The organism is Methylobacterium sp. A49B (genome assembly GCF_053346215.1).
This window is the reverse complement of the sequence record NZ_JBKFBO010000068.1, coordinates 1-51,199: the sequence shown is the minus strand read 5'-3', so window position 1 is coordinate 51,199 and position 51,199 is coordinate 1. Positions and strand designations below refer to the sequence as shown.

Below are 51,199 nucleotides of genomic sequence, written 5' to 3'. Positions count from 1 at the left end.
GTGCCGGTATCGTTCGGCCAGGGCCATGAGGGCCTGGGCGAGTTCGGTGAGGTTGGCGGAGGCCGCCTCCACCTGCCGCGTGCCGGCCGCGGTCTGCTGGCTGGCCTGCCGGATGTTCTGCAGCGCCCCCATCACCTGCTCGATCCCGAGTTGCTGCTGGTTCGTCGAGGCCACGATCTGCTGGAACGTCTGCACGTTCTCCTCCACCCGCGCGGTGATCTCCTCGATCGTGCGCTGCGTCGTGTCCGAGCGCGTCTTGCCCGCCGCCGCCCGCTTCACCGCCTCCTCCGTCAGCATCACCGACGTGTTGATGCCCCGCTGGATCTCGCCCAGCAGACCCCGCACCTGGCCGGTGGCCGCCTTCGCCTGATCGGCCAGAAGCTTCATCTCGGAGGCCACGACCGCAAAGCTCAGGCCGCTCTCGCCGGCCGCCGCCGCCTCGATGGCCGCGTTCAGCGCCAGCAGGTGCGTGCGCTCCGAGATGTCGTTGACCGTCCCGATGATGTCGCCGATCGTCTGGGTCTTCTCCGACAGGCTGACGATGTTGCCGGCCACCGCCTCCGCCTGCTCGCGGATCGCCTCCATCGCCTTGGCCGTGTCGGAGACCGCCCGCAGGCCCTGGCGCGAGGTCTGGGCGGTCGCCTGGGCGGTGGCGATCACCTCGGTGGCGCGCTTCGAGATCTGCGCGCCCGAGTGCGTGATCTCGTCGACCGTGGCCGCCGTCTCCTGCACGGCCGCGAACTGCTGCTCGACCGAGGCCGCCTGCTCCTGCGCCGAGGCGCGGATCTCGGCCGCCGCCGCGTTCAGGTCGGCCGTCGCCGCCCGGTTGGTCCGCGCAAGGTCCGACAGCCCGGACACCATCGCGTTCAAGGTCCCCGCAAGACGGCCGACCTCGTCCTGCCGCCGGGCTTCGAGCTGTCCCGACAGGTCGCCGTCGCCGACCCGCTCCACGAAGCGCATGACGGTCTCCAGGGGCCGCACCACCGCGCGGCTGATCAGCCACGTGACGAGGAGCGCGAGCAGCACCGAGGCCGCCAGCGTCAGGTAGATCGAGAGGCGGGAGCGCTCGTAGACCGCCTGCGCGGCGCGCTGGCCGACCGCCATGCCGCCGTCGAGCAGCGTCCTGAGCGTCTTGATCCCGCCCAGGAACGGCGCCTGAAGGCGGGTGATATCGTCGTTGCGGGATTCCACCGCGGCCGCGTCCTGCTTGGCGATCGCGGCGAACTGGGCCTCGCCCAGGGTCCGGACCTCGCGGAACGCGCTCTGCACGTCGGCCGCCGCCGCGGCGACCCGGTCCCAGGCGGCGGCGCGCTCCGAGGAGGCCGAGGAGGCCTGATACTCGGAGGCGAGTTGCGCGATGGCGGTGAGGCGGCCCTCGATCCGGTCGGCGGTCTGGCGCCAGGCGGCCAGGATGTCCTCGGAGCGGGCCTGCCGGCCCTGGGCCTGCGTCAGCATCGCGATCACGGCGTTGCGGCGCAGGAGTCCGAGGTCGCGGGCCTCGTTTCCGAGATCGTCGAGCTGGCGCAGCACAGCCATGTCGCGCCGGACGATCGCGTCGGCCGTGTCGCGCACCGCCCCGATCTGCGCCAGCGCGTAGAAGCCCAGCGCCACGATGACCACGGTGACGGCGAAGAAGCCGAGAAGGATGCGTCGTCCGATCGAGAGGGTCACGGTCGGGATGGACTCCGAGTGGGGGCGCCGTCAGGGCAGGGCGCGGCGCAGAAGGCGGGGAAGATCGATCACGACGAAATCCGGACGGCTGTCGCCCGCCGCCCCGGGGGCATAGCCGGAAGCGGCCTCGTTGCCCAACCCGCCGGCGTCCGGGCCGCCCGATGAGGCCGGGGCGGTGCCCGCCGCCCGGGCGATCCCGAGCACGCGGTCGACCGCGAAGGCGAGGGACCGCGCCTGGACCGGGACGGAGGCGGGCGCCTGCGGATGGGCTTGCGCGCCGTGCAGGACGACCAGATGGCCCGCGCCCGCGTCGGGATCGGTCGCGGCATCGGGCCGCCCGAGGGCCCGGGCGAGGCTGAGCACGCCGACGATCCGGCCGGACAGGGCGACGAGTCCGACCAGCGCCGGCACCGCGCCGGGGACGGGCGTGCAGGGCCGCATCGGCAGGACCTGCGCGACCGCGGCCATCGGTACGCCGAAGCGTTCGTCCTTGCAGAGGCAGACGAGATGCTCGACGCCCGCTTCGGACCGCACCGCGGCGTTCCCGCGCCGGGCGAGGGCCGCGGCGCGCTCGGCCCGCAGATCGCGCTCCGGCCGGCCCGGTGGACGGCTCCCCTCTGCTCGCGGCCTCGATTCCATCAGGACCTTCTCCTGTGGGCGTCGCGACCCCGGTCGAGGCCGTCCCGGGCCGCCACCGCGCCGGCGGCGACTTCGGCGGCGGTGGCACCGTCGCTCTCGGGGACGGGCGCGTCCACCGCGAGGGCTTGGCTGAGGACGACCGCGTTGTCGAGGGCGCGGGCCGCCTCGCCCTGGCGTCCCAGGGCAATCAGCAGCAGCCCGAGATGGTAGTGGGCCATCACGAAGCGCCGGTCGAGGTAGAGCGCCGCCCGCAGCGCCCGCTCTGCCTCGGCGTCGCGCCCGAGCGAGCGGGCGAGGAGTCCCTCGTACAGCCGCAGCACCGGGTCGGTTGGATCCCCGTCGACGGCCGCGCGCAGGGCGCGCCAAGCCGCGCCGGTCTCGCCGGCATCGGCGAGGGCGCGGATCCGGTCGACGGTCCCGGGCTCCTCCATGCCGTCGCGGACAGCCGCGGCCTCCGCCGCCTCGCCGGTGTCGGGCGTCGCGAGCGGGAGGAGGGCCGGTGACGCATCCCCGACATGATCGGGCTTCGCCGCCGGGGAGGCGGGCGGCGCCGTCGGTGCCGTAACCGCCGCGGGGGGCGGGAGCGGCGAGGGCAGGGCTTGCGAAGGCGGCGCCTCCGCGAGACGGCGATAGGCGACGGTCCCAGGAAGGCTGACCGCATCGAGGAAGCTCGCGAAGGCGGGGCTCGGCTCGGCGTGGCCGAGGAGCAGCCAGCCGTCCGGCCGCAATCGGTGACTGAGGCCGCGCACGACGGCGGTGACCGTCCGGGCCTCGAAGTAGATGAGCACGTTGCGGCACAGGATCAGGTCGAAAGCCAGATCCGGTCCCGCGGTCGACGGCCCCGGCTCCGCGAGCGTCAGGAGGTTGCCGCGCTCAAACCGCACCAGCGCGCGGTATTCCGGGCGCAGGGCGTAGCCGCCCTCGCGCCGGATCCCGGGGGCGGGCGGCAGGCGGGTGAAGTAGCGCAGCCGCTCCTCCGGCGGCATGGTGCGCAGGGCCCAGCGGCCGTACTCGGCGGCACGGGCGGTGGCCAGGGCCTCGGTGCTGATGTCGGTGCCGAGGATCGTGACCCGCCAGTCGGGCAGGGCGTCCCCGAGAATCTCCCGCACGAGGATCGCCAGAGAGTAGGGCTCGGCACCCGTCGAGCAGCCGGCGCTCCAGATCCGGAGGGTGCGCTCGGAGTCCCGGGCCGCGACCAGCGCAGGCAAAATCGTCCCGCGCAGGGCCTCGAACTGCTCGGCGTAGCGGAAGAAGAACGTCTCGCCGACGGTGATCTCGGCCTCCAGGCGCGCCCATTCGGCCTCGCCCGCGTCGCCGTCCGACAAAAGGGCGGCGTAGGCGGCGCAATCGGGGATGGCGGCGGCACGGAAGCGGCGATGCAGACGCTCGATCAGCAATTCGTCCTTGTCGGCGTAGTAATGATGGCCGGTGCGCGCGATGATCCGCGCCTTCAGGGCGGCGTAGGCGGGGTCGGCACCCGGATCGGGGCGGGGACTGCGCAGGCGCGCCATCGCGTGCTCAGACAGGTCCGGGCAACGCGGCGAGCCGCTCGGCGGCGGCCCGCGCCAGCGCCTCGACCCGCGCCGTCTCCTGCGCCGTCAGGAGGCGTTCCGGCGCCAGCGCGTGGACGAGGCGGTCGCCGAGGACAAGTTCGGCTGCGACGCAGCCGTTGATGGATCCGGCCTCCTCCGCCGGCCGGATCGCGGAACTGGGGACCGACACGAGGTCGGCGGCGCGATCGACGAGATAGGCGAGCGCGTTGCCGTGGGTCAGAACGAGATGCGCGTAGAGGCCGGGATCCGCCGCCGCCGGACGCAGGCCGAGCAGGGCCGCGAGGTCGATCACCGGAACAGGCGCGCCGCCGAGATTGAGGAAGCCTTTGAGCCAGCCTCCGGCGGCGGGCGGGTTGTGCAGGACGGGCAGCGGCAGCACTTCGGCGACGGCGGCGCGCGGCAGGGCGCAGGGCGTGCCGGCCACGTCGAGGAGGAGATAGGCCGAACCGCTGCTGGCCACCGCCACCTGCTCCCCCATTCGTCCCATCCGGGCCGGACCGGGACGGGTCGCGACATAGGTCGCGTTAACGCGTCCGGCAATCGTGCGCCGCGAACGGGACGAGGCTGCGGAACCAAGTCTCGTCTGAGCCGCTTATTTTCCGACGCAGCGGCAACATGCCTGACGAGGTGCGAAGCTTTGCCTGCGCCGGTCTACGCCAGGGATTGACGATGAGGAAACTTCTGTTGGCCGCCGCGTCGCTGACGCTGCTCGCGGGCTCCGCCTATGCCCAGGGTAACTCGCCCTACAACGCCTCTGGCTCGCAGGCCGGCGGCCCGCGCGGCGGCATGGAGCGTGCCGGTGAGGCGGCCGCGATGGAGCGGGGTGTCGCCCCCGCGTCGCGTCCGGTCATGCGCCGGCAGATGAAGCGCAAGCGCATGATGAAGCATCACCGCCGCATGCGTCACCACATGTAACACGCGCGGGCTCCGCCGCGGACGCGGCGTTGCCTGCCGGATCCGGCCTGTCGCACCCGCGGCAGGCCTTTTTCGTGTCTGCACGCGAGCAGACGGATGGAATTATAAATCGGCCCGGCAAGGATTCGTGGGTCCGAGACGGCGGGTTCGAGCTTGCGCGAACCGCGTTTCAATCGGAAGATGTTCGAAAACGAACATCAGGCTACTAGGGCATGAGGATCCCGGGGGGTTTGGAGATGTCGCGACCGCTCGACCGTAGGTCCGAGGACCGGACCGAGGCTGTGGGCGTGGAGGGCCGGCGAAGCGCCATTGTGGCCACGGTGCGCCAGCGCGGCTTCGTGACCATCGAGGCGCTGGCCGCGCAGTTCGGCGTCACTGTCCAGACGATTCGGCGCGACCTCAACGAGCTGAGCGCCGAGGGGCGGCTCGAGCGCTACCGCGGTGGCGGCGGCCTGCCCTCCAGCGTCGAGAACATCGACTATGCGGACCGGCGGGTGACCCTGCTGCCGGAGAAGACCCGGATCGGCCGGTTGGCGGCGAGCCGCATCCCGTCCCACTGCTCGGTCTTCATCAACATCGGCACGACGCCCGAGGCGGTGGCCCGGGAACTCGCCCGGCATGACGATCTGAGCATCATCACCAACAACCTCAACGTCGCGATCTCGCTCGCCGAATCTACGGAGTTCCGCATCGTCGTGGCGGGTGGGACGGTGCGCAACCGCGACGGTGCAGTTCTGGGCCAGCTCACCTGCGACACGCTCAGCCAGTTCCGGGTCGACGTAGCGGTGATCGGCATCAGCGGCATCGACGCCGACGGGGCGCTTCTCGACTACGATTACGAGGAGGTGCGTGCGACGCAGACGATCCTGTCGCATGCCCGGAAGACCTTCCTGGTCGCCGATCACACCAAGTTCACCCGGCGCCCAATGGTTCAGGTCGGACGGCTCGATCAGGTCGACACCTTCTTCACCGACCGGATGCCGCCGGAGGAGATTGTCGCGTTGCTGGAGCGCCAGGGGGTGAAGCTGGCGGTCGCGGACCCCGGCGACGAACCGTAACGAACATTGAATTTTTCGCTTGCGAAAATTCGCAGCCGGGTCAATATAATGCCAATCCGCCGCGAGGGCGGCATTGGAGGAACCATGGCGGCAGCAACGCGCCAGCGCGAGCCGTCCGACGTCTACGATCTTCTGGTCGTTGGCGGCGGCATCAACGGCACCGGCATCGCCCGGGACGCGGCCGGCCGCGGCCTGTCGGTCCTGCTGGCCGAGCGCGGGGATCTGGCGGGCTTCACCTCCTCGTCCTCGACGAAGCTGATCCACGGCGGCCTGCGCTACCTCGAATATTACGAGTTCCGCCTCGTCCGCGAGGCACTGGCCGAGCGCGAGCGGCTGCTGCGGCTCGCCCCGCACGTGATCTGGCCGCTGCGCTTCGTGCTGCCCCACGACGAGGGCCTGCGCCCGGCTTGGATGCTGCGGCTCGGCCTGTTCCTCTACGATCACCTGGCGCGGCTGCGGACCCTGCCGGGCTCGCACGGGGTCGACCTGCGCAGCTCCGAGTACGGTACGCCGCTGCAGAAGCGCCTGACGCGCGGCTTCGTCTATTCCGACTGCTGGGTCGAGGACAGCCGCCTCGTGGTGCTCAACGCCATGGACGCCCGCGAGCGCGGCGCCACGGTGCTGACCCGCACCGGCGTGGTCTCAGCCCGGCGAGAAGGAAACGGGTGGGTCGCGACCCTGCGCGACGAGCGCGGCGGCGCCGAGCGGACGATCCACGCGAAGGCCGTCGTCAACGCCGCCGGCCCGTGGGTCAGCGAGACGCTCGGCGGCACGCTCGGCATCAACAGCCGCGCGGCGGTGCGGCTGATCAAGGGCAGCCACATCGTGGTCAAGCGGCTGTTCGAAGGCGATCAGGCCTACATCCTGCAGCAGCCCGACAAGCGCATCATCTTCGCGATCCCCTATGAGCGCGACTTCACGCTGATCGGCACCACCGACGTGCCCTACGACGGCGAGCCCGGCCCGGTCTCGATCTCCGCGGAGGAGACCGACTACCTCTGCGGCTGCATCAACCGCTCGTTCGACACGACGATCACCCCGGCCGACGTGGTCTGGAGCTACTCGGGCGTGCGCCCGCTCTACGACGACGCGGCCGAGAACGCCTCCGCGGTGACCCGCGACTACGTCCTCGACGTGGAGGACCAGGGCGGGACGGCGGCGGTGCTGTCGGTGTTCGGCGGCAAGATCACCACCTACCGGCGGCTCGCCGAGCACGCGCTGGAGAAGCTCAAACCCTACTTCCCGCACCTCAAGAAGGCCTGGACCGGGGACGCGGTGCTGCCGGGTGGGGCGATGAAGGATTCGGACTTCGACCAGTTCCTGGCCAAGCTGAAGGCGGAGAAGCCGTTCCTGCCCGACGAGACCGCCCGACGCCTCGCCCGCGCCTACGGAACGCGGGCGCGGGATATCGTCGGGACCGCGCGTTCCATGGCGGATCTCGGTGAGGCCTTCGACGGCGGCCTGACGGCGGCCGAGGTCGATTACCTGCGCACCGAGGAATGGGCGGTGACCGCCGAGGACATCCTGTGGCGGCGCTCGAAGCTCGGCCTGCGCACGAGTCCGGAGAGCGCGGCGCGCCTCGCCGCCTACCTCGACCGCAGGGCCGAGGCGGCCTGATCTTTTCGGCCCCGATCCGGCGGCAGACCGGTCGGGCATAACAGGGGAGGGAACGATGAGCCGTTACGTCGGGGCCATCGACCAGGGCACCACAAGCAGCCGCTTCATCGTGTTCGACCGGGAGGGCAGCGTCATCGCCCTCGCCCAGGCCGAGCACGCGCAGATCTATCCGGCCCCCGGCCATGTCGAGCACGACGCCGCCGAGATCTGGACGAAGACGCAAGGGGTGATGCGCGAGGCGCTGGAGAAGGGCGGGCTCCAGCCCTCCGATCTCGCCGCGGTGGGCATCACCAACCAGCGCGAGACCACGCTGATCTGGGACCGGACGACCGGCAAGCCGCTGCACAACGCGCTCGTCTGGCAGGACACCCGCAACGACCGGTTGGTGGCCGAATTCGCCCGCGACGGCGGCCGCGACCGGTTCCGCGACCTCACCGGCCTGCCGCTGGCGAGCTACTTTTCCGGGTTGAAGCTGCGGTGGCTGCTCGACCATGTCGAGGGCGCCCGCGCGAAGGCCGAGGCCGGCGACGTCCTGTTCGGCAACATCGACACGTGGCTCGTCTGGAACCTCACCGGGGGGACGGAGGGCGGCCTCCACGTCACCGATGTGACCAATGCCAGCCGCACGCAGCTCATGTCGCTCAAGACCCTCGACTGGGACGACGGCATGCTGACGACCTTCGGCATCCCGAGGGCGATGCTGCCGCGGATCGTCTCGTCGAGCGAGGTCTACGGGGAGACCAAGGCGCCGTTCGCCGGCGTGCCGATCGCCGGCATTCTGGGCGACCAGCAGGCGGCCCTGTTCGGCCAGACCTGCTTCGCGCCGGGCGAGGCCAAGAACACCTACGGCACCGGCTGCTTCGCGCTGATGAACACCGGCGAGGAGCCGGTGCCGTCGAAGGCCGGCCTCGTCACGACGCTCGCCTACCGCCTCGACGGCCACAAACCCGCCTACGCGCTGGAGGGCTCGATCGCCATCACGGGCGCCTTGGTGCAGTGGCTGCGCGACAACCTGCACATGATCAAGGATTCGGCCGAGGTCGAGACGCTCGCCACCACGGTCGAGGACAATGGTGGCGTCTACTTCGTGCCGGCCTTCTCGGGGCTCTACGCGCCGCACTGGAACGAGGGCGCTCGCGGCCTGATCATCGGCCTGACCCGCTACGTCAACCGCGGCCACATCGCCCGCTCGGTGCTGGAGGCGACCGCCTTCCAGACCCGCGAGGTGCTGCAGGCGATGGCGAAGGATTCGGGCATTCCTGTCAAGGAACTCCGGGCCGATGGCGGCATGGTCGCCAACAACACGCTGATGCAGTTCCAGTCCGACCTGCTCGACGTGCCGGTGGTGCGCCCGAAGGTGGCCGAGACCACCGCGCTCGGCGCCGCCTACGCGGCGGGTCTGGCGGTCGGCTACTGGAAGGGTCTCGACGATCTCAAGCGCAACTGGGGCGTGGACCAGCGCTGGACCCCGAAGATGGATGCCGGCCAGCGCGAGAAGATCGCCGCCGCCTGGAGCCGGGCGGTGCAGCGCTCCTTCGACTGGAAGACCGACGAGGATTGAGCGGCAGGCCGTCGGGTCCGTGCGCGCGGCACGATGGCCTTACGCCCTCGTGACAACCACCATCCCAACCCGCGACCTCATCCTGAGGTGCGCCGAAGCCGCCTCGAAGGAGGGTTCCAGCCAACCGCGCGGTCGCTGGAGTTTTCCTTCGGGGTCTACGCTTCAGTTCGGCACTTCAGGATGAGGCAGCTGAATTAAATTCGCGCCAATATCCGTGACCGCTTCCAGCGATCACGCGCTCGCCAAAGCTTTGAACTTTCACAAAAAGCAGCGAACGGGGGAGACAAGATTATGACATCACCATTCCTGGGCGAATTCCTGGGTACGATGACCTTGATCGTGCTCGGCGACGGCGTGGTGGCCGGCGCCCTGCTCAAGCATTCCAAGGGCGAGAACGCCGGCTGGATCGCCATCACGGCGGGCTGGGCCTTCGCGGTCCTCGCCGGGGTCTTCGTGGCCAACGCCACCGGCAGCGCCGACGCCCACATCAACCCGGCGGTCACCGTGGCAGGTGCGGTCAGTTCCGGCGATTACAGCAAGCTTGCCACATACATCCCGGCCCAGATGCTCGGCGCCTTCGTGGGCGCCGTGATCGTCTGGCTCCATTACCTGCCGCACTGGGGCGCGACCCAGGATCCCGGCCTCAAGCTCGCCTGCTTCTGCACCGGCCCTGCGATCCGGGACGCGAAGGCCAACTGGCTCTCCGAGATCATCGCGACCTTCTTCCTGATCCTGACGATCTCCGCCCTCGTGACCACCACGCTCGGCTCGGCCGGCGCCATCCCGCGGGCCGTCGCGCCCTACATGGTCGGCATGCTGGTCTGGGGCATCGGCCTGTCGCTCGGCGGCACCACCGGCTACGCCATCAACCCAGCCCGCGACCTCGGGCCGCGCGTGGCCCACGCGGTGCTGCCGATCGCCGGCAAAGGCTCGTCCGACTGGGGCTACGCGCTGATCCCCGTGGCGGCCCCGCTGGTTGGCGCCGTGCTGGCCGGGCTGTTCGTCCGGGCGCTGGGGATCTGACGGAACGGACCCACCCTCAACCGCCGCGGGGCGTCCCTGCGTCGCGGCGGTTTGCGGCGCGCGGCCTTCAGCCTTAAGTCAGGGCCATCACGACCGCGCCCTCGGGGCGCTTCCCGCGGTGTGGCAGCCCCCGACTCATGGCCGTCGTCCTCGACATCCTGAAGAACGATCCGCGGCCGGACCGCCTGCGCCATCCAGAGAAGGCGCACCGGCCCGATCAGCCCGTCCAGGCCAAGAAGCCGGACTGGATCCGCGTGAAGGCGCCGGGCTCCAAGGCCTGGACCGAGACGCAGAAGATCGTGCGCGAGCACGGGCTCGTCACGGTCTGCGAGGAGGCGGGCTGTCCAAATATCGGCGAATGCTGGGAGAAGCGGCACGCCACCTTCATGATCATGGGCGACACCTGCACGCGGGCCTGCGCCTTCTGCAACGTGCGCACCGGCCTGCCCGATGCCCTGGATCAGCATGAACCTGAGAAAATTGCCGATTCGGTCGCCAAGCTCGGCCTGCACCACGTCGTCATCACGTCGGTCGACCGGGACGACCTGAAGGACGGGGGCGCCGAGCACTTCGCCCGCACCATCGCGGCGATCCGGCGGGCGAGCCCCGGCACCACGGTGGAGATCCTGACGCCCGACTTCCTGCGCAAGGACGGCGCGCTCGAGGTCGTGGTCGCCGCCAAGCCCGACGTCTTCAACCACAACCTGGAGACGGTCCCGGCCAAGTACCTCACGGTGCGGCCCGGCGCCCGCTACTTCCACTCCGTACGCCTGCTCCAGCGGGTGAAGGAGCTCGACCCCGCCATCTTCACCAAGTCCGGCATCATGGTCGGGCTCGGCGAGGAGCGGAACGAGGTGCTCCAGCTCATGGACGACCTGCGCTCGGCCGACGTCGACTTCCTCACCATCGGCCAGTACCTGCAGCCGTCGAAGAAGCACCACGAGGTCGTGCGCTTCGTCCCCCCGGAGGAGTTCAAGGCCTACGAGACCACCGCCTACGCCAAGGGCTTCCTGCTGGTGTCGGCGACGCCCCTGACGCGTTCGTCGCACCATGCGGGCGAGGACTTTTCGCGACTTCAGGCGGCGCGTCTGGCCAAACTGTCGCCCGCGCTCTCGGCCTGAGGAAACCCGAACACCATGCCGTCCTTCCGGGTCACCCGCGCGGTGAAGCATTCGCCGCAGCAGATGTACGACCTCGTCGCCGACGTGGAGCGTTACCCCGAATTCCTGCCGCTCTGCGAATCCCTGCGGGTGATCCGCCGGCAGGACATGCCCGACGGCGGGCAGGTGCTGATCGCCGAGATGGGCGTGGGCTACAAGGCGATCCGGGAGCGCTTCACCACCCGGGTGACCCTCGATCCGGCGAACCTCAAGATCGTGGCCGAGTATATCGACGGCCCGTTCCGGCACCTGGAGAATCGCTGGCTGTTCAAGGACGGCCCGGGCGGCGGCTGCAACGTCGACTTCTTCATCACCTACGAGTTCAAGAGCCGCACCCTGGGGCTCCTCATGGGTTCGATGTTCGACCGGGCCTTCCGTAAGTTCACCGATGCCTTCGAGGGGCGCGCGGATCGGATGTACGGGGCGCGGGCGTAGGACCCGTCATCGCTTGCGCCGTAGCGCCGCGAAGACGGTGGTCCAATCCATCGACCTCATCCTGAGGTGCCGGAGCGCAGCGGAGGCCTCGAAGGCGCCCTCCAATCGGCCGCGCTATCCCTTGAGCGCTCCTTCGAGGTCCGCTGACGCAGGCACCTCAGGATGAGGGGGAGGGTGGGGATCACTGGCGCGGCGAGCTGCCCGCAAGGACGGCGTCAGGCCCGCATCGGCACGCGCACGTGCTCGGGCCGCACACCCATCCCGATCATCCGCGCCGGCAGGACCTGGAGCGGTCGCACCGCATCGAGGATCCGGAGCGCCAGCGGCGCCCGGAACGGCGCGTCGGCCGCAAGCGAGGCCGCGATCACGCGGGACTGGATCACCCGCTGCAGCGCCTGCGTCGCCCGAACGGGGAACATCCGCCGGGCCTGGACCCGGGCGAGGTCGGCCTCGGCAACGGGTCCGGCCCTCAGCGGCTCGGCCAGGAGATTGGCCGCCGCCACCGCATCCTGGATCGCGAGGTTGATCCCGACGCCACCCACCGGCGACATCGCGTGCGCGGCGTCACCGATGCAGAGCAGCCCCGGGCGGTGCCAGCAATCGAGCCGGTCGACGGTGACGGTCAGGAGCTTGACGGCGTCCCAGTCGGCGATGGCGTCGGTGCGGTCGGCCAGGAACGGCGCAATCTGCGCCACCGCGGCCCGGAACGCCGGCAGGCCCTTCGCGCGCAGCGCCGCGTCGCCGCCCTTCGGCACCACGTAGGCACATTGCCACGCATCGCCCCGGTCGAGGGTGATCAGGATCCGCCCCGGCCCGAACCGGCCGGCCGCCGCCTCCGGATCTCCGTCCCGGCGCGGCAGGCGGAACCACAGCACGTCGATGGGTGCCCCGAAGGCGCGGGGTATGAAGCCGGCCTGCGCACGCATCCGCGAATGGCGGCCGTCCGCGCAGAGCACGAGGTCGGACCGGATCTCGACCGGACCGTCCGGCCCGGTCGCGCGCACCCCCGCGACGCGGCCCTGCTCCGCGATCAGGTCCTGCGCCTCGGTGCGGCGGAGCAGGCGAAAGGTCGGATAGCGCCCAGCCTCGCCGGCCAGGAAGTCCAGGAAATCCCATTGCGGCATGAACGACAGGAAGCGGTTCCGGGTCGGCAGCCGGCTGAAATCCGCGACCCGGTAGCTGCGCCCGGCCACGACGCCCGAGAAGTTCTCGACGCGGCGCTGCGGAAGGGCACGGAAGCGCTCGGTGAATCCGAGTTCGTCCATCAGGTCGAGGGTGGAGGGATGAATCGTATCGCCGCGGAAGTCGCGCAGGAAATCCGCGTGCTTCTCTAGGACGAGCACGTCGATTCCGGCCCGCGCGAAAAGCAGCCCGGCCATCATCCCGGCGGGACCGCCGCCGACGACGCAGAGGCGGGTCTTCACCGTGTCCATGGCCGTCCTCCCCGAACCGTGATCAGTTGCCCAAGGCATTCTCCAGGAGGCCGAGCGCGTCGGCCACGGCGGCCCGGCGGATGCCCGCGCGACCCAGATCGCCGTAGCGCCGCTCCAGATGGCGCGCGGCGCCATCCCGCAGCGCGAGACCGAAATGGACCAGCCCCACCGGCTTCCCGGCGCTGCCCCCGCCCGGGCCGGCGATGCCGGTGATCGCCACGGCCACGGAGGCCGGTGCCGCGGCGAGCGTTCCGATGGCCATCGCCCGCGCGACCGGCTCGCTGACGGCGCCGTGCTGGCGGATCACGTCCATCGGAACGCCGATCGCCTCGGCCTTCGCCGCATTGGAATAAGTGACGAAGCCGCGCTCCAGAACGGCGGAAGACCCGGGAACGGCGGTAAGCAGGCCAGCCACGAGGCCGCCGGTGCAGGACTCGGCCGTGGCGATGGTGCACCCGGCCGCCGCGTAGGCTGCCACCAGAGCCTCAGCCCGGGCGAGAAGCTCGGCGTCGTCGATCATCGCGAACGGGCTCCCCTCGGACGGTCACGCCCTATCTCGTGTTGTGACTCAAGGCCGAGCCGGGCTCAAGGACCGGCGGCCCCAACCCGGAGACACCCCATCCATGATCTTCCCCGCGACCACGGCCTTCTTTGCTGGGCTGCTCGCCCTCGTCTACCTGGGCCTGTCGGGATGGGTGATCGGGAGCCGGGTCTCCGACAACGTCCTGCTCGGCGACGGCGGCGACGACGCGGTGCTCAAGCGTATTCGCTCGCACGCCAATTTCTCGGAATACGTGCCGCTGGCGCTCATCCTGATCGGCCTGCTGGAAGCCGGCGGCGGCGGCCACGGGCTGGTGCAAGGGCTGCTGGTCGCGCTCCTCGTCGGCCGGATCCTGCACCCGATCGGGATGTTCGCGCCGCCGAACTCCCCGCGTCAGTTCGCCTGCCGGGGCGGCGGCATCCTGCTGACGCTGGCGACGCTCGGCGTCGCCGCGATCGCGCTGCTCCTTCGCACGGCCTGAGGCGGGTCACGGAACAGAGAGCCAGTCACGGTCTGCCGACAGCGCCCGCGCGACAATCGTTGCCCGCCAGGAAGGACGCGCGTGTTCCCCACGACCGCGTCTCGGGAGCCCGCGGCCGGGAACGGAAACGATCAGCCCTGCCGCATCGCCGTCTCGGCCTGGGCATCGAGGGCGGGGCCGTCCTCCTCGGGCAGCCGCACGGTCGCGGCGGCCTGGGCGGCGAGCCCCTCCGCCCGCCCGACGAAGCCGAGCTTCTCCGTGGTCGTCGCCTTGATGGAGACCGCCGACAGCGGCACGCCCGCGATGGCCGCGATGCGTGCCCGGATCTCCTCGCGGTGCTTTCCGATGCGCGGCGCCTCGGCCAGCACGGTGATGTCGAGGTGGTCGATGCGGCCGCCGCGGGCTCGGACGAGGTCGCAGGCATGGGCGAGGAACTGGTCCGAGGATGCGCCGCGCCAGCGCTCGTCTGAGGGCGGGAAATGCGTTCCGATATCGCCGTCCGCGATGGCGCCCAGCAGTGCGTCGGTCAGCGCGTGGAGCGCCACGTCCCCGTCGGAATGGGCGAGCACGCCGCGGTCGGCCGGGATCTTCACGCCGCCCAGCCAGACATGGTCGCCGGTGGTGAAGGCGTGCACGTCGAAGCCGGTGCCGAGGCGGGTGACGTAGGTGGTCATGGCGCGGGCTCCGGGCGCTGGCGTCTCAAGGGTTTCCGACGCGAAGGCGCGGTCGGCCTCGATCAGGTCGGCGGGCTGTGTAATCTTGCGGTTGGCGACATCGCCGGCAAAAACCACCACCGGTAAGCCGGCCCATTCGGCCAGCGCGCCGTCGTCGGTGAAGCCGTCGAGGCCCTGCGCGGCGGCGTCCCGGTGGGCGCCGAGCAGCGGGCCGAAGGCGAAGGCCTGGGGCGTCTGCACCGCGCGCAGGTGCTCCCGGGGTGGGGTCTCGTGCACCCGGCCGATGCCCGGAGCGATGTCGACCACGCGCTTGACCGTGTCGGTCACCGGCACGCCGGGCACGGCCGCGCCGTGATCCCGGCCCGCCCCGATCGCGCGGGCGATCAGCGCCGCGTCCACATAGGGGCGCGCCGCGTCGTGGACCAGCACGATCTCGGGCTCGGCGCCCGCCGCCAGAGCCTCCAGCCCGGCCCGCACGGAGAGCTGGCGCGTGGCGCCGCCCTCGACGGGCTCGGCGATCTTCGTCCGGACCGCGGGAGCGAGCTCGTCGAGGCAAGAGCGGAAGAACTCCGCCGCGTCGGCCGCGATCACCGGCTGAATCCGGTCGATCGCGTCCTGGGCGGCGAGGGCGGCCAGCGTCCGCGTCAGGACCGCCTGCCCGCCGACGCGGCGGTACTGCTTGGGCGTGCCGCCGCCGATGCGGATACCGCGGCCCGCCGCCACCACCACCGCGGCGACGCCGGTTCCCGCACTGGCAGGTCCGGTGGCTGGTGTGCCGGTGGCGGACATGGGCGAATGTCTCGTGGATTCCTGAAGCATGCAGGGCGGCGGCCGGCGCGCGGGTCGGCCGTGCCGCCGGAGCTCTGCCGCGGCGGGTGCCCGTCGTTTAAGCGGGGGAGGGTTCGAAATCAACGCGCGGCCCCGCTTGCCAGCGGACCGGCCTTGCCTCATTGTTGTGCAGAATGGCGACTGATCATTATTTGAGCGCGCTGCGCCGCGGAGCTGCGAATGCCGGAGCGGTGGAAGCCCGTCCGCTCTGCCTGCTCGCGCCCCTGTCGGGCGTCACCGACCTTCACATGCGTCGCATCGCCCGCCGCTCCGGGGCCGACGCGGTGATCTCCGAGATGGTAGCGGCGCGGGATCTCGCCCGCGGGTCCGGCGAGGCGGCCCTGCGCGCGGAGGGGACCGGCGTCGACCTCCACGTGGTTCAGCTCGTCGGCTGCGAGGCGAACCCGATGGCGGAGGCCGCCCGGATGGCGGAGGCCGGCGGTGCCCACGTGATCGACGTGAACATGGGCTGTCCGGCCAAGATCGTCACCGGCGTGGCCTCGGGCTCGGCGCTGATGCGCGACCTCGACCATGCGGAGCGCCTGCTCGCGGCGGTCCGCGGAGCGGTCTCGGTGCCGGTCACGGTCAAGATGCGCCTCGGCTGGGATGATGCGAGCCGGAACGCCGCGGATCTCGCCGTCCGCTCCGAGCGGCTGGGCCTGAACGCCGTGACGGTCCACGGGCGGACCCGGCAGCAATTCTACAAGGGCCAGGCCGACTGGACGGCGATCCGCGACGTGGTCGAGGCGGTGTCGATCCCGGTGATCGCCAACGGCGACGTGGTTGATCTCGCCAGCGCCCGCGCCTGCCTGGCGGCCTCGGGAGCCGCAGGGGTGATGATCGGGCGGGCCGCCACCGGTCGGCCCTGGCTGGTCGGCCGGATCGCGGCGGCCCTTGCCGGCCGGCCCGCCTCCGAGCCCGCCCGGGCGGAACAGGCTGCCCTCGCTGCCGAGCACTACACCGGCCTTCTGTCGCTCTACGGACGCGACATGGGGGTGCGGCATGCCCGCAAGCACCTCGCCGCCTATGCCGAGACCGGCGGCGCGCTGCATCCGGCCGAGCGCTCGGCGCTCCTGACGACCACCGATCCGGGAATCGCGCTCACGCTGCTGGCCCGGGCCTTCGCAGGTCCGGCGGACACGGTCCGGGAGGCCGCGTGACCGACGAGTCCCTCCCCCCGGAGAGCGGCGGCCGGCGCGACACCGCCGCGGAGGCCGTGCTCAACGCCCTGCCGCTCCCCGTCCTGACGATCGGCGGCGACGAGCGGATCCTCCACTGCAACCACGCGGCCGAGGCCTTCTTCGACTACTCCGCCCGGCTGATGCAGCGCCGCCGCCTGCGCGACATCATCCCGTTCGCCTCGCCGATCATCGCGCTGGTGGCCGAGGTGCGTCGCCGCCGCGCCAGCGTCAGCGAGTACCGGGTCGAGCTGACCCAGCCCCGGCTCGGGCTGGAGCGCAGCGTCGACGTCTTCGCGACGCCGCTCGGCGACGACGGCGACTCCGTGGTGATGATGCTCCAGGAGCGCACCATCGCCGACAAGATGAACCGACAGCTCACCCATCGGGGCGCCGCGCGCTCGATGGTGGCGCTCGGCGCCATGCTGGCCCACGAGATCAAGAATCCGCTGGCGGGCATCCGCGGCGCCGCGCAGCTCCTGGAGAGCACCGGCGCCGAGGAGGACCGGATGCTCACCCGGCTGATCTGCGACGAATCCGACCGGATCGTCCGCATCGTCGAGCGCATGGAACTCTTCGGCGACGAGCGTCCCTCCGACCGGGGCGCCGTCAATGTCCACGGGGTTCTCGATCAGGTGAAGCGCTCGGCGCAGTCGGGCTTCGCGCGGCATATCCGCTTCATCGAGACCTACGACCCGTCGCTGCCGCCGGTGCTCGGCAACCGCGACCAGCTGGTTCAGGTCATCCTCAACCTCGTGAAGAACGCCGCCGAGGCGATCGGGCCGGACGCCGTCGAGGGCGAGATCACCCTGTCGACCGCCTTCCGCACCGGCCTGCGGCTCCAAGTGCCGGGCTCGCGCGAGCGCGTCAGCCTGCCGATCGAGGTGGCGGTGCGCGACAACGGCCCGGGCATCTCGGCCGACCTGCTGCCCGACCTGTTCGACCCGTTCGTCACCACCAAGGCTCAAGGCTCCGGCCTGGGTCTTGCTTTGGTGGCCAAGATCGTCGGCGATCACGGCGGGATCGTCGAGTGCGATCCCGCCCCGCGCCGCACGGCGTTCCGCATCCTTCTGCCGATGTCGAGTGCCCGGGACGGGCGCGAATCGGCGGTCGATCCGTGATGTCGAATCCCACATCCGGCCCCCCGTCGGAGGTCTGAGTAGAGAGTCATGCCGAACGGCCACATCATCGTCGCCGACGACGACGCCGCCATCCGCACCGTGCTCAACCAAGCGCTGTCACGGGCGGGCTACGAGGTGCGCTCGACGGGCAACTGCGCCACCCTCTGGCGCTGGGTCGCGCAGGGGGAGGGCGACCTCGTCATCACCGACGTGGTGATGCCCGACGAGAACGTGTTCGACCTGCTGCCGCGCATCAAGCGCGTGCGCCCCGAGCTGCCGATCATCGTGATGAGCGCGCAGAACACCTTCATGACGGCGATCCGAGCCTCGGAGCGGGGCGCCTACGAGTACCTGCCGAAGCCCTTCGACCTGAAGGAGCTGATCGCCATCGTGGGCCGGGCGCTCTCGCGCCCCCGCGGCGCGGCGCCGGCCGGGGCGCCCCCCGAGAACGAGGACATCCCGCTGGTCGGCCGCTCGCCGGCCATGCAGGAGATCTATCGGGCCCTCGCCCGGCTGATGCCCACCGACCTGACCGTGATGATCACCGGCGAGTCCGGCACCGGCAAGGAGCTGGTCGCCCGGGCGCTGCACGATTACGGCCGCCGCCGCACCGGCCCGTTCGTGCCGGTCAACATGGCGGCGATCCCGCGCGACCTGATCGAGTCCGAGCTGTTCGGCCACGAGAAGGGCGCGTTCACGGGGGCGCTCCAGCGCTCCGCCGGCCGGTTCGAGCAGGCCGAGGGCGGCACGCTGTTCCTCGACGAGATCGGCGACATGCCCATGGAGGCGCAGACCCGCCTGCTGCGCGTCCTGCAGCAGGGCGAGTACACCACGGTGGGCGGCCGGGTGCCGATCAAGACCAACGTCCGGATCATCGCGGCGACCAACAAGGACCTGCGGATCTCGATCCAGCAGGGCATCTTTCGCGAGGATCTGTTCTTCCGCCTCAACGTCGTTCCGCTGCGGCTGCCGGCCCTGCGGGAGCGGTCCGAGGACGTACCGGACCTCGTCCGCCACTTCTTCGTGCTGGTGGAGCGCGAGGGCCTCACCCGCAAGACGCTGGACGGCGACGCCATGGAGCGGCTCAAGCGCTACCGCTGGCCCGGCAACGTCCGCGAACTGGAAAACCTCGTCCGGCGGCTCGCCGCGCTCTACCCGCAGGAGACGATCACCGGCCCGGTGATCGAGGCCGAGCTCGACACCCTTCCGCTGGCCGCGCCCGCCAACCCGAACGCCAACGGCGGCGCCCGCAAGGCCGGGGCTGAGTCCGAGAGCCTCTCGAGCGCGGTGGAGCGCCACCTCTCGGATTATTTCTCGGGTTACCGGGACACGCTGCCGCCCCCCGGCCTCTATCACCGGATCCTGCGGGAGATCGAAGGCCCGCTGATCGGCGCGGCGCTGGCCGCCACCCGCGGCAATCAGATTCGCGCAGCGGAGCTCCTCGGGGTCAACCGCAACACCCTTCGCAAGAAGGTGCGCGACCTCGACCTGCAGGTCTTTCGGACGGCTCGGTAGGCGGCCGAGATCCGATACCGCTTCCGGCTGATAGCTTCGGCGCCGCCGTCTTTGCGAGCGCAGCGAAGCAACCCAGTGGCGCTCCGCCCTGGGTCACTTCGCTGCGCGCGTGATGACGGGAGGCGCGCGTCGACCGCAGCGTTCGAATGGTCACCGGTGAAGCAACGCGTCTGCAGACCGGCCTTCCGAACAGTCCCCCGAATTCTCAGGTTCCGCGGCGGCCCCACGGGAATTCCTCGGGCGTCGCGCGGCAGCCCGGTGGGCCCCTTCAAGGCCTCCGCTGCGCCCCGACCCCTCAGGATCAGGTCCAGGATGGGCATGAGGCTGCGGGCGCTCAGCGTCCAGGCAGGATCGGGTCGCCGCGCATCAACGCGTGCAGACGCTCGGTATCGAAGCCGTTCGGGATACTGGGAACAGCGGGCTTCGTGGCGGGCGTGGCCTTGGCCGGCGCCGGGAGCGAACCGGTGGCGGACGGCTCGGCCTGGGCGGCGCGGGCCACCGGTGCCGGCGCCAGATGGGCCAGCCGGTCGGCACTGACGAACACGACGACCGCCGTCGAGGCCAGGACGAGGACGCCGCCGAAGAGGGAACGCAGGATACGCACGCGACGACCCGGGACGCGACTTGAGACGGCAACAGAATAGGGGCGAGGCCGTTAACGAAGCCCCACCCCCAATCTTCGGGAGGCGATATTGACCAACGCCCAGGCCACTGCGAGCGACAGCCCGTTCATCCAGGGCCGCAACGCCCGCCTCTACGGCAAGCCCGTCAGCGAATGCCCCTATCCGGAGGGTTCGCAGGAGCGCGCGGCCTGGATGGAGGCCTACGAGGAGGCCGTGAACTCCGACCCGCCCGAGAAGCCGTGAACACGGGGCATGTTTGACCTGAGCGGGGCAGCACGGGGTATCCGGCTTGACCTCGACGGGCGAGGGGCGCTTCGTGCACCGCAGCGCAACCCCATCGCCGAGCCCCGATGTCCCTGAAGCCCTCGCCCGACGCCAAGCAGACTTTCGCGCCCGCAACGCGCCTCGTCCATGCGGGTCGGGATCCGGGGGAGCAGCACGGCTTCGTCAACACGCCGATCTACCGCGGCTCGACGGTCCTCTATCCGACCTACGACGCGATCAAGCACCGGCGCGGGCGCTACAATTACGGGACGTCGGCGACGCCCACCATGGACGCGCTGACGGCGGCCTGGACGGAACTGGCCGGCGCCGCCGGGACGGTGGTGACGCCCTCGGGCCTCGCGGCGCTGACGGTCGCGCTGATGGCCGCGGTCTCGGCGGGCGACCACCTCCTCGTCACCGATTCCGCCTACCGGCCGACCCGCCAGTTCTGCGACGGCGTGCTGGCCCGCTACGGCGTCGCGGTCACCTACTACGACCCGATCATCGGGGCCGGCATCGCGGAACTGATGCGCCCGAACACCCGGGCGGTGCTGGTCGAGGCGCCCGGATCGCAGAGCTTCGAGATGCAGGACGTCCCGGCCATCGCCGCCGTCGCACACGCCCACGACGCCTGCGTGATCATGGACAACACCTGGGCGACGCCGCTGCTGTTCCCGCCGCACGAGCGGGGCGTCGACATCGCCGTGGAGGCCGGCACCAAGTACCTGAGCGGCGGCTCGGACCTGCTGATCGGCCTCACCTCCGCCAACGCCCGGTACTTTCCGGCGGTGCGCCGGACCTTCGATCATTTCGCCATGTGCGCGGGCGCGGAAGACATCTTCCTCGCGCTGCGCGGCATGCGCACCATGAACCTTCGGTTGCGCGAGCACGGCCGCGCGGGCCTCGAGATGGCGCAGTGGCTCCAGGCGCGGCCGGAAGTGCTGCGCGTCCTCCATCCCGGGCTGCCGGAGGATCCCGGCCACGCGATCTGGAAGCGCGACTTCTCCGGCGCCTCCGGGCTGTTCGGCGTGATCCTCAAGCCGGTGCCCGAAGCCGCGGTCGCCGCCATGCTGGACGGCCTGCAGCTGTTCGGGATGGGCTTCTCGTGGGGTGGGTTCGAGAGCCTCGTGATCCCGTTCGACTGCGCCGGCTACCGCACCGCCACAAAATGGTCCCCCGGCGGGCCGGCGCTGCGCTTCCACATCGGGCTGGAGGACACCGCCGACCTCAAGGCCGACCTCGACGCCGGCTTCGCGCGCCTGCGGGTCGCCGCGTGAGCGCGCCGACGAGGCGCCGCCTGATCCAGGGCGCCGGCGCGCTCGCCCTCGCGGGCAGCCTGCCCGCCGCGGCCGCGGAGGCGGAGGTCACCGCCCGCCTCGCCCGCTACATGGCGGCCGCGCGGGAACAGGCGCTTCCGCCGGAGGTGCTGACCGCCTGCAAGCACCGGATCCTCGACACCCTGGCCGCGATGGTCTCGGGCGCCCGGATGCGGCCGGGCGAGATGGCTCTTACCTACGTCCGGGGCCTCGGCGGCACCGAGCAGGCGGGTGTCGTGGCCTCCGGCTTCCGGACCACGACGGTCAACGCGGCGCTCGCCAACGCCATGTGCGCCCACGCGGACGAGACCGACGATTTCGAACCGGTGACCAAAGCGCATCCCGGCTGCGCCACCGTGCCGGCGGCCCTGGCGCTCGCCGAGCTGCACGGCAATTCCGGCGCCGAGTTCGTCCGCGCGGTGGCGCTCGGCTACGATCTCTGCTGCCGCCTGCTCCTCGCCCTCGGGCCCGACCTCGTGCGCGGCGCGCACCGGAGCGCCGAGGGCACCAGCTCGACCTTCGGGGCGCTCGGCGCCGCGGCCTCGCTGGCCCGCCTCGACGAGCGCGGCATGCGCTTCGCGCTCTCCTACGCGGCCCAGCAGGTCTCCGGCCTCTGGAGCTGGGTGCGCGACAAGGACCATGTGGAGAAGGCGTTCGACTTCGCCGGCATGGGCGCGCGCAACGGCGTGACCGCGGTGGGCATGGTCGAGGCCGGCCTCACCGGCGTCGCCGACGTGCTCGACGGGCGCCACAACCTGCTCAACGCCCTCTCGACGGCACCCAAGCCCGAGCTGATGCTGGACGGGCTCGGCAGCCGCTTCTTCGTCACCGAGACGGCGATCAAGACCTTCTCGGTGGGCTACCCGATCCAGTCGCCCCTCGACGCGACGCTGATGCTGCGCCGGCAATACGGGCTCACGCCGGAGACCGTGCGGCACATCCTGGTGAAGGTGCCCACGGATGCGGTCGGCATCGTCGGATCGAGCGCCATGCCGGATGTGAGTTGCCAGCACCTCGTGGCGCTGGCCCTGGTGAAGGGTGGCGTCTCCTTTGCCGACAGTCACGATGCCGGCCTGATGCACGATCCCGCGATCGCCGCGGAGCGCGCGAAGGTCGAGCTGGTGGGCGACCCGGCCCTGATGGACCCGGCCGCACCGCGCGGTGCCGTGGTGGCGATCACGCTGGCGGACGGCCGGACCGTGGAGCACCACACCCGCCATCCGCCCGGCACCAAGGAGAACCCGCTGAGCACCGAGGCGGTGAACGCCAAGGCGCGGGACCTGATGGCGCCGGTCCTCGGGCCGGACGCTACGGAGCGCCTGATCGCGCGGGTCAACGCCCTGGAGGCCGTCGCCGACATGCGCGAATTGCGCCCGCTGCTGACGGCGTGACGCGGGAGACCGGGTCTTCGGAGCCGCCGTCGCGGCATGCGCCCGGGAAAGGGCAGCGCGCTTCAGTTTGAAACGCGCCCTTTCCCGGACAGGCGAAGCGAAAGCGGAACCTGATCCGGGATCCTGCACCGGAATTCGCCGCGCCAGCGGCTCCGGATCCGATCCCCTGCATTTGACCTTCCGGCGCGTTCCTGATTGACCGGCCCGGCATGACCACGAGCCTCTCCGCCGGCGGCACGCCGCGCCTCGCCCATGCCGACCGGGTCGGCCGCGGGCTCGACGCGCTGAGCGTCAGCCATGGCCGCGCCGTGGCGGCCCTGCTGGCGCTGTGCCTGGTGATGTTCCTGCCCGGCCAGATCTCGCTGCAGCCGATGGACCGCGACGAGCCCCGCTTCGCCCAGGCCTCCAAGCAGATGCTGGAGACGGGCGACCTCGTCGACATCCGCTTCCAGGGCGAGGCGCGGCACAAGAAGCCGGTGGGGATTTACTGGGCGCAGGCCGCCGCGGTGGCGGCCGGCGAGGCCCTCGGCGTCCCGGAGGCGCGCACGCAGATCGCCCTCTACCGGATTCCGTCGCTGCTGGGAGCGACCGTTTCGGTGCTGCTCGCCTACTGGGCGGCGCTCGCCTTCCTGTCCCGCCGGTTCGCGCTGCTGGCCGCCGCCCTGTACGGCGGGTGCCTGATGCTCGCCGCGGAGGCGCATCTGGCCAAGACCGACGCCCTCCTCGTCGCCTGCGCCACCGCGAGCCTCGGCGCCCTCGCCCGCGCGTGGCTGGCGGCCCGCGACGGCCGCGCTCCGGCGGGGCCGGTCTTCGCGGCCTTCTGGGTCGGGATGGCGCTGGGCATCCTGGTGAAGGGACCGATGGTGCCGCTGTTCGTGGCGCTGCCGGCCCTGATCCTGTCGGTGCAGGCGCGCTCCGGGCGCTGGCTCCTGGCCCTGCGGCCCGTCCCGGGTCTCGCCCTGACGGTGCTGCTGGTGGCGCCCTGGTTCGCCGCCATCGCGTGGAAGAGCGGCGGCGCCTTCTACGCGGAGGCGGTCGGGCACGACATGCTGGGCAAGGTGGGCGGCGCGGCGGAGCGCCATTGGGGGCCGCCCGGCGCCTACGCGCTCGCCTTCTTCGCCACCTTCTGGCCGGGGGCGGCCTTCGCCGCCATGAGCCTGCCCTTCGCGTGGCGGGCGCGGCGCGAGGCCGCCGTGAGCTTCCTGATCGCCGCGGTGCTGCCGGCTTGGCTGATCTTCGAGGCGGTGCCGACCAAGCTGCCCCACTACGTCCTGCCGCTGATGCCGTGGCTCGCGATCCTCACCGTGCTGGCGCTGTCGCGGGGGGCGCTAGACCCGCGGCTGCGGGGCGCGCGCCTCACGGCCCTGCTGCTGCCGGCGATCCCGGCGGCGCTGACCCTCGGCCTCTGCCTCGCCGGCTGGCGCCTCGATGCCCACACGCTCCCGTGGCCCGCGCTGCCGCTGCTCGCCGCTGCCTGCGTGGTCGCGGCGCTGGGATGGCTCGCCTTCGCGCAAGGCTCGGCCGAGCGCGCCCTCGTGCTCGGGGTACTGGCCTCCTGCCTGCTCGGCCCGGCCGTGCTCGGCGTGGCGCAGCTGTCGCTGCCGGCCCTCAAGGTCTCGCCCCGGCTCGCCGCCCTGCGCGACCGGATGCCGTGCCCGAACCCGGAGGTCGCGAGCCTGGGCTACCGCGAGCCGAGCCTCGTCTTCCTCGTTGGCACCGGCCTCGCCCTGCCGCCGGACGGCGCCGCCGCCAAGGCCTTCCTGGAGGGCGGAGGCTGCCGGCTGCTCTTCGTCGAAGCCCGCGACCGCGACGATTTCAACGCGGCCTGGCCGGTGGGGCGGGGGGTGCCCGCGCCGCTGGCCGAGGTCGACGGTTTCAACCTCAACACCGGCCGGCGGGTCTTCGTCACGGCCTACGGGGTGGTGCCGTGAGCGACGTTCCCCACCTCAGCGTCGTCGTGCCGGTGAAGAACGAGGGCGGCAACATCGCGCCGCTCGTCGCCGAGATCGAGGCCGCCTGCGCGGGCCTCGCCTTCGAGGTGATCTACGTGGACGACGGTTCCACGGACGGCACGCCGGCGGCCCTTGCGGCGGCCCGGGCGGGTCGGCCCTGGCTGCGCGTGCTCCGCCACGCCCGGAGCGGCGGCCAGTCTGCGGCGGTGCGCAGCGGGGCGCTCGCCGCCTGTGGCACCATCATCGCGACGCTCGACGGCGACGGCCAGAACGATCCGGCCTTCATCCCCATCCTGCTCGACGCCCTGGAGGCGGCCGGACCGGCTGCCGGCCTCGCCCAGGGGCAGCGGCGCGGTCGCAAGGACGGACGGTTCAAGATGCTGCAGTCGCGCATCGCCAACGGCGTCCGCGGACGGATCCTGAACGACTCCACCCGCGACACCGGCTGCGGTCTCAAGGTCTTCCGCCGCGCCGTGTATCTCCGGCTGCCCTATTTCGACGCCCTGCACCGGTTCATGCCGGCCCTGGTGGCCCGGGAGGGGTTTTCCGTGGTCCATCGTGACGTCGTGGATCGGCCCCGGCTCACCGGCGTGTCGAATTACGGCCTGTTCGACCGCCTCTGGGTCGGGCTCCTCGATCTCGCGGGGGTCTGGTGGCTGATCCGGCGCAAGCGCGCCGATCCGCGGCCGGAGGAGATCGCCCTTCCGGCCGGCGCGCCGGCAGACCAGGACGTCGGATGCTGATCCAGCTTGCCCACGATCTGCCGGACTACTTCTACGACGTGTTCGTCACCCGGATGGATTTCTGGTTGGTGTTCGGCATCGTCGCCCAGGTGGTGTTCGGCTCGCGCTTCATCCTGCAATGGATCGCCAGCGAGCGGGCGGGTCGGAGCGTGATGCCGCTCTCCTTCTGGTTCCTGTCGATCCTCGGCGGGATCATGACCCTGGTCTACGGGTTCGTGCGGCGCGAGCCGGTGATCATCATCGGCCAGGGCCTGTCGACCGGCATCTACCTGCGCAACCTCGCGCTGATCTTCCGGGAGCGGCGCCGGAGGCGCGGCGCGGCATGACCCGCGCGCCGCTGCCGTCCTTCTACGACGATCTCGACGCCACCTACGCCGAGCTGTGGCGGCTCCTGGCGGACGGCGCCGCGCATGGCCGCAGCGGCTTCCACCTGCCGGCGCTGGCAACCCTCGGTGCGGACGGCGCCCCCCGGCTGCGCACCGTGGTGCTGCGCGCGGCCGACGGCGCCGACGGCACCCTGCGGTTCCACTGCGACCGCCGCTCCGACAAGGCCGCCGAGATCCGGGCGCGTCCGGCCTGCGCGCTCGCCGCCTACGACGACGCCGCGAAGGTCCAGATCCGCGTCGAGGGCCGCGCCAGCCTGCACACCGACGACGCCGTCGCGGATGCCGCCTGGGCCGGCTCCCGGGCGATGAGCCGGGTCTGTTACGGGAGCGAGCCCGGTCCCGGCACCGCCCTCCCGGCGGGTGGCGCCTACGCCCTGCCGGACGAGGGGACGGCGGCGCTGGGCCGGCCGAATTTCGCCGCCGTCGTGATCCGGGCGGAGCGGCTGGACTTCCTCTACCTCGACCGCCGCGGTCACCGTCGCGCCGCCTGGCGCCGGAGCGCGCCGCACTGGCAGGGCGGCTGGCTCGCACCCTGAGGGGCCGGTCCGGCGATTCGGTTTCAGGTGGTTGAAGTCGACCTTCCCACGCCACCGTAGGATGAAACGCCATCGCGCCCGTATCTTTTACGATCCAAGCCGTCCCAGCGCAGCGGCTCAAGATCGACTTCGCGGCACCTTCTTTTTAGGCCGCGGCTAAGAGCAACTCATGGAACTCCCCGGCGCCGACGCTTCGCAGGGAGAATGTCCGATGATCGGGCGTTTTTCGAGCGGCTCCAACCAGGGGCCGCGGCGGTGCATTACTTGCTCAAAGTTTCCATTGCTCTCAAGATCGCCGTCGCCTTCGCGTTCATAGCCGCGAATTCGATCGGTTATCTGTGGTACATCTCCCAGCGCATGGCCGCCGCCGACGCGGCCTACACGGCCTATCTCGGCAACGACGCGACGGCGGCCACGATGGCGGCGCGCCTGGGTCGCGTCGTCTATCAGATGAGCTACGTGGCCTTTCGCACCCTCGGCGAGGCCGATCCGGACGAGTCGGATCGCGTCGGGGCCGCGTTCGAGCCGCTCCCGGCCGAGGCGGGAAGGCTCCTCGACGGCGTGCGCCGCAACGCGCCGGGATTGAACGACCGGACCGGCCGGATCGCGGACCTGCTCCAAACCTACGCCACGCTGACCGGCGAGATGTGCGCCATGGCCAAGAAGGGCATGAGCGCCCAGGCGCTGACCCTCGCCCACAAGAAGGTGGACCCGCTCCAGAAGACGCTGTTTGCGGAACTCGAGGCCTTCGCCGACGACCTGAACACGGCGATCCGCGCAGGCTCCGAGGCGCTGAGCGTGGAAACCCGCGCGACCCTGACCTGGGCGATCGGCGTGTCGGCGGGTGGCATCGCGGCCAGCATCCTCATCGGGATGCTGCTGGTGAATGTCGGCGTCACGCGCCCGCTCGGCCACCTCGCCGTCGCCCTGAAGACCATGTCGGCCGGGCACATCGATACGGCGATCCCCGAGGCCAAACGAGCGGACGAGATCGGTGCTATCGGCAAGGCCGTCGAGGGCATCAAGGCTCTGGTTTCTCGACGGGCGAACGAGCAGGCCGAGAGCGAGCGGCTGCTGGCTGCGGCGGCCGCGGCGGACCGCAGCCGGACGCTGCTGCGGCTCGCCGAAGGCTTCGAGGATACGGTCGTCCGGATCATCGGCCATGTCGCCGCCTCCGTCACCGCGCTGCAGACCACAGCCCACACCATGTCCGACACCGCCGGACGGTCCGCCGACCAGTCCACCACCGTGGCGACCGCAGCCGAGGAGGCCGCCCTGAACGTCAACACGGTTGCGAGTGCGGCGGAGCAGCTCGGCGCGTCGGTTCAGGAGATCGGCCGGCAGGTGTTCGGCTCGGCAACCCTCACGCAGGCCGCCGCGTCCGAGGCGGGCCGGACGGCCATCCTGGTCCAGGACCTCAGCGCCGCCGCCGCCAAGGTCGGCGACGTCGTGACGGTGATCGCGGGCATTGCCGGCCAGACCAACCTCCTCGCCTTGAACGCCGCCATCGAGGCGGCTCGGGCCGGGGAGGCGGGCCAGGGCTTCGTCGTCGTCGCCAGCGAGGTCCGGGACCTCGCCGCCCAGGCATCCCGGGCGACCGGCGAGATCTCGGACCAGATCGGCCGCATTCAGGGCGTCACGGCGCAAGCCGTTTCGGAGATTGCCTCGATCCTGGCGCGCATTCGCGACATCGATGCCGCTGCGTCCGCGATCGCGACGGCGGTGGACCAGCAGGAGGTGGCGACTCAGGAGATCGTCCGGAATGTCGCGCAAGCCTCCGCGGGGACGAGCGCGGTCACCGCCACCATGGCGGCCGTCGCCGCCGCTGCCGAGCAGGCCGGGACGGCCTCCGGCGAGGTTCTGACCTCGGCCTCCGCGCTGGCCCGCCAATCGGACGAGCTCGGCGACGAGGTTCGGCGCTTCCTCGCGACGATCCGGGCCGCCTGACGGCAAGCCTCCGGGATGGCAGCCCTGCGCGGCTCCCCCTGACGCCCGGCCGCCGCCCGGGCTAAAGGCTCGGGGCCCGGCTGCCCATCCGGGCCGACCGGGAGGAACTCGTGGGCCTCGTCTACGCGCTCGCCGCCTATCTGAGCTGGGGCCTGCTGGTCCCGCTGCATTTCCGGCTGCTCGGCGCCTACAGCCCCAACCACATCCTGGCGGAACGGATCGTCTGGTCGAGCGTGTTCGCCGGCACCCTGGCCCTGATCCTCGCGGCGCGCCACCGCCTGAACCTGCCGCTGCCCCTGCGACCGCGCCACGCCCTGCTGCTGCTCTCGGCCGCGATGATCGGCGTGAACTGGCTGCTCTACCTCTACGCGATCAGCACCGGGCATCTGCTCGACGCGAGCCTCGGCTACTACATCAACCCGCTGGTCAGCGTGGCCCTCGGCCGCGTGGTGCTCGGGGAGCGCCTCCGGCCGATGCAGGCTGCGGCCGTCGGCGTCGCGACGGCGGGCGTCGGGGTCGCGGTCGTCTGGGCCGGCGAGCTGCCCCTCATGTCCCTGTCGCTGGCGGTGAGCTTCGCGCTCTACGGCCTCGCCCGGAAGATCGTCGGCGTCGACGCGCTCGTCGGATTCCTGGCCGAGACGCTGCTCCTTCTGCCGGCGGCGGTCGCGTGGCTCGTTCTCACGCCCGAGCCCTTCCTGCCTGCGCAGCCGGCGAGCCTCGCGCTCCTGATGCTCACCGGCCTCACTACAGCCCTGCCGCTGATCTGGTTCGCCGCCGCGGCGGTCCGGCTGCGGCTCACCACCCTCGGCCTGCTGCAGTACGTCGCCCCGACCTGCCTGCTCGGGCTCAGCGTCCTGGCCTTCGGCGAGCGTGTGGAGCCGCCGCGAGCCGCGATGCTGGCCCTGATCTGGGTGGCGCTCGCCCTCTACACCGTCGATGCGCTGCGGGGCCGGCGTCGGCCGGGCCCTGCGCCGGCTCCTGCACCCGCTCCTGCACCGGCGCGGTCGGATCCGGACACGATGCGTGTATAAGGAATACCGGTATGAGCCGCCGCGGGGCGGATGATGGGATTGCGCGTGGCCGATGAGCGAGACTGAGGGCGGCGGGCAGGCCGTCACGGACGCCGACTACCGGAACCTCGCCGAGACGCTGCCGCAGCTCGCGTGGATCGCCGAGGCTGACGGGACCATCATCTGGTACAATCAGCGCTGGTACGACTACACCGGCACCTCGCTAGAGGAGATGCGCGGCTGGGGCTGGCGGGCGGTCCACCATCCCGACCACGTCGAGGCGGTGACCGAGCGCTACCAGGCGGCGATCCTGCTGGGCCGGTCCTGGGAGGACACCTTTCCCCTGCGGGGGCGGGACGGCACCTATCGCTGGTTCCTGTCGAAGGCGCTGCCGCACCGGGACGAGACCGGCCGGATCCTGCGCTGGTACGGCACCAACACCGACATCACCCGCCGACGCGCCGTCGAGGAGCGCCTGCGCCATTCCGAGGAGCGTTTCCGGGCGCTGGTGGACGCCTCGGCGGCGGTGATCTGGAACACCAACGCGGCGGGCGAGCTGCTGCCGCCGCAGGTCCGCTGGAGCGTCTATACCGGGCAGAGCGAGGAGACTTACCAGGGCTGGGGCTGGCTCGACGCGGTCCACCCCGACGACCGCGGCCACGCCGCCGATGCCTGGGCGGCCTGCGTGGAGAGCCGCTCGGTCTACGAGGTCGAGTACCGCCTGCGCCGCCACGACGGGGTCTGGCGCGCCATGGAGGTGCGCGGCGTGCCGGTGCTTGCCGAGGACGGCTCTCTGCGGGAATGGGTCGGTACCTGTGTCGACGTCACCGCGCGCCGGGAGGCCGAGGAGGCGGTGGAGCGTGCCCGGCAGGCGGCGGAGGCGGCCAACCTCGCCAAGAGCCAGTTCATCGCCAACATGAGCCACGAGCTGCGCACGCCGCTCTCTGCGGTGATCGGCTATTCCGAGATGCTCGGCGAGGAGCTGGAGGATATCGGCCAGGCCGCGCTGCTGCCGGACCTGCGCAAGATCGAGGCTGCGGCGCGCCACCTCCTGTCGCTGATCAACGACGTCCTCGACATCTCGAAGATCGAGGCCGGCCGCATGACCGCCTCGGCCGAGACATTCTCGGTGGCGGACCTGCTCCGCGACGTCTCCGACTCCACCGGTTCCCTGGTGGAGAAGAAGGCCAACCGCTTCGTCCTCGACGCGGCGGAGGCGGATCTCGGCGCGATGCACCAGGACCAGACCAAGATCCGCCAGTGCCTGCTGAACCTGATCGGCAACGCCGCCAAGTTCACCGAGCGGGGAACCATCACCCTCACGGTCCGCCGGCACCGGGAGGAGGGGGCCGACTGGCTGTCCTTCGCGGTCACCGACACCGGCATCGGCATGAGCGAGGCGCAGATCGGGCGCCTGTTCGAGCGCTTCGTGCAGGCCGACGACTCGACCACGCGCCAGTTCGGCGGCACCGGCCTCGGTCTCGCCATCACCCGCGCCTTCTGCCGGACGATGGGAGGCGACATCGGCGTCACCAGCACGCCGGGCGCGGGCGCCACCTTCACGATCCGCCTGCCCGCGACGCTGAGGCCCGAGGATACGGCGGCCGCCGAGGCCGAGGCGCACACGCCGGTGGAGCCGCACGAGCAGCACGAGACGGTCCTGCTGGTCGACGACGATCCGGCCGCCCGGGAGCTCCTTCAGCGCTTCCTGGAGCGCGAGGGCTTTCACGTCCGCAGCGCCAACGATGGCCGCGCCGGCCTGACGCTCGCCCGGGCCCTGAAGCCGCGGGCGATCCTGCTCGACGTCGAGATGCCGCGCATGGACGGCTGGGCGGTGCTGCACGCGGTGCGCAACGACCCCGACCTCGTCGGGACACCGGTGATCATGACCTCGGTGGTCGCCGAGCAGGGCCTCGGCCAGGCACTCGGCGCCACGGACTACTTCGTCAAGCCGATCGACTGGGACCGGCTCAAGGGCCTCATGGAGCGCTACCGGCCTGAGGCGCCCGGCGAGGCGCGCATCCTCGTGGTCGACGACGATGCGGACGCGCGCGACCGCCTCCGCCGCTCCCTCGGCCGGGAGGGCTGGACCGTCGACGAGGCGGAGAACGGCCGGATCGCCCTGGATCGCGTCAGCCAGGCGCGGCCGAGCCTGATCCTCCTCGACCTGATGATGCCCGAGATGGACGGGTTCGGCTTCCTGCGCGCTCTGCGCGCGCGACCCGACGGCGACGTGCCGGTGGTGGTGCTCACCGCCAAGGAGATCTCGATCGCCGAGAAGGAGAGCCTGAACCGGCAGGCCGACCGGGTGATCGCCAAGGGCTCCATGAGCCTCGCCGAGATCGGCCGGCAACTGCGCGTGCTCTACGCGCGTTCGGCGAGCGAGCCGGTGCCGGGACGTCTCCAGGGCCTGATCGAGCGGCTCGCCGAGAACGATGGGGGAGAAGCGCGATGAGCGGGGACGGGATCGATCCGGAGAAGGCCGTGGCCATTCGCCTGCGGGCGCGGCTGGCCGTGGTGGAGCGGGCGGCGTGGTTCGGCCTCGTCCACGCCATGAAGACGCGCCCGGCCGAGACCGAGGCCTACATCGCCTCGGAGCGGACGCGCTGCGCGGAAGGGTTCGGCGGCGGCGCCTGGGCCAAGGATCTTACCGACGCCGAGCGGGCGATGCTCGCCGAGGAGGTGGATGCCGGGCTGGCCCAGCTCATCGAGGATGCGCGCGGCGAGGTTTGAGCCACCGCTGCCATCCGTGCGCGCCGCCCGGTTCGACCGGGCGGCGCCGTCGATCACCGGTGGCAGAATCCGCGCGGACCGCGATAGAGGCCCGGCGGACAGCCGCCGGGTGCGCCGGTGATGGACCGGCGGATGGCGCCCCGCGGACCGCGATTCAGGCGGCAGCCGCCATAGGGGCCGCGATGCGCGCCGAACCCGCATCCGCCGCGGACGAGGGTGATCGAGGCGTCGCCGCCGGAGAGTGGTGCCACGGGCATCGCCTGGGCCCCGCCGGCGAACAGCGCCACGGACGCGGCGACGATCAGGCCGGTCATTCGCATGAGCATTCCTCCCGATGTGAGACAGGTCGCCGCCCGGCGCTGGCCAGGCCACGACACGGCCTTCGGCCGCGGCCGGAAACCCCTCTCCCGGCACTTCGTTCCGCGCGGGTCCGATTCGGCGGCGTGGATCAGACGCCGAACAGATCGCACCAAGCCGGCGGCAGGCCGGTCCAGGACAGCGGCGGCGCGCCCGCATGGCCGGGCAGGCTCGTGGCGGAAAACACGCCTCGCGCGACCGCCCTGGCCAGCACCCGCGCGGCGGCATCGCCCAGCCGTGCCATCTCAACCACCGGGTCGGAGAGCGGCACGGCGCTGGTGGCCGCCGCGAAGACCAGATCCCCGTCCAGCGGCGTGTGGGCCGGCACGAGGGCCCGGGCGAGGCCGTCCTGGGCCGCCACCGCGAGGCGCCGGCACTGCGCCTTGGTCAGTGCCGCGTCGGTCGCCACGACGGCGAGCGTCGTGGCGGCGCCCGGCAGCGCCCGGCCCGGGAAGGTGAGGGCCTCCGGCGTCAGCCGGGCCGGCGAGCCCAGGCCGCCGAACTCCGCGCCCTCCTCGAAGGGCGCGGCCCAGAAATGCGGCCCGTCCCCGATGGTCGCGTTGCCGAAGGCGTTCACCGCCACGAGCGCCCCGACCCGAAAACCCGTCCCCGCCACGCGGGCCGACGCCGAGCCGATCCCACCCTTGAGCCGGCCCGTGCGGGCGCCGGTCCCGGCTCCCACCGAGCCCAGGGCGAAATCCTCCGCGGCCGCGCCGGCGGCCGCGAAGCCGAGTTCACGGTAGGGCGGGTAGCGGCCCCATTCCTTGTCGCCGCCGTTCAGGAGATCGAACAGGATCGCGCCGGGCACGATCGGGACGCGCATGCCGCCGACCGGGAAGCCGCGCCCGGCCTCGGCGAGCCACGCGGTCACGCCGGCGGCCGCGTCGAGCCCGAAGGCGGAGCCGCCGGACAGGACGAGGGCGTCGATCCGCTCCACGGTGCGCTCGGGGTCGAGCAGGTCGGTCTCGCGGGTACCCGGCCCGCCGCCCCGCACGTCGACCGAGGCCACGACAGGGGCGTCGAACAGGATCGCGGTGACGCCGCTCGCGACCGAAATGTCGCTGGCGTGACCGACACGCAGGCCGGGAATGTCGGTGATGCGGTTGTGCAGCATGGGGCAAGCTTGCCACGCGCCGCGATCGACGCAAATCCGCGCGCGGACCCGTTGACCGCCGGCCGGGGTCGCCCAGGTTGGCGGACGGCAGATCAGCCGCGAGGAGCACGGCATGGACGTCGGAATCATCGGAATGGGGCGGATGGGCCGCGGCATGGCGGCCAGCCTCGCGCGGGCCGGACACCGGGTCCGCGCCTGGAACCGCTCGCCGGAGGCCGCGAAGGGCATCGAAGGGGTCACCCCGGTGGGCAGCGCCGCCGAGGCTTTCGCCGGGGAGGCCGTCATCACCATGCTGGCCGACGACGCGGCGCTCGAAGCCGTGATCGTGGCGGGCGGCCTGCTCGACCGGCCGGAGCGGCCCGGCCTGCACATCGGCATGAGCACGGTCTCGGTGGCGCTCGCCAAGCAGCTCGCCGCCGTGCACGCGCGGGCGGGCGTGCCCTACATCTCGGCGCCGGTCTTCGGGCGGCCGGACGTGGCGGAGGCCGGCAAGCTCAACATCGTGGCGGCGGGCGCCGCCGATTACATCGACCGCGCGGGACCGCTGCTCGACGCCATGGGCGCCAAGACCTGGCGCTTCGGCGAGGATCCGGTGCGGGCGAACGCCGTCAAGCTCGCCGGCAACTTCATGCTGATCTCCGCCATCGAGGCCATGGCGGAAGCCTGCGCCCTCACGGAGGGCCACGAAGTCGCGGGCGCCGACTTCCTGGACCTGATGACCAACACCCTGTTCGCCTCGCCGGTCTACAAGGGCTACGGCGCGTCGATCGCCCAGAACCGCTACGAGCCCCCGGGCTTCATCCTCAAGCTCGGCGCCAAGGACGTGCGGCTCGCCCTCCAAGCCGCGGAGGGTGCGGGTGTGCCGATGCCCTTCGCCAGCGTCCTGCGCGACGGCCTGATCGAGGCGATCAGCTACGGCGACGGCGAGAAGGACCTCGCCGCCCTGGCGCGCGTCTCGGCCCGGCGTGCGGGGCGGTAGCGGGCTACCGGAGGGTCGCGCCCGCGACCCTCGTCCTACAGCCCGTAGCGGGCGAAGGCCGCGCGCTCCTCGACGGCCGCGACCGCGCCCTCGGCGAGCCCGATCCCGGCCTCGATCCCGCCCGGAGCGCCTCCCCGGCGCAGCAGGCGGGAGAGCAATCCGCCCCGGGCCTCGGCCACGAGCCGGAGGTCGACCTTCTCGCCGAAGCGCGCGCGCGTTGCGGTGCGCACGTCGCCGAGCGCATCGACGAGGCCGAGCGCCAGCGCCTGCCGCCCGGTCCAGACCGCGCCGGTGAACAGGTTCTCGGCCTTCGACAGGCCGGGGCGGCGAGCGGTGACGAGGCCGGTGAACAGGTCCTGCACGTCGGCCTGGATGCGCTTCAGGCGCTCCACGTCGGCGGGATCCTCGGGGCGGAACGGGTCGAGCATCGACTTCGCCTCGCCCTGCGTGTGGACGCGACGCTCGACGCCGAGCTTTTCCAGCAGGCCGTGAAAGCCGAACCCGGCCGAGACCACGCCGATGGAGCCGACGATCGACGTCGGATCGGCGACGATCTCGTCGGCCGCGCACGCGATCATGTAGCCGCCGGACGCCGCCACATCCTCCACGAAGGCGATCACCGGCAGGCTCTTCTCGTCGGCCAGCGCCCGGATGCGCCGGTGGATCAGGTGCGACTGTGCGGGCGAGCCGCCGGGGGAGTTGATGACGATCGCCACCGCCTTGGCCCCGGGCATGCCGAAGGCCCGCTCCAGGCTGCCCGCGACGCCGCCGATCGAGAGGCCCGGGCGGAGCGGCGAGACCGCCCCGATGGTCCCGGAGAGCCGCACCACCGCGACCCGCGGGCGGCGGTCCCGGAAGCGGCGGGGCAGGAGAGTTCGGACGGAGTCGAGGAACGCGAACGCCATGGAGATCTTGCGCGGCTCGTCGAAGGCCGGGCAGGGGACGGCCCGGATGCGTCTTTTGCAAACTGGGCGTTTCTTAACCCCGTGCAAGGGTCGTGCGGCTGCGCAGTCACACCGGATCGAACCGTTTGCCGACCTTGGCCGTTTCAGGCGACGGTGCGAGCCTCGTGCCGGCCCGGATCCGCTGGACTCGGACGGGTGCTCACACGGGAGAGAAACGATGCGACCCTGGCCAATCCTGGTCCTCCTCGCCGCCCTGCTCGGCGGGCTGGCGAGCGTGCCCGCGCGCGCGGCGCCCCTTCCGGTCCCGGCGACCGCCGACGCTGCGGCACCCGCCCCCGCGGTGCAGCAGGCCCGCTGGCACTACCGCCGCCACTGGCACCGGCGCCATCACTGGCGGCGCCACTGGCATCATCGACATCATTGGCACCGTCGCCACCATTGGCGCCGGCACCATTGGCACCGCCACTACGGTTTCCGTCGCCACTACGGTTTCCGTCGCCACTACGGCTACCGGCATCACGGCTACCGACACCACGCGTTCCGCGGCCGCGCCGTGGGCCACCGCCATCTGACGTTCTACTGAGCGAACCGACCTGCGTCCCGACCCCCGAGCGGGCCGGGACGCGCCCCTGTCGGCGACCTTGCGGGCGGCCTCGGAAAACCTTATTTAACCGTCTGATATCACTGCTCTTCCGCAAGGCCGGTCCGGCGCATCGCGCGCCGCGCTCGGGCCGCGAGCATCGCCCTTTCGGGCTTCAGAACGGAAATCGACTTGGCCGAGAACGATCCGACTGGCGCCGCCCCACCCGCCAGCGACATCCGCCCCGTCTCCATCACCGACGAGATGCGCCGCTCCTACCTCGATTACGCCATGAGCGTGATCGTGAGCCGGGCGCTTCCCGACGCGCGCGACGGGCTCAAGCCGGTGCACCGGCGCATCCTCTACTCCGCCTTCGAATCCGGGCACCTGCCCGAGCGGAAATACGTCAAGTCGGCGCGCATCGTCGGCGACGTGATCGGTCTCTACCACCCGCACGGCGACCAATCGATCTATGACGCCCTGGTGCGGATGGCGCAGGACTTCTCCATGCGCCTGATGCTCATCGACGGGCAGGGCAATTTCGGCTCGGTGGACGGCGATCCGCCGGCCGCCATGCGCTACACCGAATCGCGGCTGGCCAAGCCCGCGACCGCGCTGCTCACCGACATCGACAAGAACACCGTCGATTTCGGACCGAACTACGACGAGTCGCGCGAGGAGCCGACCGTCCTCCCCGCCCGCTTCCCGAACCTGCTGGTCAACGGCGCCGGCGGCATCGCGGTCGGCATGGCGACCAACATCCCGCCGCACAATCTCGGCGAGCTGATCGACGCCTGCGTGGCCCTGATCGACGAGCCGGGGCTGACCATCGAGCAGCTCACCGAGATCGTGCCCGGGCCGGACTTCCCGACCGGCGGCATGATCCTGGGCCGGGCCGGCACGCGGCAGGCCTACGCGACGGGCCGCGGCTCGGTGATCATGCGCGCCAAGTCGCATGTCGAGGAGCTGCGCAAGGAGCGCGAGGCGCTGATCTTCACCGAGATCCCCTACCAGGTGAACAAGGCGACGCTCGTCGAGAAGATCGCCGAGCTGGTGAAGGAGAAGCGCGTCGAGGGCATCTCCGACCTGCGCGACGAATCCGACCGGACGGGCATGCGTATCGTCGTCGAGATCAAGCGCGACGCCATGGCCGACGTGGTGCTGAACCAGCTCTACCGGTTCACGCCGCTGCAGAGCTCCTTCGGCTGCAACATGGTGGCGCTGAACGGCGGCCGCCCCGAGCTGATGAACCTGAAGGACCTGCTCCAGGCCTTCGTGGATTTCCGCGAGGAGGTCGTCTCCCGCCGGACCAAGTTCCTGCTCGGCAAGGCCCGCGAGCGCGCCCACGTCTTGTGCGGCCTCGCCATCGCGGTCGCCAACATCGACGAAGTCATCCGGCTGATCCGGACCTCGCCCGACCCGAACTCGGCCCGCGAGGCCCTGATGGCCCGCGACTGGCCGGCCCACGACATCGCGCCGCTGATCGCGCTCGTGGACGACCCGCGCCACCGCGTCGCCGAGGACGGGACCTACCGCCTGTCCGAGACCCAGGCCCGCGCCATCCTCGACCTGCGCCTGCAGCGCCTGACGGCTCTGGGCCGCGACGAGGTCGGCGACGAGCTGAAGACGCTGGCCGACGAGATCGCCGACTACCTCGACATCCTGCGCTCGCGCGCCCGCATCCAGGGGATCGTCAAGGGCGAGCTCGCCGAAGTCCGCGAGCAGTTCGCCACCCCGCGCCGGACCGAGATCGTCGACTTCGACGGCAGCGTCGAGGACGAGGACCTGATCGCCCGCGAGGACATGGTCGTGACCGTGTCGCACGCCGGCTACGTGAAGCGCGTGCCGCTCTCGACCTACCGGGCCCAGCGCCGGGGCGGGAAGGGCCGCTCCGGAATGGCGACCCGCGACGAGGATTTCGTCACCCGCCTGTTCGTGGCCAACACCCACACGCCGGTGCTGTTCTTCTCCAGCCAGGGCCAAGCCTACAAGGAGAAGGTCTGGCGCCTGCCGATGGCCGCCCCGAACGCACGGGGCAAGGCTCTGGTGAACATCCTGCAATTGCAGGACACCTCCGAGCGCATCACCACGATCATGCCGCTGCCCGAGGATGAGGCCTCTTGGGAGACGCTGGACGTGATGTTCGCGACCGCGCGCGGCAACGTCCGGCGCAACAAGCTCTCGGACTTCACCACGGTGAACCGCAACGGCAAGATCGCCATGAAGCTCGATCCGGGCGACCACATCGTCCACGTCGAGATCTGCCGGCCGGACCAGAACGTGCTGCTGACCACGGCGCTCGGCCAGTGCATCCGCTTCCCTGTCGAGGACGTGCGCGTGTTCAAGGGCCGCGACTCGACCGGCGTCCGCGGCATCCTGCTGGCCAAGGACGACCGGGTCATCTCGATGACCATCCTGAACGCCTTCGACGCTACCGCGGAAGAGCGGGCCGGCTACCTGAAGATGCGCCGCGCCGTGACCGGCGAGGCGGAGGAGAACGGCGACGCGGAGCCCGAGGACGGCGCCGAGGCGGCGGCCATCTCGCTCGACCGCTACAACGAGATGGGGGGCGCCGAGCAGTACGTGCTGACCCTGTCGGAGCGGGGCTTCGGCAAGCGCTCCTCGTCGTTCGAGTACCGGACCTCGGGGCGCGGCGGGAAGGGCATCACGGCGATGCGGGTCAACGCCCGCAACGGCAGCCTCGTGGCGTCTTTCCCCGTCGAGGCCTCCGACCAGATCATGCTGGTCACCGACGGCGGCCAGCTGATCCGCGTGCCGGTTGACGACATCCGCATCGTCGGCCGCGCCTCGCAGGGCGTGACGGTGTTCAACACCGCCAAGGACGAGAAAGTCGTCTCGGTTGAGCACATCGAGGGCGAGGACGAGGGCGCCGAGGGCGGCCCCGAGGGCGGCGAGGAGGCCTGAGGCGCCGCCCGGTTCCGTCCGGCGCGAAAATGCTCTAGGTCGGGCCCTAATGACCCGCACTGCCCTCTACGCCGGCTCGTTCGATCCGGTCACGAACGGCCATCTCGACGTGATCCGCCAGGCCTGCCGGCTGGTGGACCGCCTCGTGATCGCCATCGGCGTCCATCCCGGCAAGGCGCCGCTGTTCTCCGCCGAGGAGCGTGCGGCGCTCCTCACCGAGACCTGCGGGCCGGTGGCCCAGGCCGAAGGCGCGGCGCTGGAGATCGTGACCTTCAACGATCTCGCCGTCTCGGCCGCCCGGCGCTGCGGCGCCGCGATCTTCATCCGTGGCCTGCGCGACGGCACCGATCTCGACTACGAGATGCAGCTCGCCGGCATGAACGGCGCCATGGCGCCCGAGGTGCAGACCGTGTTCCTGCCCGCCTCGACGCAGGCGCGCCCGATCACCGCGACGCTGGTGCGCCAGATCGCCGGCATGGGGGGCGACGTCTCGCCCTTCGTCCCTGCCGCCGTGGCCGCGCGCCTCCGGCAGCGCTTCGCCGCCAATTCCTGACCCCGGAAGGACTTCGATGAACCGACGCCACGCCCTCCTCGCGCTCGCCCTCACGCTCGGCACCGCCACGGCCGCCCAGGCCGCCGACGCCAACACGGTCTACCTGCAGACCAAGGACGGGCGGATCACCATCGAGCTGCGGCCGGACCTGGCGCCCAAGCACGTCAAGCAGATCAAGACGCTGGTCTCCCAGGGCTTCTACAACGGCCTGAAGTTCCACCGGGTCATCGACGGCTTCATGGCCCAGACCGGCGACCCGAAGGGCAACGGCACCGGCGGCTCCAGCCTGCCCAACATCCCGGCCGAGTTCTCGAAATCGGCCCAGTTCCGCCGTGGCACGGTCGGCATGGCGCGCTCGCAGGATCCGAACTCGGCGAACTCGCAGTTCTTCCTCTGCCTCGGCGATGCGCCGTTCCTGAACGGCCAGTACACGGTCGTCGGCAACGTCACCGACGGGCTCGACGTCCTGGACAAGATCAAGAAGGCCTCGCCCGGCGCCCCCGGCGGCGCTGTGCAGGATCCCGACAAGATCGTCAGCATGACCCTCGCCGAGAAGGGCAAGTAGCGGCCGCATGCCGGGCTGGCGCGCCGCCGCGATCCTCCTGTTGAGCCTGGGTCCGGCGCAGGCCGAGACCTATGAGGGCAGCCCCTTCTACGGCTACGCCTTCGAGCCCGGCGGCGGCTATCCCTTGAGCCTGCCGCAGACCCTGCGGGCGACGGTCGCTGTGCCGGTGTCGCGGATGGCGACGAAGCCCGCCGATACCCTGGACGAGCTCTACCCGGCGCTGGCCGCCTGCTGGCAGGTTCCGGCAGGGCTCGGGCCGCTGAAGGCTGAGCCCGAGGATATCGAGATCACTGCGCGCTTCGCCCTCCGGCGGGACGGCAGCCTGATCGGCGCGCCGCGCATCACCTACGCGGCGGGCGTCGCGGGCGACCAGCGGGCGATTCTCGTGCGCGGGACCGTGGACGCGCTGGCGCGCTGCACCCCGGTCCACCTGACGCGGGGCCTCGGCCGGGCGATTGCGGGCCGGCCGGTGGCGCTGCGCTTCGTCTACCGCCCGCCGGCCTGAGCGCCGGCGATCGACGTCACGGGCGCTGGCCGGATCCGGCGGGCGCCGATACAGTTCCCTCAACCGGAAGGATAGACTTATGGCCGACAACGAAACCATCGTGCTGGAGACCACCAAGGGCCGCGTCGTGATCGCGCTGCGGCCCGACCTCGCCCCGGGCCACGTGGAGCGCATCAAGACGCTCGCCGCGCAGGGCTTCTACGACGGCGTGCCGTTCCACCGGGTGATCGACGGGTTCATGGCCCAGACGGGCGACCCGACCGGCACCGGCTCGGGCGGCTCCGACCTGCCGGACCTGAAGGCCGAGTTCAACGCCGAGCCGCATGTGCGCGGCACCTGCTCCATGGCGCGCACGAACTTCCCGCACTCGGCGAACTCGCAGTTCTTCATCTGCTTCGACGACGCCCGCTTCCTCGACAAGCAGTACACGGTCTGGGGCAAGGTCGTGGAAGGCATGGACGTGGTCGACACGATCAACAAGGGCGAGCCGCCGCGCTCGCCGGACAAGATCGTGAAGGCGACCGTCGCGTCGGCTTGAGTTCGGATCAAGCCTGACGTCTGAAGCCATCTCTCGATGGCTTCGGCTCCGCCGTCCTTGCGAGCGGAGCGAAGCAATCCGGTCAGCACGACACCCTCAGTCGCGCTGCCCCGGGGTCACTTCGCTGTGCTCGTGATGACGGCGGAACCGCATCACCCTCGGTCGAGGGCTTCCGCCGCCGACAGATCCGCCGGCGTGTTGATGTTGAGGAACGGATCCACCGGCTCCGCCGGCCAGGATGCCACCGCCGCCCCGTGGCGCGCGATGAAGCCGCCGACGCGCCGCTCGCCCCGTTCGAGATAGTCCCGAAGCGCGCCGCGCAGAGCCGTCGGCCAGAGCGCGATCGTGTAGTGCTGCCGTTCGCCCGAGGCCGCGAGGGCGATGCCGGCCTCGGATCCGGCGGCCTCCAGCCGCACCACCAGATCCCCCGGCAGGAACGGCGCGTCGCCCGACACGCTGACCACCCGCGCGACACCCTGCGCGGCGGCGTGCTCCAACCCGGCGAGGATGCCGGCGAGCGGCCCCGGCTGGTCCGGCACGGGGTCCGGCAGGATCGGCCCGGGGAACCCGGTGAACCGCGCCGGGTCGCCGTTGGCGCTGAGCGCCAGACCGGCCCCGCATTGCGGCGCGAGCCGTTCGACCACCCGCTCCAGCAGGGTCCGCCCGCCGAGGCGCAGCAGCGGCTTGTCGCCGCCGCCCATCCGCCGCGCCTGGCCGCCGGCCAGGATCAGGCCCAGGACCGGCGCGGGATCGGCCGCCGGCGCCACGGCCTCACTCGAAGACGATCTTCGGCGCCGTCCGCCCGGCCGGCGCGCCGGACAGGTTCGCCCAGAGCTGGGCGGCGATATCGCGGTAGACCTTGGCGTGCGGCCCCTCGGGATCGGTCGCGACCACCGGCCGGCCGGAATCCGAGGTCTCGCGGATCGCCATGTTCAGCGGCACCTCGCCGAGGAACGGCACGCCGAGGCGCTGCGCCTCGTTCCGCGCGCCGCCATGCCCGAAGATGTGCGAGGCGTGGCCGCAATGCGGGCAGACGAAGGTCGCCATGTTCTCGATCACGCCGAGGATCGGTACCGCGACCTTCTTGAACATGGTCACGCCGCGCCGGGCGTCGATCAGCGCGAGGTCCTGCGGGGTCGAGACGATCACGGCGCCGGAGAGCGGCGTCGCCTGCGCCATGGTGAGTTGCGCGTCGCCGGTGCCGGGCGGCATGTCGACAAGCAGCACGTCGAGTTCGCCCCAGAGCACGTCGCGCAGCATCTGAGTGATCGCCGACTGCACCATCGGGCCGCGCCAGATCATCGCCGTCTCGGGCTCGATCAGGAAGCCGATCGACATGACCTTGAGGCCGTAGCCGACCATCGGCTCCATGGCCTTGTTGTCGACGACATTCGGCTTGCCCGACAGCCCGAACAGCTTCGGCACGGACGGTCCGTAGATATCGGCGTCGAGGAGGCCGACCTTCAGCCCCTGGGCCTGGAGCGCCAGGGCGAGGTTGCAGGCGGTGGTCGACTTGCCGACGCCGCCCTTGCCGGAGGCGACCGCCACGATGTGGCGCACGCCCGCGATCTGCGGGCCCTGGTTCGGCGGCGCGCCGGGTCGCGGCGGCGCGACCGGCGGCGGCGTCACGGGGCGGGGGGCGGCGCCGCTCTGGGCCGGGTGGCTCTGGTTCCGCTCGGAGGTCAGGCTGGCGAACACGCCCGAGACGCCCGGCATCTGCAGCACCCTGCCCTCGGCCTGCCGCCGTACCGGCTCGAACCGCTCGGCCTCGCTGGGATCGACCAGGATCGAGAACATCACGCGGCTGTTCGGATCGACCACGACCTGAGAGAGCCGTCCCGAGCCGGGCAGGGTGGTGCCGGCGGCATCGACGGTGACGTCGGCAAGCGCCTTCAGCACGTCGTCGCGGGTGATCGCCAAAATCGTTCTCCACCGGGGCAAGCAGGTATGCCAGTGCATGTAGCCGAGCGGGCCGAGAACACCAGACCCCGGGCCCGCAATCGGCGCCGGCGCCGGCGGCCTGCGTCCCCGTGGCCGTCCCGGCCGCCCGCTTCGCGTTCAGTGCGGGCGGGCGACGAGGTTGCACGCTTCCATGGGGCCACGCACCACGCTCCCGTCTCCGCGCCGGTAGACCCCGTGGCGCAGGCGGCGGCAGCCGAGGGGGCCGCGCAGGCGCTTCACGCGCTCGATATGGACGCTGCCGTAGCGCCGGTTCGAGAAGTCGTGGCCGCCGATGCGCACGCCCGGGCCGAAGCGCACCTCGGCGGCGGCCGGCAGCGCGCAGAGCGCGCAGAGCGCCAGCGCCGCCGCGCACCCCAACCTCCGAACACCTCGCATCCGAACCTCCTCACCGCACGGGGAAGCTGAACCAACCGGAGACTGATCCGTTGTCGGGGCAGCCTTCGGCCGGGGCATCCTCCGGAGACCCCGCCGGGACCGAAACGACGCGTAGGAGACCACTTTCATGCATCAGGGCAACCACCGCGACCACGAGGGCGCGAAGAAGCTGTTCGAGCTCATCAAGGACGTGAAGATCGCCATGATGACCACCGTCGATTCCGACGGCACGCTCAACAGCCGCCCGATGTGGAACAACGACGCCGACGAGAACGGCGACCTGTGGTTCTTCACCAAGCTGCACTCGCCCAAGACGGCCGAGATCAGCAAGGACAACCAGATCAACCTGGCCTACTCCGACCCGTCCAGCCAGAACTACGTCTCGGTGGCCGGCAAGGCCGAGATTGTCCGCGACCAGTCGATCATCGATGCCAAGTGGAATGAGAGCCTGAAGACCTGGTTCCCGAACGGCAAGAACGATCCGGAGGTTGCGCTGATCCGCGTCCACCCGGAGAAGGGCGAGTACTGGGACAGCCCGAACAGCACGATGCTGCACCTCTACGGCTACGTGAAGGCCTCGCTCACCGGCGAGAGCCCGAAGACCGAGACCAAGAAGGTCGACCTCGCCTGACATTCCGGTTTCAGGAAACGGGCTTTTCGCGGGCGGTTTCCGGAAGGAGGCCGCCCGTCTTCTTGACGTCCGCGGTGCCGGCATGCGCTCTGCGCGATCGAGGCGCGGCAGAGTCCCAAAAGAATGCTCGATCTGGCGAAGCGGGTTTACGATCACAGCTTCCGCATCGACCCGATCGTGCGGTCGCTGCTCGACACGGACTTCTACAAGCTGCTGATGGCGCAGACGATCCTGCGCCGGCATCCCGACATCCAGACTACCTTCGGCATCACCAACCGCACGCGGCGCATCCGCATCGCCGACGAGGTCGATGCCGGGCTGCTGCGGGAGCAGCTCGACCACGCCCGGACGCTCCGCCTCAGCAAGGGCGAGATCACGTGGCTGCGCGGCAACGTGTTCCGCGGCCAGGGGCGCATCCTGGGACCGGAATTCGTGAGCTGGTTCGAGGATTTCCAGCTCCCCGAATACGAGCTCGCCGTCCATGACGGCCAGTACGAGCTGACCTTCCACGGTCCCTGGGTCGAGACCACGATGTGGGAGGTCCCGGCGCTGGCGATCCTCAACGAGCTGCGGGCCCGGGCCGTGCTGCGGGGCCTCGGCAAGCTCGACCTGCAGGTGCTCTACGCCCGCGCCATGACCCGGGTCTGGGAGAAGATCCAGCGCCTTCAGAAGCTGCCGGACCTGTCGGTGGCGGATTTCGGCACCCGCCGTCGCCACGGCTTCCTGTGGCAGGACTGGTGCGTGCAGGCCATGGCCGAGGGCCTCGACGGCGCGTTCCTCGGCACCTCCAACTGCCTGATCGCGGCCCGGCAGGAGGTCGAGCCGGTGGGCACGAACGCCCACGAGCTGCCGATGGTCTACGCCGCGCTGGCCGAGGACGACGCGGCGCTCGCCGCCGCGCCCTACGCGGTGCTGGCCGACTGGCAGGAAGACTACGGCGGCAACCTTCTGGTGATCCTGCCCGACACCTACGGCACCACCGGCTTCCTGGCGAACGCCCCCGACTGGGTGAGCGGCTGGACCGGCATCCGCATCGACTCCAAGGACCCGATCGAGGGTGGCGAGGAGGTGATCCGCTTCTGGCAGGCGCGCGGCCACGACCCGCGGGACAAGCTCGCGATCTTCTCCGACGGACTCGACATCGACGAGATCGAACGCATCCACGCACGGTTCCACGGCCGCATGCGCATCGGTTACGGCTGGGGCACGCTGCTCACCAACGATTTCCGTGGGCTGCTGCCGGATGGCAAACTCGACCCGGTCTCCATCGTCTGCAAGGTCACGGAGGCCGACGGCCGGCCGACCGTGAAGCTCTCCGACAATCCCACCAAGGCGCAGGGGCCGGCCGAGGAGGTCGCGCGCTACCGGCGGGTCTTCGGCGTGGGCGAGCAGGAGGCGCTGCCGGTGGTGGTGTGAAGGGGTGTCAGACCCGCCGCGGTGAAACACGGAGGCTGACGATCCCGGGATGAATTCATTATCATGTCGGCCAATCGGAGCCGCTCGGAGGCGGTCCTGCCTGGGAGAACGCCATGCCGATGAATCGCCGCTCGCTCATCGGGGCCGCGGGCCTCGCCCTGACGGCGCCCGCCCTTCAGGGGGCACAGGCCGCCGAGGCGGCCAAGCCGGCTCCCAAGGCGCCCCCGCCGCCGGTGACGAAGACCCTGGCGCAATGGATCCTGTCGTCCTCCTACGACACGCTGCCCGATCCCGTCCGCCGCGAGGGCGTGCGCAGCTTCCTCAACTGGGTGGGTGTGGCGATCGGCGGCTCGCATCACGAGACCGTGGACGTGGCGGTCTCGGCGCTGCAGCCATTCTCGGGGCCGCCGCAGGCGGGCCTGTTCGGCCGGACCGAGCGGTTCGACATCATGAACGCCGCCTTCCTCAACGGCGTGTCGAGCCACATCTTCGACTTCGACGACACCCACCTGAAGACCATCATCCACCCGGCCGGCCCGGTCGCCTCGGCGATCCTGGCCTACGCGGCGATGAAGCCGGTCTCCGGCAAGGACTTCCTCGACGCCCTGGTGGTCGGCATCGAGGCCGAGTGCCGGATCGGCAACGCCGTCTACCCGAACCACTACGATGCCGGCTGGCACATCACCGGCACCGCGGGCGTGTTCGGAGCGGCCGCCGCCGCGGGTAAGCTGATGGGGCTCACCGAGCAGCAGATGATCTACGCGCTCGGCCTCGCCGCCTCGCAGCCGGTTGGCCTGCGCGAGTCGTTCGGCTCCATGAACAAGAGCTTCAACCCGGGCCGCGCCGCGTCCAACGGCCTGTTCGCGGCGATCCTGGCCGCGAAGGGCTTTACCTCGTCGGACGGGATGATCGAGGCCAAGCGCGGCTGGGCCAACACGATCTCCACCAAGCAGGACTGGTCCGAGATCACCGACGGCCTCGGCACCCGCTACGAAGCGCAGCTCAACACCTACAAGCCCTTCGCCTGCGGGATCGTCATGCACCCGACGATCGACGCCGCGATCCAGATCCGCGACGAAGACCACGTCAAGCCGGAGGACATCAAGCGCGTCGACCTGAAGGTCCACCCGCTGGTGCTGGAATTGACCGGCAAGACCGCGCCGAAGACCGGCCTGGAGGGCAAGTTCAGCATCTACCACGCCGCCGCGGTGGCCTTCGTGGAGGGCGCGGGCGGCGAGAAGCAGTTCAGCGACCGGGCGGTGAACGACCCGCGGGTGGTTGCGCTCCGGCAGAAGGTGGTCCCGGTGATCACCCCCGGCATCGACGCCGCGCAGGTCGACATGACCGTGACGCTGAATGACGGGCGAACCGTCCACCGGCACATCGAGCACGCCATCGGCAGCGTCGAGAAGCCGATGTCGGACGCGCAGCTGGAGGCGAAGTTCGCCGACCTCGCGGCGGGCGTTCTTCCGGAGGCGCAGGCCAAGCGGGTGATGCAGCTGTGCTGGTCGCTACCCGAGCTCAAGGATGCGGGCGAGGTGGCGCGGGCCGGCGTCGCGGGGGCGTAACGGCTCCGTGAACGCTGCGGGATCGTTTTCGGCCCCCATGCCGTTCCCCGTCCGCGAGGCTCCCGTCGATCCCGGCGGCCGCCCGCGCGTGGCGTTCGGGACGCGGGTTACGGTATGGGCACGAGAACCCCGGTCGGGGTCGAACCGGCAGCGCGGCCCGGAACGCCGCTGATCCCGCCGCGGCCGACTCGCGTGGCCGCCGCCGAGACGCCGCGGGCCGCCATGGCGTCGCCGGTGGTGGTCGGCGCCACGATCATTGCGGCCCTCTATTTCGGCCGCGACATCTTCATCCCGATCGCGATCGCCCTGCTCCTGTCCTTCGTGCTGACGCCGCTGGTGAACCGCCTGCGGCGCCTGCGCCTGCCGCGGCTGGTGGCGGTGGGGATCAGCGTCCTGCTGACCGTGGGCATCGTGGCGGCGCTCGCAACGCTGATCGGGATCCAGGCCGCCGATCTCGCCAGCGACGTCCCGCGCTACCGGACGACGATCGAGCGCAAGGTCGAGGGCTTGCGCGACTCCCCCGTCGGCCACGTGACCGCGTACGTGGCCAATATCGGGCGGGCGCTGCACGGCGGCGCCAAGGAGGCCGGCGACGCGGAGACGCCGAAGCCCGCTCCGCCGCCGCAGCCGCGTCCGGAGCAGGCGCAGTCCCCGAAGCCCGTCCTCGTCGAGGTCGCCGCGTCCCAACCGGGTTCGCTGGAGATGCTCTCCACGGTGCTCACGCCGGTGATGCATCCCCTGGCCACCGTCGGCATCGTCTTCGTGGTGCTGCTGTTCGTCCTGATGCAGCGCGAGGATCTGCGCGACCGCATGATCCGTCTGGCCGGATCGAGCGACCTGCACCGCACCACCGTGGCGATGGACGACGCCGCCAAGCGGCTGAGCCGCTATTTCGTGGTGCAGCTCGCCCTCAATGCCGGCTTCGGCATCGTGATCGGCATCGGCCTCTACCTGATCGGCGTGCCGAACCCAGTGCTGTGGGCGATCTTCTCGGCCCTGATGCGCTTCGTGCCGTATCTCGGCGCCGTCCTGTCGGCGATCCTGCCGATGGCGCTCGCCGCCGCGGTCGATCCCGGCTGGAACATGATGATCGCCGTGGCGATCCTGTTCATCGTGCTCGAGCCGCTCACCGGCCAGGTGTTCGAGCCGATCTTTTATGGGCAGTCCACCGGGCTCTCGCCCTTCGCGGTCCTGGTCTCGGCCCTGTTCTGGACCTGGCTCTGGGGCCCGGTCGGCCTGCTGCTCTCGACGCCGCTGACCGTCTGCCTCGTTGTGCTGGGCCGCTACGTCGAGCACCTGGAGTTCCTGGACGTGCTGTTCGGCGACCGGCCGGCGCTGACGCCGGTGCAGAACTTCTACCAGCGGATCCTCGCGGGCGATTCCGAGGAGGTGCTGGGCCATGCCGAGCTGATCCTGCAGCAATGCTCGCTCTCGTCCTACTACGACGAGGTGGTCCTCAAGGCGCTGGAACTCGCCGCCCGGGATGCCGCCCGGGGCGTGCTGACCGCGCGCCAGAAGGCGGCGATGCGCGCCGCCCTGGCCGAGCTGATCGCCGACCTTTCCGACCGGAGCGACGCGGTCATGGGCGCGGCCAACGAGGGCGAGGAGGGGGCCTGCAGCCCGCTGCCCATGGGCCCGGCCCCGGAGGCGCTGCCCGCCGCCTGGACGCGCCAGGGCGCGGTGCTGTGCGTCGCCGGACGGGGCTTCCTGGACGAGGCCGCCTCCGCCATCCTCGCGCAGATCCTGGAGAAGCGCGGCCTCGGCGTCCGCACGGTCCCCTTCGCCGAGACGGCCGCGGTGCGGATCGGGCGGTTCGAGGCGGGTCCGGCCCGCATGGCCTGCGTGGTCTCCCTCGCCCTCGACGGCGAGCCGACTCACCTGCGCCGGCTGATCCGCCGCCTCGAGGGCCGGATCCCCGGCGTGCCGATCCTGCTCGGGCTCTGGCTGACCCAGGAGGCGGAGGCCGACCGCGGTGCCGGCGGATCGGGGCATGCGGCGGAGGCGGACGGGCAGGTGCATTCGCTGCGCGAGGCCGTCGAGGCGGTGCTGGCCGCCGCGCAGGCGGACGCCGCTCCGGCCGGGACCGGGGCGGAGGCCGCGCCGGGACCGAGGCCGGAAGCGCAGGACGCAGCGCCGCGCGAAGCGGCGCCGGCCGGGGCATGAGCCAGAGGAGCTCCGAACTCGGGTTAACGAGACCCGGCCCCATCTCAGAGGGACAATCCCGTCATTCCGGGACTGCGGAGCAGGGCCCGGAATCCGGATCCGCACCGCGCGCTTGGCGAGGCATGGTCGGCGGCTCTGGATTGCCCGCCTCCGGCGTGCCCCTTCGGGTCCGGGCTCGCCTGCGGCGCCCCGGACTGACGGCGTGGTCGTTACGCGGCAGTTGTCACACGGAAGAGGGGCAACCCATGAACCCGCGTTCGCAGCTCTCATGATCCGGGGAGGGGGCTTGACGGGCAGGGGGCGCCCCGATTTCGTCGGGTACCGGCGGCCCGGCCGGGCGATCTTCGGGCGGAACAGGAAAGAGAGCCGATGAGCGTCGTCGAACTCGGGCGGTTCATGGACGACCTCGCGGACGCGTCCGGGAAGGCAATCGTGCCGTTCTACCGCGCCCAGTTCAGCCTCGACGACAAGTCCGGCGGCGGGGCGCCCTTCGATCCGGTCACCGAGGCCGACCGGGCGGCCGAGATCGTCCTGCGGGCGATGATCGGCCAGACCTTTCCGGGGCACGGGATCCTGGGCGAGGAATTCGGCTCCGAGCGCACCGACGCCGAGTGCGTCTGGGTCCTCGATCCGATCGACGGCACCCGCGCCTTCATCGCCGGCCTGCCGACCTGGGGTACCCTGATCGGGCTGACCCACAACGGCGTGCCGGTGCGCGGGATGATGCACCAGCCCTACCTCGCTGAGCGGTTCACGGGGGACGGGCACAGCGCGAAGCTCCGCACGCCGTCGGGCGAGCGGACCCTGCGCACGCGCCGCTGCGGAGACCTCGGGCAGGCGATCCTGGCGACCACGGACCCCCGGCTGTTCGCGGCCGGCGAGGAAGCCGAGCGCTTCCGGTCGCTGGAGGGCCAGGTGCGGATGTCCCGATACGGCGCGGATTGCTACGCCTACTGCATGCTGGCGGCCGGCCAGATCGACCTCGTGGTCGAGGCCGGGCTGAAGCCCTACGACATCGTCGCGCTGATCCCGATCGTCGAGGGGGCAGGGGGGCGAGTCACGGCCTGGGACGGGGGCTCGGCGGCGGGCGGCGGGCGGGTCGTGGCGGCCGGCGATCCGCGGCTGCACGCGGCGGCGCTCAAGGTGCTGAACCCGTGAGGCGGGAGACGCATGCGATCGTCTCGGTCGGCGACACGCGATCCGATCGAGACGACGCGCGCCCTCCCTCCCTGCGCAGAGGGGGGAGGAAGGGCGCTGCGGCTCCGATCCATGACCGGAACCCTTTCGCGTGCTGCTGAACGCGCTGATCCTGTTCACGGCCCTGTTGCCCCGCGCGGAGGCGGACGCCGATGCATGGCTGCGGGCCAGACCGCCCGCGATGACGAGCGGATCGCCCGCGGCGCCGGCACCGCCACGCTTCGACCCGGCCACCCGGTCCGTCTCCAACTGGCACGCGCAGACCGGCCAGCACCTGCTGCCGCAGGCGCTGGCCGTGACGGCCTCGCTGGCCGAGGATCCGTCCTACGTGGCCCGCTGCGTGCGGCTCAACAACGGCTGGTGCATCAAGTCGGCCCGATGGCCGGGGGAGATCGGCGCCGACGGGGAGGGCCACACCGCCTTCGCCACCCTGGATGACGGCGCCGACGCCGCGGCGAGCCTGCTGCGGCGCTACTACCGCGACTACGGCCGCCGGACGGCGCTCGCCATCGTGCGCCGCTGGGCGCCGGCCGAGTGCCGCGTCGGCTCCGCGCCCGCGCGG

General features: G+C 71.4%; 48 protein-coding genes and 1 pseudogene. 35 read left to right on the top strand and 14 right to left on the bottom strand.

What is annotated here, in order from left to right:
• The 4 genes from ACLBX9_RS06315 to ACLBX9_RS06300 form a co-directional block, all read right to left on the bottom strand.
• Nucleotides 1–1,671: methyl-accepting chemotaxis protein (locus tag ACLBX9_RS06315; RefSeq protein WP_447718304.1), on the bottom strand; the 1,671-nt coding region annotated here is incomplete at its 3' end.
• A gap of 30 nt (nucleotides 1,672–1,701) precedes the next feature.
• On the bottom strand, nucleotides 1,702–2,310 hold the full coding sequence (locus ACLBX9_RS06310) for a chemotaxis protein CheW (RefSeq protein ID WP_447718303.1): 609 nt from the start codon (nucleotides 2,308–2,310) through the stop codon (nucleotides 1,702–1,704).
• Nucleotides 2,310–3,821: a CheR family methyltransferase gene (locus ACLBX9_RS06305; protein WP_447718302.1), complete on the bottom strand. Its 1,512-nt coding sequence runs from the start codon at nucleotides 3,819–3,821 to the stop codon at nucleotides 2,310–2,312. The genes ACLBX9_RS06310 and ACLBX9_RS06305 overlap by 1 nt, the downstream gene beginning before the upstream one ends.
• A 7-nt stretch (nucleotides 3,822–3,828) precedes the next feature.
• The gene (locus ACLBX9_RS06300) at nucleotides 3,829–4,350 is read right to left on the bottom strand and encodes a chemotaxis protein CheW (protein WP_010686156.1); all 522 of its coding nucleotides are present in this window, start codon (nucleotides 4,348–4,350) and stop codon (nucleotides 3,829–3,831) included.
• A gap of 182 nt (nucleotides 4,351–4,532) precedes the next feature.
• Here ACLBX9_RS06300 and ACLBX9_RS06295 point away from each other — a divergent pair, with 182 nt between their 5' ends.
• The 7 genes from ACLBX9_RS06295 (at nucleotide 4,533) to ACLBX9_RS06265 (ending at nucleotide 11,632) form a co-directional block, all read left to right on the top strand.
• Entirely contained in the window at nucleotides 4,533–4,778 is a 246-nt protein-coding gene (locus ACLBX9_RS06295; protein WP_039894330.1) for a hypothetical protein, read from the top strand.
• Between the two features lie 236 nt (nucleotides 4,779–5,014).
• Nucleotides 5,015–5,836, top strand: a complete 822-nt coding sequence (locus ACLBX9_RS06290; protein ID WP_447718301.1) for a DeoR/GlpR family DNA-binding transcription regulator — start codon at nucleotides 5,015–5,017, stop codon at nucleotides 5,834–5,836.
• Nucleotides 5,837–5,920: 84 nt separating this feature from the next.
• On the top strand, nucleotides 5,921–7,453 hold the full coding sequence (glpD, locus tag ACLBX9_RS06285) for a glycerol-3-phosphate dehydrogenase (RefSeq protein ID WP_447718300.1): 1,533 nt from the start codon (nucleotides 5,921–5,923) through the stop codon (nucleotides 7,451–7,453).
• 55 nt (nucleotides 7,454–7,508) lie between these two features.
• Entirely contained in the window at nucleotides 7,509–9,014 is a 1,506-nt protein-coding gene (glpK, locus tag ACLBX9_RS06280) for a glycerol kinase GlpK (protein WP_447718299.1), read from the top strand.
• A gap of 291 nt (nucleotides 9,015–9,305) precedes the next feature.
• A complete protein-coding gene (locus ACLBX9_RS06275; RefSeq protein WP_447718298.1) occupies nucleotides 9,306–10,037 on the top strand; it encodes an MIP/aquaporin family protein in 732 nt (243 codons plus the stop codon).
• A 137-nt stretch (nucleotides 10,038–10,174) separates the two neighbouring features.
• The gene (gene lipA, locus ACLBX9_RS06270; RefSeq protein ID WP_447718297.1) at nucleotides 10,175–11,158 is read left to right on the top strand and encodes a lipoyl synthase; all 984 of its coding nucleotides are present in this window, start codon (nucleotides 10,175–10,177) and stop codon (nucleotides 11,156–11,158) included.
• 15 nt (nucleotides 11,159–11,173) lie between these two features.
• On the top strand, nucleotides 11,174–11,632 hold the full coding sequence (locus ACLBX9_RS06265; RefSeq protein ID WP_447718296.1) for a type II toxin-antitoxin system RatA family toxin: 459 nt from the start codon (nucleotides 11,174–11,176) through the stop codon (nucleotides 11,630–11,632).
• A gap of 215 nt (nucleotides 11,633–11,847) precedes the next feature.
• Here the strand turns inward: ACLBX9_RS06265 and ACLBX9_RS06260 are convergent, their stop codons facing one another.
• Both ACLBX9_RS06260 and ACLBX9_RS06255 read right to left on the bottom strand, forming a co-directional pair.
• Complete coding sequence (locus ACLBX9_RS06260; RefSeq protein ID WP_447718295.1) at nucleotides 11,848–13,065, bottom strand: FAD-dependent oxidoreductase; 1,218 nt, start codon at nucleotides 13,063–13,065, stop codon at nucleotides 11,848–11,850.
• A gap of 22 nt (nucleotides 13,066–13,087) precedes the next feature.
• On the bottom strand, nucleotides 13,088–13,585 hold the full coding sequence (locus tag ACLBX9_RS06255; RefSeq protein ID WP_010686147.1) for a CinA family protein: 498 nt from the start codon (nucleotides 13,583–13,585) through the stop codon (nucleotides 13,088–13,090).
• 103 nt (nucleotides 13,586–13,688) lie between these two features.
• Here ACLBX9_RS06255 and ACLBX9_RS06250 point away from each other — a divergent pair, with 103 nt between their 5' ends.
• Entirely contained in the window at nucleotides 13,689–14,087 is a 399-nt protein-coding gene (locus ACLBX9_RS06250; RefSeq protein ID WP_010686146.1) for an MAPEG family protein, read from the top strand.
• Nucleotides 14,088–14,218: 131 nt separating this feature from the next.
• On the opposite strand, the gene ACLBX9_RS06245 is transcribed toward ACLBX9_RS06250, so the two are convergent.
• Nucleotides 14,219–15,550, bottom strand: coding sequence for a bifunctional 2-C-methyl-D-erythritol 4-phosphate cytidylyltransferase/2-C-methyl-D-erythritol 2,4-cyclodiphosphate synthase (locus tag ACLBX9_RS06245; RefSeq protein WP_010686145.1), 1,332 nt, complete (start codon nucleotides 15,548–15,550; stop codon nucleotides 14,219–14,221).
• A gap of 173 nt (nucleotides 15,551–15,723) precedes the next feature.
• Here ACLBX9_RS06245 and dusB point away from each other — a divergent pair, with 173 nt between their 5' ends.
• From dusB to ntrC, 3 genes are read left to right on the top strand one after another with little or no spacing between them, the layout of a single operon-like run.
• Nucleotides 15,724–16,749: a tRNA dihydrouridine synthase DusB gene (dusB, locus tag ACLBX9_RS06240; RefSeq protein WP_447718294.1), complete on the top strand. Its 1,026-nt coding sequence runs from the start codon at nucleotides 15,724–15,726 to the stop codon at nucleotides 16,747–16,749.
• Nucleotides 16,746–17,888 carry a two-component system sensor histidine kinase NtrB gene (locus ACLBX9_RS06235; RefSeq protein ID WP_010686143.1) on the top strand — a complete coding sequence of 381 codons (1,143 nt, stop codon included), beginning with the start codon at nucleotides 16,746–16,748 and terminating at the stop codon, nucleotides 17,886–17,888. The genes dusB and ACLBX9_RS06235 overlap by 4 nt, the downstream gene beginning before the upstream one ends.
• A gap of 48 nt (nucleotides 17,889–17,936) precedes the next feature.
• Nucleotides 17,937–19,403 carry a nitrogen regulation protein NR(I) gene (gene ntrC, locus ACLBX9_RS06230; protein WP_010686142.1) on the top strand — a complete coding sequence of 489 codons (1,467 nt, stop codon included), beginning with the start codon at nucleotides 17,937–17,939 and terminating at the stop codon, nucleotides 19,401–19,403.
• A 334-nt stretch (nucleotides 19,404–19,737) separates the two neighbouring features.
• Here the strand turns inward: ntrC and ACLBX9_RS06225 are convergent, their stop codons facing one another.
• Nucleotides 19,738–20,007 (bottom strand): hypothetical protein, encoded by a 270-nt coding sequence (locus ACLBX9_RS06225; protein WP_010686141.1) that lies wholly within the window; start codon nucleotides 20,005–20,007, stop codon nucleotides 19,738–19,740.
• Nucleotides 20,008–20,095: 88 nt separating this feature from the next.
• Between ACLBX9_RS06225 and ACLBX9_RS06220 the strand changes: the two genes are divergently transcribed.
• The 11 genes from ACLBX9_RS06220 to ACLBX9_RS06170 all read left to right on the top strand — a co-directional run bounded on the left by ACLBX9_RS06220 (nucleotide 20,096) and on the right by ACLBX9_RS06170 (nucleotide 32,304).
• Nucleotides 20,096–20,269, top strand: a complete 174-nt coding sequence (locus ACLBX9_RS06220; RefSeq protein WP_010686140.1) for a ribosome modulation factor — start codon at nucleotides 20,096–20,098, stop codon at nucleotides 20,267–20,269.
• Nucleotides 20,270–20,376: 107 nt separating this feature from the next.
• Nucleotides 20,377–21,567: a cystathionine beta-lyase gene (gene metC, locus ACLBX9_RS06215; RefSeq protein ID WP_010686139.1), complete on the top strand. Its 1,191-nt coding sequence runs from the start codon at nucleotides 20,377–20,379 to the stop codon at nucleotides 21,565–21,567.
• Nucleotides 21,564–22,997 carry an MmgE/PrpD family protein gene (locus ACLBX9_RS06210; protein WP_010686138.1) on the top strand — a complete coding sequence of 478 codons (1,434 nt, stop codon included), beginning with the start codon at nucleotides 21,564–21,566 and terminating at the stop codon, nucleotides 22,995–22,997. Before metC ends, ACLBX9_RS06210 begins: the two co-directional genes overlap by 4 nt.
• 209 nt (nucleotides 22,998–23,206) lie before the next feature.
• Nucleotides 23,207–24,928 carry an ArnT family glycosyltransferase gene (locus ACLBX9_RS06205; RefSeq protein ID WP_447718293.1) on the top strand — a complete coding sequence of 574 codons (1,722 nt, stop codon included), beginning with the start codon at nucleotides 23,207–23,209 and terminating at the stop codon, nucleotides 24,926–24,928.
• Nucleotides 24,925–25,692 (top strand): glycosyltransferase family 2 protein, encoded by a 768-nt coding sequence (locus ACLBX9_RS06200; RefSeq protein WP_447718292.1) that lies wholly within the window; start codon nucleotides 24,925–24,927, stop codon nucleotides 25,690–25,692. Before ACLBX9_RS06205 ends, ACLBX9_RS06200 begins: the two co-directional genes overlap by 4 nt.
• The gene (locus ACLBX9_RS06195) at nucleotides 25,686–26,018 is read left to right on the top strand and encodes a lipid-A-disaccharide synthase N-terminal domain-containing protein (RefSeq protein ID WP_010686135.1); all 333 of its coding nucleotides are present in this window, start codon (nucleotides 25,686–25,688) and stop codon (nucleotides 26,016–26,018) included. Before ACLBX9_RS06200 ends, ACLBX9_RS06195 begins: the two co-directional genes overlap by 7 nt.
• Nucleotides 26,015–26,614 (top strand): pyridoxamine 5'-phosphate oxidase family protein, encoded by a 600-nt coding sequence (locus ACLBX9_RS06190; protein WP_447718291.1) that lies wholly within the window; start codon nucleotides 26,015–26,017, stop codon nucleotides 26,612–26,614. The genes ACLBX9_RS06195 and ACLBX9_RS06190 overlap by 4 nt, the downstream gene beginning before the upstream one ends.
• Nucleotides 26,615–26,878: 264 nt before the next feature.
• Nucleotides 26,879–28,561, top strand: a complete 1,683-nt coding sequence (locus tag ACLBX9_RS06185; RefSeq protein ID WP_447718290.1) for a methyl-accepting chemotaxis protein — start codon at nucleotides 26,879–26,881, stop codon at nucleotides 28,559–28,561.
• A gap of 110 nt (nucleotides 28,562–28,671) precedes the next feature.
• Entirely contained in the window at nucleotides 28,672–29,592 is a 921-nt protein-coding gene (gene rarD / locus ACLBX9_RS06180; RefSeq protein ID WP_447718289.1) for an EamA family transporter RarD, read from the top strand.
• A gap of 52 nt (nucleotides 29,593–29,644) precedes the next feature.
• Entirely contained in the window at nucleotides 29,645–32,026 is a 2,382-nt protein-coding gene (locus ACLBX9_RS06175; protein WP_447718288.1) for a response regulator, read from the top strand.
• The gene (locus ACLBX9_RS06170; protein ID WP_010686130.1) at nucleotides 32,023–32,304 is read left to right on the top strand and encodes a hypothetical protein; all 282 of its coding nucleotides are present in this window, start codon (nucleotides 32,023–32,025) and stop codon (nucleotides 32,302–32,304) included. The genes ACLBX9_RS06175 and ACLBX9_RS06170 overlap by 4 nt, the downstream gene beginning before the upstream one ends.
• A 53-nt stretch (nucleotides 32,305–32,357) precedes the next feature.
• Here ACLBX9_RS06170 and ACLBX9_RS06165 read toward each other — a convergent pair whose 3' ends face one another.
• Nucleotides 32,358–32,624, bottom strand: coding sequence for a GCG_CRPN prefix-to-repeats domain-containing protein (locus tag ACLBX9_RS06165; protein ID WP_010686129.1), 267 nt, complete (start codon nucleotides 32,622–32,624; stop codon nucleotides 32,358–32,360).
• 128 nt (nucleotides 32,625–32,752) lie between these two features.
• Nucleotides 32,753–33,775 carry a P1 family peptidase gene (locus ACLBX9_RS06160; RefSeq protein WP_010686128.1) on the bottom strand — a complete coding sequence of 341 codons (1,023 nt, stop codon included), beginning with the start codon at nucleotides 33,773–33,775 and terminating at the stop codon, nucleotides 32,753–32,755.
• Between the two features lie 91 nt (nucleotides 33,776–33,866).
• On the opposite strand from ACLBX9_RS06160, the gene ACLBX9_RS06155 reads away from it, so the two are divergent.
• The gene (locus ACLBX9_RS06155) at nucleotides 33,867–34,754 is read left to right on the top strand and encodes an NAD(P)-dependent oxidoreductase (protein ID WP_447718305.1); all 888 of its coding nucleotides are present in this window, start codon (nucleotides 33,867–33,869) and stop codon (nucleotides 34,752–34,754) included.
• Between the two features lie 35 nt (nucleotides 34,755–34,789).
• On the opposite strand, the gene ACLBX9_RS06150 is transcribed toward ACLBX9_RS06155, so the two are convergent.
• Nucleotides 34,790–35,659 carry a S49 family peptidase gene (locus ACLBX9_RS06150; protein WP_010686126.1) on the bottom strand — a complete coding sequence of 290 codons (870 nt, stop codon included), beginning with the start codon at nucleotides 35,657–35,659 and terminating at the stop codon, nucleotides 34,790–34,792.
• Nucleotides 35,660–35,876: 217 nt separating this feature from the next.
• Here ACLBX9_RS06150 and ACLBX9_RS06145 point away from each other — a divergent pair, with 217 nt between their 5' ends.
• From ACLBX9_RS06145 to ACLBX9_RS06120, 6 genes are all read left to right on the top strand, one after another.
• Nucleotides 35,877–36,242, top strand: coding sequence for a hypothetical protein (locus ACLBX9_RS06145; RefSeq protein ID WP_447718287.1), 366 nt, complete (start codon nucleotides 35,877–35,879; stop codon nucleotides 36,240–36,242).
• A 189-nt stretch (nucleotides 36,243–36,431) separates the two neighbouring features.
• Nucleotides 36,432–39,164 carry a DNA gyrase subunit A gene (gene gyrA / locus ACLBX9_RS06140; RefSeq protein ID WP_447718286.1) on the top strand — a complete coding sequence of 911 codons (2,733 nt, stop codon included), beginning with the start codon at nucleotides 36,432–36,434 and terminating at the stop codon, nucleotides 39,162–39,164.
• Nucleotides 39,165–39,213: 49 nt separating this feature from the next.
• Nucleotides 39,214–39,717 carry a pantetheine-phosphate adenylyltransferase gene (coaD, locus tag ACLBX9_RS06135; RefSeq protein ID WP_010686123.1) on the top strand — a complete coding sequence of 168 codons (504 nt, stop codon included), beginning with the start codon at nucleotides 39,214–39,216 and terminating at the stop codon, nucleotides 39,715–39,717.
• A gap of 16 nt (nucleotides 39,718–39,733) precedes the next feature.
• Nucleotides 39,734–40,282, top strand: coding sequence for a peptidylprolyl isomerase (locus ACLBX9_RS06130; protein ID WP_447718285.1), 549 nt, complete (start codon nucleotides 39,734–39,736; stop codon nucleotides 40,280–40,282).
• Nucleotides 40,283–40,289: 7 nt separating this feature from the next.
• Nucleotides 40,290–40,787, top strand: coding sequence for a hypothetical protein (locus tag ACLBX9_RS06125; RefSeq protein WP_447718284.1), 498 nt, complete (start codon nucleotides 40,290–40,292; stop codon nucleotides 40,785–40,787).
• A gap of 79 nt (nucleotides 40,788–40,866) precedes the next feature.
• Nucleotides 40,867–41,325, top strand: a complete 459-nt coding sequence (locus ACLBX9_RS06120; protein ID WP_447718283.1) for a peptidylprolyl isomerase — start codon at nucleotides 40,867–40,869, stop codon at nucleotides 41,323–41,325.
• Nucleotides 41,326–41,477: 152 nt separating this feature from the next.
• Here ACLBX9_RS06120 and mobA read toward each other — a convergent pair whose 3' ends face one another.
• The 3 genes from mobA to ACLBX9_RS06105 form a co-directional block, all read right to left on the bottom strand.
• Nucleotides 41,478–42,092 (bottom strand): molybdenum cofactor guanylyltransferase MobA, encoded by a 615-nt coding sequence (mobA, locus tag ACLBX9_RS06115; protein ID WP_447718282.1) that lies wholly within the window; start codon nucleotides 42,090–42,092, stop codon nucleotides 41,478–41,480.
• A gap of 4 nt (nucleotides 42,093–42,096) precedes the next feature.
• Complete coding sequence (locus ACLBX9_RS06110; RefSeq protein ID WP_447718281.1) at nucleotides 42,097–43,245, bottom strand: Mrp/NBP35 family ATP-binding protein; 1,149 nt, start codon at nucleotides 43,243–43,245, stop codon at nucleotides 42,097–42,099.
• A 138-nt stretch (nucleotides 43,246–43,383) separates the two neighbouring features.
• Nucleotides 43,384–43,662 (bottom strand): hypothetical protein, encoded by a 279-nt coding sequence (locus ACLBX9_RS06105; RefSeq protein WP_010686117.1) that lies wholly within the window; start codon nucleotides 43,660–43,662, stop codon nucleotides 43,384–43,386.
• Nucleotides 43,663–43,789: 127 nt separating this feature from the next.
• Here ACLBX9_RS06105 and ACLBX9_RS06100 point away from each other — a divergent pair, with 127 nt between their 5' ends.
• The 6 genes and pseudogenes from ACLBX9_RS06100 to ACLBX9_RS06075 form a co-directional block, all read left to right on the top strand.
• The gene (locus ACLBX9_RS06100) at nucleotides 43,790–44,293 is read left to right on the top strand and encodes a pyridoxamine 5'-phosphate oxidase family protein (RefSeq protein WP_010686116.1); all 504 of its coding nucleotides are present in this window, start codon (nucleotides 43,790–43,792) and stop codon (nucleotides 44,291–44,293) included.
• Between the two features lie 123 nt (nucleotides 44,294–44,416).
• Nucleotides 44,417–45,709 carry a nicotinate phosphoribosyltransferase gene (gene pncB, locus ACLBX9_RS06095; RefSeq protein WP_447718280.1) on the top strand — a complete coding sequence of 431 codons (1,293 nt, stop codon included), beginning with the start codon at nucleotides 44,417–44,419 and terminating at the stop codon, nucleotides 45,707–45,709.
• A 113-nt stretch (nucleotides 45,710–45,822) separates the two neighbouring features.
• The gene (locus ACLBX9_RS06090) at nucleotides 45,823–47,277 is read left to right on the top strand and encodes an MmgE/PrpD family protein (RefSeq protein ID WP_447718279.1); all 1,455 of its coding nucleotides are present in this window, start codon (nucleotides 45,823–45,825) and stop codon (nucleotides 47,275–47,277) included.
• A gap of 114 nt (nucleotides 47,278–47,391) precedes the next feature.
• A complete protein-coding gene (locus tag ACLBX9_RS06085) occupies nucleotides 47,392–49,440 on the top strand; it encodes an AI-2E family transporter (protein WP_447718278.1) in 2,049 nt (682 codons plus the stop codon).
• 369 nt (nucleotides 49,441–49,809) lie between these two features.
• Nucleotides 49,810–50,598, top strand: a complete 789-nt coding sequence (gene hisN / locus ACLBX9_RS06080) for a histidinol-phosphatase (RefSeq protein ID WP_447718277.1) — start codon at nucleotides 49,810–49,812, stop codon at nucleotides 50,596–50,598.
• A 130-nt stretch (nucleotides 50,599–50,728) separates the two neighbouring features.
• A pseudogene (locus ACLBX9_RS06075) lies at nucleotides 50,729–51,199 on the top strand (hypothetical protein); the annotation flags it as partial.

What these genes read in the sequence shown, in the direction of transcription:
- ACLBX9_RS06205 (WP_447718293.1), top strand. Translation starts at nt 23,207, where the DNA reads ATGACCACGAGCCTCTCCGCCGGCGGCACGCCGCGCCTCGCCCATGCC.
- ACLBX9_RS06120 (WP_447718283.1), top strand. Translation starts at nt 40,867, where the DNA reads ATGGCCGACAACGAAACCATCGTGCTGGAGACCACCAAGGGCCGCGTC.
- ACLBX9_RS06145 (WP_447718287.1), top strand. Translation starts at nt 35,877, where the DNA reads ATGCGACCCTGGCCAATCCTGGTCCTCCTCGCCGCCCTGCTCGGCGGG.
- glpK (WP_447718299.1), top strand. Translation starts at nt 7,509, where the DNA reads ATGAGCCGTTACGTCGGGGCCATCGACCAGGGCACCACAAGCAGCCGC.
- dusB (WP_447718294.1), top strand. Translation starts at nt 15,724, where the DNA reads ATGGCGACTGATCATTATTTGAGCGCGCTGCGCCGCGGAGCTGCGAAT.
- ACLBX9_RS06290 (WP_447718301.1), top strand. Translation starts at nt 5,015, where the DNA reads ATGTCGCGACCGCTCGACCGTAGGTCCGAGGACCGGACCGAGGCTGTG.
- ACLBX9_RS06100 (WP_010686116.1), top strand. Translation starts at nt 43,790, where the DNA reads ATGCATCAGGGCAACCACCGCGACCACGAGGGCGCGAAGAAGCTGTTC.
- ACLBX9_RS06165 (WP_010686129.1), bottom strand. Translation starts at nt 32,624, where the DNA reads ATGCGAATGACCGGCCTGATCGTCGCCGCGTCCGTGGCGCTGTTCGCC.
- ACLBX9_RS06310 (WP_447718303.1), bottom strand. Translation starts at nt 2,310, where the DNA reads ATGGAATCGAGGCCGCGAGCAGAGGGGAGCCGTCCACCGGGCCGGCCG.
- ACLBX9_RS06260 (WP_447718295.1), bottom strand. Translation starts at nt 13,065, where the DNA reads ATGGACACGGTGAAGACCCGCCTCTGCGTCGTCGGCGGCGGTCCCGCC.
- ACLBX9_RS06295 (WP_039894330.1), top strand. Translation starts at nt 4,533, where the DNA reads ATGAGGAAACTTCTGTTGGCCGCCGCGTCGCTGACGCTGCTCGCGGGC.
- pncB (WP_447718280.1), top strand. Translation starts at nt 44,417, where the DNA reads ATGCTCGATCTGGCGAAGCGGGTTTACGATCACAGCTTCCGCATCGAC.
- hisN (WP_447718277.1), top strand. Translation starts at nt 49,810, where the DNA reads ATGAGCGTCGTCGAACTCGGGCGGTTCATGGACGACCTCGCGGACGCG.
- ACLBX9_RS06090 (WP_447718279.1), top strand. Translation starts at nt 45,823, where the DNA reads ATGCCGATGAATCGCCGCTCGCTCATCGGGGCCGCGGGCCTCGCCCTG.
- ACLBX9_RS06190 (WP_447718291.1), top strand. Translation starts at nt 26,015, where the DNA reads ATGACCCGCGCGCCGCTGCCGTCCTTCTACGACGATCTCGACGCCACC.
- coaD (WP_010686123.1), top strand. Translation starts at nt 39,214, where the DNA reads ATGACCCGCACTGCCCTCTACGCCGGCTCGTTCGATCCGGTCACGAAC.
- ACLBX9_RS06305 (WP_447718302.1), bottom strand. Translation starts at nt 3,821, where the DNA reads ATGGCGCGCCTGCGCAGTCCCCGCCCCGATCCGGGTGCCGACCCCGCC.
- ACLBX9_RS06275 (WP_447718298.1), top strand. Translation starts at nt 9,306, where the DNA reads ATGACATCACCATTCCTGGGCGAATTCCTGGGTACGATGACCTTGATC.
- ACLBX9_RS06300 (WP_010686156.1), bottom strand. Translation starts at nt 4,350, where the DNA reads ATGGGACGAATGGGGGAGCAGGTGGCGGTGGCCAGCAGCGGTTCGGCC.
- ACLBX9_RS06255 (WP_010686147.1), bottom strand. Translation starts at nt 13,585, where the DNA reads ATGATCGACGACGCCGAGCTTCTCGCCCGGGCTGAGGCTCTGGTGGCA.
- ACLBX9_RS06085 (WP_447718278.1), top strand. Translation starts at nt 47,392, where the DNA reads ATGGGCACGAGAACCCCGGTCGGGGTCGAACCGGCAGCGCGGCCCGGA.
- ACLBX9_RS06105 (WP_010686117.1), bottom strand. Translation starts at nt 43,662, where the DNA reads ATGCGAGGTGTTCGGAGGTTGGGGTGCGCGGCGGCGCTGGCGCTCTGC.
- ACLBX9_RS06125 (WP_447718284.1), top strand. Translation starts at nt 40,290, where the DNA reads ATGCCGGGCTGGCGCGCCGCCGCGATCCTCCTGTTGAGCCTGGGTCCG.
- lipA (WP_447718297.1), top strand. Translation starts at nt 10,175, where the DNA reads ATGGCCGTCGTCCTCGACATCCTGAAGAACGATCCGCGGCCGGACCGC.
- ACLBX9_RS06150 (WP_010686126.1), bottom strand. Translation starts at nt 35,659, where the DNA reads ATGGCGTTCGCGTTCCTCGACTCCGTCCGAACTCTCCTGCCCCGCCGC.
- ACLBX9_RS06160 (WP_010686128.1), bottom strand. Translation starts at nt 33,775, where the DNA reads ATGCTGCACAACCGCATCACCGACATTCCCGGCCTGCGTGTCGGTCAC.
- ACLBX9_RS06130 (WP_447718285.1), top strand. Translation starts at nt 39,734, where the DNA reads ATGAACCGACGCCACGCCCTCCTCGCGCTCGCCCTCACGCTCGGCACC.
- ntrC (WP_010686142.1), top strand. Translation starts at nt 17,937, where the DNA reads ATGCCGAACGGCCACATCATCGTCGCCGACGACGACGCCGCCATCCGC.
- ACLBX9_RS06170 (WP_010686130.1), top strand. Translation starts at nt 32,023, where the DNA reads ATGAGCGGGGACGGGATCGATCCGGAGAAGGCCGTGGCCATTCGCCTG.
- ACLBX9_RS06175 (WP_447718288.1), top strand. Translation starts at nt 29,645, where the DNA reads ATGAGCGAGACTGAGGGCGGCGGGCAGGCCGTCACGGACGCCGACTAC.
- ACLBX9_RS06265 (WP_447718296.1), top strand. Translation starts at nt 11,174, where the DNA reads ATGCCGTCCTTCCGGGTCACCCGCGCGGTGAAGCATTCGCCGCAGCAG.
- metC (WP_010686139.1), top strand. Translation starts at nt 20,377, where the DNA reads ATGTCCCTGAAGCCCTCGCCCGACGCCAAGCAGACTTTCGCGCCCGCA.
- glpD (WP_447718300.1), top strand. Translation starts at nt 5,921, where the DNA reads ATGGCGGCAGCAACGCGCCAGCGCGAGCCGTCCGACGTCTACGATCTT.
- ACLBX9_RS06195 (WP_010686135.1), top strand. Translation starts at nt 25,686, where the DNA reads ATGCTGATCCAGCTTGCCCACGATCTGCCGGACTACTTCTACGACGTG.
- ACLBX9_RS06250 (WP_010686146.1), top strand. Translation starts at nt 13,689, where the DNA reads ATGATCTTCCCCGCGACCACGGCCTTCTTTGCTGGGCTGCTCGCCCTC.
- ACLBX9_RS06245 (WP_010686145.1), bottom strand. Translation starts at nt 15,550, where the DNA reads ATGTCCGCCACCGGCACACCAGCCACCGGACCTGCCAGTGCGGGAACC.